The 57671-nt window shown below is 72.7% G+C and carries 52 protein-coding genes (2 of these 52 running past the window's edge); 23 read left to right on the forward strand and 29 right to left on the reverse strand.

Features of this window, described 5'->3' with window-relative positions; genetic code table 11:
* From topA to AC5L3Z_RS22370, 6 genes are all read right to left on the reverse strand, one after another.
* Positions 1-580, reverse strand: the start of a protein-coding gene (gene topA / locus AC5L3Z_RS22345; RefSeq protein ID WP_494844771.1) for a type I DNA topoisomerase. 2237 nt of this gene lie to the left of the window's left edge; 580 of the gene's 2817 nt are visible here — the first part of the coding sequence; it begins with the start codon at positions 578-580; its stop codon lies off the left edge, out of view.
* A gap of 369 nt (positions 581-949) precedes the next feature.
* Positions 950-1570, reverse strand: a complete 621-nt coding sequence (locus tag AC5L3Z_RS22350) for a hypothetical protein (RefSeq protein WP_494844773.1) — start codon at positions 1568-1570, stop codon at positions 950-952.
* Entirely contained in the window at positions 1561-2103 is a 543-nt protein-coding gene (locus AC5L3Z_RS22355) for a hypothetical protein (protein ID WP_494844775.1), read from the reverse strand. The genes AC5L3Z_RS22350 and AC5L3Z_RS22355 overlap by 10 nt, the downstream gene beginning before the upstream one ends.
* Positions 2104-2219: 116 nt before the next feature.
* The gene (locus AC5L3Z_RS22360; RefSeq protein ID WP_494844776.1) at positions 2220-4577 is read right to left on the reverse strand and encodes a sodium-translocating pyrophosphatase; all 2358 of its coding nucleotides are present in this window, start codon (positions 4575-4577) and stop codon (positions 2220-2222) included.
* A gap of 319 nt (positions 4578-4896) precedes the next feature.
* On the reverse strand, positions 4897-5334 hold the full coding sequence (locus AC5L3Z_RS22365; RefSeq protein ID WP_334530820.1) for an ATP-binding protein: 438 nt from the start codon (positions 5332-5334) through the stop codon (positions 4897-4899).
* Entirely contained in the window at positions 5331-5687 is a 357-nt protein-coding gene (locus tag AC5L3Z_RS22370; protein WP_494844778.1) for an STAS domain-containing protein, read from the reverse strand. The genes AC5L3Z_RS22365 and AC5L3Z_RS22370 overlap by 4 nt, the downstream gene beginning before the upstream one ends.
* Before the next feature lie 142 nt (positions 5688-5829).
* Here AC5L3Z_RS22370 and AC5L3Z_RS22375 point away from each other — a divergent pair, with 142 nt between their 5' ends.
* From AC5L3Z_RS22375 to AC5L3Z_RS22385, 3 genes are all read left to right on the forward strand, one after another.
* Positions 5830-8274, forward strand: coding sequence for a DEAD/DEAH box helicase (locus AC5L3Z_RS22375; protein WP_494844780.1), 2445 nt, complete (start codon positions 5830-5832; stop codon positions 8272-8274).
* A gap of 320 nt (positions 8275-8594) precedes the next feature.
* Complete coding sequence (locus AC5L3Z_RS22380; protein ID WP_334613985.1) at positions 8595-8801, forward strand: hypothetical protein; 207 nt, start codon at positions 8595-8597, stop codon at positions 8799-8801.
* A 46-nt stretch (positions 8802-8847) separates the two neighbouring features.
* A complete protein-coding gene (locus tag AC5L3Z_RS22385) occupies positions 8848-9426 on the forward strand; it encodes an LURP-one-related family protein (protein WP_494844782.1) in 579 nt (192 codons plus the stop codon).
* Between the two features lie 123 nt (positions 9427-9549).
* Here the strand turns inward: AC5L3Z_RS22385 and AC5L3Z_RS22390 are convergent, their stop codons facing one another.
* The 7 genes from AC5L3Z_RS22390 to ssd form a co-directional block, all read right to left on the reverse strand.
* Entirely contained in the window at positions 9550-9945 is a 396-nt protein-coding gene (locus tag AC5L3Z_RS22390; RefSeq protein WP_494844784.1) for an Rv3654c family TadE-like protein, read from the reverse strand.
* The gene (locus AC5L3Z_RS22395; protein WP_494844785.1) at positions 9942-10310 is read right to left on the reverse strand and encodes a TadE family type IV pilus minor pilin; all 369 of its coding nucleotides are present in this window, start codon (positions 10308-10310) and stop codon (positions 9942-9944) included. Before AC5L3Z_RS22395 ends, AC5L3Z_RS22390 begins: the two co-directional genes overlap by 4 nt.
* Positions 10307-10474 carry a DUF4244 domain-containing protein gene (locus AC5L3Z_RS22400; protein WP_120727603.1) on the reverse strand — a complete coding sequence of 56 codons (168 nt, stop codon included), beginning with the start codon at positions 10472-10474 and terminating at the stop codon, positions 10307-10309. The genes AC5L3Z_RS22395 and AC5L3Z_RS22400 overlap by 4 nt, the downstream gene beginning before the upstream one ends.
* 22 nt (positions 10475-10496) lie before the next feature.
* A complete protein-coding gene (locus tag AC5L3Z_RS22405; protein ID WP_494844786.1) occupies positions 10497-11246 on the reverse strand; it encodes a type II secretion system F family protein in 750 nt (249 codons plus the stop codon).
* Positions 11246-12082 carry a hypothetical protein gene (locus tag AC5L3Z_RS22410; RefSeq protein ID WP_494844787.1) on the reverse strand — a complete coding sequence of 279 codons (837 nt, stop codon included), beginning with the start codon at positions 12080-12082 and terminating at the stop codon, positions 11246-11248. Before AC5L3Z_RS22410 ends, AC5L3Z_RS22405 begins: the two co-directional genes overlap by 1 nt.
* 326 nt (positions 12083-12408) lie before the next feature.
* Complete coding sequence (locus AC5L3Z_RS22415) at positions 12409-13620, reverse strand: TadA family conjugal transfer-associated ATPase (RefSeq protein WP_494844789.1); 1212 nt, start codon at positions 13618-13620, stop codon at positions 12409-12411.
* Positions 13617-14672, reverse strand: coding sequence for a septum site-determining protein Ssd (ssd, locus tag AC5L3Z_RS22420; protein ID WP_494844874.1), 1056 nt, complete (start codon positions 14670-14672; stop codon positions 13617-13619). Before ssd ends, AC5L3Z_RS22415 begins: the two co-directional genes overlap by 4 nt.
* Positions 14673-15121: 449 nt before the next feature.
* On the opposite strand from ssd, the gene AC5L3Z_RS22425 reads away from it, so the two are divergent.
* Positions 15122-15943 (forward strand): VHL beta domain-containing protein, encoded by an 822-nt coding sequence (locus AC5L3Z_RS22425; protein WP_494844790.1) that lies wholly within the window; start codon positions 15122-15124, stop codon positions 15941-15943.
* A gap of 99 nt (positions 15944-16042) precedes the next feature.
* On the opposite strand, the gene AC5L3Z_RS22430 is transcribed toward AC5L3Z_RS22425, so the two are convergent.
* The 4 genes from AC5L3Z_RS22430 to AC5L3Z_RS22445 form a co-directional block, all read right to left on the reverse strand.
* Positions 16043-16564 (reverse strand): hypothetical protein, encoded by a 522-nt coding sequence (locus tag AC5L3Z_RS22430; RefSeq protein WP_494844792.1) that lies wholly within the window; start codon positions 16562-16564, stop codon positions 16043-16045.
* Positions 16565-16914: 350 nt separating this feature from the next.
* Positions 16915-17550 (reverse strand): peptidase associated/transthyretin-like domain-containing protein, encoded by a 636-nt coding sequence (locus AC5L3Z_RS22435; RefSeq protein ID WP_494844794.1) that lies wholly within the window; start codon positions 17548-17550, stop codon positions 16915-16917.
* Between the two features lie 331 nt (positions 17551-17881).
* Entirely contained in the window at positions 17882-18790 is a 909-nt protein-coding gene (locus AC5L3Z_RS22440) for a hypothetical protein (protein WP_494844796.1), read from the reverse strand.
* Positions 18787-19143, reverse strand: coding sequence for a PadR family transcriptional regulator (locus AC5L3Z_RS22445; protein WP_494844797.1), 357 nt, complete (start codon positions 19141-19143; stop codon positions 18787-18789). The genes AC5L3Z_RS22440 and AC5L3Z_RS22445 overlap by 4 nt, the downstream gene beginning before the upstream one ends.
* Positions 19144-19291: 148 nt before the next feature.
* Between AC5L3Z_RS22445 and AC5L3Z_RS22450 the strand changes: the two genes are divergently transcribed.
* The 3 genes from AC5L3Z_RS22450 (at position 19292) to AC5L3Z_RS22460 (ending at position 22597) form a co-directional block, all read left to right on the forward strand.
* The gene (locus AC5L3Z_RS22450; protein ID WP_494844798.1) at positions 19292-19567 is read left to right on the forward strand and encodes a hypothetical protein; all 276 of its coding nucleotides are present in this window, start codon (positions 19292-19294) and stop codon (positions 19565-19567) included.
* Between the two features lie 513 nt (positions 19568-20080).
* Entirely contained in the window at positions 20081-20461 is a 381-nt protein-coding gene (locus tag AC5L3Z_RS22455; RefSeq protein ID WP_494844800.1) for a VOC family protein, read from the forward strand.
* 954 nt (positions 20462-21415) lie between these two features.
* The gene (locus tag AC5L3Z_RS22460; protein ID WP_494844801.1) at positions 21416-22597 is read left to right on the forward strand and encodes a low temperature requirement protein A; all 1182 of its coding nucleotides are present in this window, start codon (positions 21416-21418) and stop codon (positions 22595-22597) included.
* Positions 22598-22716: 119 nt separating this feature from the next.
* Here AC5L3Z_RS22460 and AC5L3Z_RS22465 read toward each other — a convergent pair whose 3' ends face one another.
* Positions 22717-23130, reverse strand: a complete 414-nt coding sequence (locus AC5L3Z_RS22465) for a hypothetical protein (protein WP_494844803.1) — start codon at positions 23128-23130, stop codon at positions 22717-22719.
* Here AC5L3Z_RS22465 and AC5L3Z_RS22470 point away from each other — a divergent pair.
* Complete coding sequence (locus AC5L3Z_RS22470; RefSeq protein WP_494844805.1) at positions 23117-23377, forward strand: tyrosine-type recombinase/integrase; 261 nt, start codon at positions 23117-23119, stop codon at positions 23375-23377. The genes AC5L3Z_RS22465 and AC5L3Z_RS22470 overlap by 14 nt on opposite strands.
* A 356-nt stretch (positions 23378-23733) precedes the next feature.
* Positions 23734-24537, forward strand: coding sequence for an HAD family hydrolase (locus tag AC5L3Z_RS22475; RefSeq protein ID WP_334530785.1), 804 nt, complete (start codon positions 23734-23736; stop codon positions 24535-24537).
* Between the two features lie 61 nt (positions 24538-24598).
* On the opposite strand, the gene AC5L3Z_RS22480 is transcribed toward AC5L3Z_RS22475, so the two are convergent.
* On the reverse strand, positions 24599-25345 hold the full coding sequence (locus tag AC5L3Z_RS22480) for a Fic family protein (RefSeq protein WP_334530782.1): 747 nt from the start codon (positions 25343-25345) through the stop codon (positions 24599-24601).
* 209 nt (positions 25346-25554) lie between these two features.
* Here AC5L3Z_RS22480 and acs point away from each other — a divergent pair, with 209 nt between their 5' ends.
* From acs to AC5L3Z_RS22515, 7 genes are all read left to right on the forward strand, one after another.
* Positions 25555-27519: an acetate--CoA ligase gene (gene acs, locus AC5L3Z_RS22485; RefSeq protein WP_494844807.1), complete on the forward strand. Its 1965-nt coding sequence runs from the start codon at positions 25555-25557 to the stop codon at positions 27517-27519.
* A 249-nt stretch (positions 27520-27768) separates the two neighbouring features.
* Entirely contained in the window at positions 27769-30573 is a 2805-nt protein-coding gene (locus AC5L3Z_RS22490; protein ID WP_494844809.1) for an immune inhibitor A domain-containing protein, read from the forward strand.
* 481 nt (positions 30574-31054) lie between these two features.
* The gene (locus AC5L3Z_RS22495) at positions 31055-31321 is read left to right on the forward strand and encodes a hypothetical protein (protein WP_494844811.1); all 267 of its coding nucleotides are present in this window, start codon (positions 31055-31057) and stop codon (positions 31319-31321) included.
* Positions 31322-31696: 375 nt separating this feature from the next.
* Positions 31697-34003, forward strand: a complete 2307-nt coding sequence (locus AC5L3Z_RS22500) for an immune inhibitor A domain-containing protein (RefSeq protein ID WP_494844813.1) — start codon at positions 31697-31699, stop codon at positions 34001-34003.
* A 338-nt stretch (positions 34004-34341) separates the two neighbouring features.
* Positions 34342-36729, forward strand: a complete 2388-nt coding sequence (locus AC5L3Z_RS22505; protein ID WP_494844875.1) for an immune inhibitor A domain-containing protein — start codon at positions 34342-34344, stop codon at positions 36727-36729.
* Between the two features lie 116 nt (positions 36730-36845).
* Positions 36846-37343 (forward strand): hypothetical protein, encoded by a 498-nt coding sequence (locus AC5L3Z_RS22510; RefSeq protein WP_494844815.1) that lies wholly within the window; start codon positions 36846-36848, stop codon positions 37341-37343.
* Positions 37344-37417: 74 nt separating this feature from the next.
* Positions 37418-38350: an alpha/beta fold hydrolase gene (locus AC5L3Z_RS22515; RefSeq protein WP_494844816.1), complete on the forward strand. Its 933-nt coding sequence runs from the start codon at positions 37418-37420 to the stop codon at positions 38348-38350.
* Positions 38351-38354: 4 nt separating this feature from the next.
* On the opposite strand, the gene AC5L3Z_RS22520 is transcribed toward AC5L3Z_RS22515, so the two are convergent.
* Positions 38355-38720, reverse strand: a complete 366-nt coding sequence (locus tag AC5L3Z_RS22520) for a UCP033725 family protein (RefSeq protein WP_334530771.1) — start codon at positions 38718-38720, stop codon at positions 38355-38357.
* Entirely contained in the window at positions 38717-41536 is a 2820-nt protein-coding gene (locus AC5L3Z_RS22525) for an SseB family protein (RefSeq protein WP_494844818.1), read from the reverse strand. Before AC5L3Z_RS22525 ends, AC5L3Z_RS22520 begins: the two co-directional genes overlap by 4 nt.
* Before the next feature lie 153 nt (positions 41537-41689).
* Between AC5L3Z_RS22525 and mycP the strand changes: the two genes are divergently transcribed.
* On the forward strand, positions 41690-42910 hold the full coding sequence (gene mycP, locus AC5L3Z_RS22530) for a type VII secretion-associated serine protease mycosin (protein WP_494844819.1): 1221 nt from the start codon (positions 41690-41692) through the stop codon (positions 42908-42910).
* 107 nt (positions 42911-43017) lie between these two features.
* On the opposite strand, the gene AC5L3Z_RS22535 is transcribed toward mycP, so the two are convergent.
* Both AC5L3Z_RS22535 and AC5L3Z_RS22540 read right to left on the reverse strand, forming a co-directional pair.
* The gene (locus AC5L3Z_RS22535) at positions 43018-43311 is read right to left on the reverse strand and encodes a WXG100 family type VII secretion target (protein ID WP_334530747.1); all 294 of its coding nucleotides are present in this window, start codon (positions 43309-43311) and stop codon (positions 43018-43020) included.
* Positions 43312-43337: 26 nt separating this feature from the next.
* Complete coding sequence (locus AC5L3Z_RS22540; protein ID WP_334613994.1) at positions 43338-43655, reverse strand: WXG100 family type VII secretion target; 318 nt, start codon at positions 43653-43655, stop codon at positions 43338-43340.
* A 304-nt stretch (positions 43656-43959) separates the two neighbouring features.
* Between AC5L3Z_RS22540 and eccE the strand changes: the two genes are divergently transcribed.
* From eccE to rarD, 4 genes are all read left to right on the forward strand, one after another.
* Positions 43960-45774, forward strand: a complete 1815-nt coding sequence (eccE, locus tag AC5L3Z_RS22545) for a type VII secretion protein EccE (RefSeq protein WP_494844877.1) — start codon at positions 43960-43962, stop codon at positions 45772-45774.
* Positions 45775-45827: 53 nt separating this feature from the next.
* Positions 45828-46214 (forward strand): phage holin family protein, encoded by a 387-nt coding sequence (locus AC5L3Z_RS22550; protein WP_334530741.1) that lies wholly within the window; start codon positions 45828-45830, stop codon positions 46212-46214.
* 133 nt (positions 46215-46347) lie between these two features.
* Positions 46348-46821: a GNAT family N-acetyltransferase gene (locus AC5L3Z_RS22555; RefSeq protein ID WP_494844821.1), complete on the forward strand. Its 474-nt coding sequence runs from the start codon at positions 46348-46350 to the stop codon at positions 46819-46821.
* A 17-nt stretch (positions 46822-46838) separates the two neighbouring features.
* Positions 46839-47762, forward strand: coding sequence for an EamA family transporter RarD (gene rarD / locus AC5L3Z_RS22560; RefSeq protein WP_494844822.1), 924 nt, complete (start codon positions 46839-46841; stop codon positions 47760-47762).
* Positions 47763-47768: 6 nt separating this feature from the next.
* Here rarD and AC5L3Z_RS22565 read toward each other — a convergent pair whose 3' ends face one another.
* Both AC5L3Z_RS22565 and AC5L3Z_RS22570 read right to left on the reverse strand, forming a co-directional pair.
* Positions 47769-48467: an anti-sigma factor family protein gene (locus AC5L3Z_RS22565; protein ID WP_494844823.1), complete on the reverse strand. Its 699-nt coding sequence runs from the start codon at positions 48465-48467 to the stop codon at positions 47769-47771.
* Positions 48464-48985 carry a sigma-70 family RNA polymerase sigma factor gene (locus AC5L3Z_RS22570; protein WP_494844878.1) on the reverse strand — a complete coding sequence of 174 codons (522 nt, stop codon included), beginning with the start codon at positions 48983-48985 and terminating at the stop codon, positions 48464-48466. Before AC5L3Z_RS22570 ends, AC5L3Z_RS22565 begins: the two co-directional genes overlap by 4 nt.
* A 225-nt stretch (positions 48986-49210) precedes the next feature.
* Here AC5L3Z_RS22570 and AC5L3Z_RS22575 point away from each other — a divergent pair, with 225 nt between their 5' ends.
* The gene (locus AC5L3Z_RS22575; RefSeq protein ID WP_494844825.1) at positions 49211-51337 is read left to right on the forward strand and encodes a PhoX family protein; all 2127 of its coding nucleotides are present in this window, start codon (positions 49211-49213) and stop codon (positions 51335-51337) included.
* A gap of 850 nt (positions 51338-52187) precedes the next feature.
* Here AC5L3Z_RS22575 and AC5L3Z_RS22580 read toward each other — a convergent pair.
* Positions 52188-52970 carry an IclR family transcriptional regulator gene (locus AC5L3Z_RS22580; RefSeq protein ID WP_334531123.1) on the reverse strand — a complete coding sequence of 261 codons (783 nt, stop codon included), beginning with the start codon at positions 52968-52970 and terminating at the stop codon, positions 52188-52190.
* A 157-nt stretch (positions 52971-53127) separates the two neighbouring features.
* Here AC5L3Z_RS22580 and AC5L3Z_RS22585 point away from each other — a divergent pair, with 157 nt between their 5' ends.
* Positions 53128-54336 (forward strand): MFS transporter, encoded by a 1209-nt coding sequence (locus AC5L3Z_RS22585; RefSeq protein ID WP_494844826.1) that lies wholly within the window; start codon positions 53128-53130, stop codon positions 54334-54336.
* 76 nt (positions 54337-54412) lie between these two features.
* Here the strand turns inward: AC5L3Z_RS22585 and AC5L3Z_RS22590 are convergent, their stop codons facing one another.
* From AC5L3Z_RS22590 to AC5L3Z_RS22600, 3 genes are all read right to left on the reverse strand, one after another.
* Entirely contained in the window at positions 54413-55498 is a 1086-nt protein-coding gene (locus AC5L3Z_RS22590; RefSeq protein WP_334531118.1) for a polyprenyl synthetase family protein, read from the reverse strand.
* 91 nt (positions 55499-55589) lie between these two features.
* Complete coding sequence (gene nuoN, locus AC5L3Z_RS22595) at positions 55590-57143, reverse strand: NADH-quinone oxidoreductase subunit NuoN (protein WP_494844828.1); 1554 nt, start codon at positions 57141-57143, stop codon at positions 55590-55592.
* Positions 57140-57671, reverse strand: partial view of an NADH-quinone oxidoreductase subunit M gene (locus AC5L3Z_RS22600; RefSeq protein ID WP_494844829.1) — the final stretch only. 1001 nt of this gene lie beyond the right edge of the window; only the last 532 of its 1533 coding nucleotides appear in the window; the start codon falls outside the window, past its right edge; the stop codon is at positions 57140-57142. Before AC5L3Z_RS22600 ends, nuoN begins: the two co-directional genes overlap by 4 nt.

Raw genomic sequence — 57671 nt, forward strand, 5'->3', positions numbered from 1 at the left:
CCACGATCCGGGTCGCCACGGACTGCACCCGGCCCGCCGAGAGCTTCGGCATGACCTTCTTCCACAGCACCGGCGAGACCTCGTAGCCGTAGAGGCGGTCGAGGATGCGCCGGGCCTCCTGCGCGTCGACCAGGTCCCGGTCGATCTCGCGCGGGTTGGCCACCGCGGCCTGGATGGCCGGCTTGGTGATCTCGTGGAAGACCATCCGCTTGACCGGCACCTTGGGCTTGAGGGTCTCCACCAGGTGCCAGGCGATCGCCTCGCCCTCGCGGTCCTCGTCCGTCGCCAGGAAGATCTCGTCGACCTCCTTGGCGAGCTTCACCAGCTTGCTGATCTGCTGCTTGCGGTCGGCGGAGACCACGTAGAGGGCGTGGAAGCCGTTGTCGACGTCCACCCCGAGCCGGGCCCACGGCTCGCCCTTGTACTTGGCCGGCACGTCGGCGGCGTTGCGCGGCAGGTCGCGGACATGACCGAAGCTGGCCTCCACGACGTATCCCGGGCCGAGATAGCCCGAGATCGTCTTGGCCTTCGCCGGTGACTCGACGATGACCAGACGGGTGGTTCCAGCGTTACTCGGCACGTCTCTCCCCGACCTCACTCCTGCTCCGATGCCCGATTCGGGCCGGCTTGCCCCCGTGGACCTCCGGCGGTCCGGATGTCCAACGTAACGCGCCGCCCGGCTTTCGGGTTTCGCGGGCGGCAAAGAGCCGCCGCGCGGCGTGCCCCCGGCGTCGCGCGGTCTTCACGGGCCGGACGGCGCCACCGTACACCGTGAGTAGGCCCCGGAGCGGGACACTGTGACGATGGCGGACCCTCGGCCGACGGACAGCCGACCGTTCACCCGGGCGAACCGCCACCCCGGCTGTCCCCGATCGGACACCCTCGGGCAGCGCCCGGCAGGGCCGGCCGCGACAGCCGTCGGCCGCGGGTCGGGGGACGCCGGCGGCGGTCAGGCCGGGGACGCCGGCCAGTCGGCCGGGGGCGCGGTCGCGGGCCGGTCGCCGACCAGCTCGGCCAGCCGGGCCAGCCGGCGCCGGCCGGCGATCCGGAACGCCGGACCGCCCGCGTCCGGTTCCAGCACGGCCGCCGGCAGGCCCACCACGGCGAGGGCGGCGCGGACGGTCGGCCACCACTCCCGGTCGTCGGGGCCGAGCCGGAGCAGGAAGCCCGCCGGGTCGGCGCCGCCCGCCGCGGCCAGCCAGAGCCGCAGCCGCCGGCCGTCGAGGTGGAAGCCGGCGGGTGGGCGCTTGCGCCGGCCGGCGGCCAGCCAGGCCGTGGCCAGCGGGGCCAGGGTGCTCGCGTACGAGGTGCGCACGGTGTACCGCCGGTCCTCGGTCGCCTCCCAGCTGGCGGCCAGCCCGCGCCGGCTCAGCTCGGCGACGAGCACGTGCACCCGCCAGGCGGCGTCGACCGCGATCGACAACCGGGCGGTGCGACCCATCCGGACCACCTCGCCCGGACCGGCGAGCAGACCGGACAGGTCGGCGACGGACGGATCCGCCGCCTCGGTGCCGAACAGCGACAGCTGGCGCACCGGTTCGGGGGGTGAGTCGGGAGGGGTCAGCGACACTCCGGAACCTCGTCGAAGGCCTGTTTGAGCTCTTTCGAGTTGAGCTTGCTGGTGTCCAGCGCGCTCGAGTCGTACTCCTGGTTGAGGGTGTCCACCACGGCCTGGACGCCGTCGTAGAAGTCGGAGGGGCGGTCGATGCTCAGCTCGTCGATGGCGTCCCGGGCCCGGCCGTAGGCGTCCCGGATCTTCTCCAGCGAGGTCCGGAAGCCCTCGGAGATCTCGTCGCCGCGGTCGGTCTCGGGCACGCCGGCGTCGGCGACCCGGCGTCGCGCGGTCTCGCTGGCCTGTTCCGCCCCGGCGAAGAGCCGGACCAGGTTCTCCTTCGCCTGCGCCGGGGTGGTCTGCGCGGTCATCTGCTGGTGGGTGCTGCTGGTCAGCTTGTTGATCTCGGCACGCCAGGGGGTGAGCGCCTCGCAGACCGAGGCCGCCCAGGCCCGGGGGGTGGGCCCGCTCCCACAGCCGGCGACGACGAGGACGAACGTGGCCAGGACCACCGTGAGCTTTCCGGCGGCAGTCGCCCGGCACGTACGCATGCGAAGCAGCGTACGGCCTTCGGATGAATGCGCCACCGGGCGGTTTGTCCGCCCCCGGCAGGGCCGGCGGGCCCCCGGCCGGCGTGGCGCCGACCGGGGACCCGCTGTGCCCTCACTCAGACGTTGACCGGCTCCGCGCGCTCGTGCCTGCCCGCGCCGGTGCCGCCGTCGCCACCGGAATCGTCCATCGCGATGCCCTTGCGCTTGCTGAACACCACCGACGCGACGATGATCGCCGTCGCCAGCACGGCGATGCCCACCCGCAGCGCGACGTTCCGGTCGTCGCCGACGCTGTACGCCACCACGGCGGGCGCGATCAGCAGCGAGACCAGGTTCATCACCTTGATCAGCGGGTTGATCGCCGGCCCGGCGGTGTCCTTGAACGGGTCACCGACGGTGTCACCGATCACGGTCGCGGCGTGCGCCTCGGAGCCCTTGCCGCCGTAGGCGCCGTCCTCGACCAGCTTCTTGGCGTTGTCCCAGGCGCCACCGGAGTTGGCCAGGAAGACGGCCATCAGCGTGCCGGCCCCGATCGCCCCGGCCAGGTACGACGCCAGCGCGCCGGGCCCGAGGCCGAAGCCGACCGCGATCGGCGCGAGGATGGCGAGCAGGCCGGGGGTCATCAGCTCGCGCTGCGCGTCCCGGGTGCAGATGTCGACGACCTTGCCGTACTCGGGCCGCTGGGTGCGGTCCATGATCCCGGGGAGTTCCCGGAACTGCCGGCGGACCTCCATCACCACGGCGCCCGCCGAGCGGGACACCGCGTTGATCGCCAGCCCGGAGAAGAGGAAGACCACCGCCGCACCGATGATGAGGCCCACCAGGTTGCGCGGGTTGGCCACGTTCAGCGCGTTGAGGATCTCGGAGCCGACGTCGCCCACCCCCGCCGTGGCGTACGCGCTGCGCAGGCTGTCGGTGTACGACCCGAAGAGCGCGGTGGCGGCGAGCACGGCCGTGGCGATCGCGATGCCCTTGGTGATCGCCTTGGTGGTGTTGCCCACCGCGTCCAGCTCGGTGAGGATCCGGGCGCCGTTCTCGTCGATGTCGCCGGACATCTCCGCCACGCCCTGGGCGTTGTCGGAAATCGGGCCGAAGGTGTCCATCGCGACGATCACGCCGACGGTGGTGAGCAGGCCGGTGCCGGCCAGCGCCACCGCGAAGAGCGAGAGTGTGATGGAGCTGCCGCCGAGCAGGAACGCCCCGAAGACGCCGGCGCCGATGAGCAGCGCCGAGTAGACCGCCGACTCCAGGCCGACGCTGATGCCGGCGAGGATGACGGTGGCCGCGCCGGTCTGCGAGCTCTTGCCGATGTCCTGCACCGGGCGCCGGTTGGTCTCGGTGAAGTAGCCGGTGAGCGCCTGGATCGCGGCGGCCAGCACGATGCCGATGACGACCGCGCCGATGGCGACCAACCGCGGGTTCTGGTCGACGTCGGTCAGCCCGCCCTCCAGCTCGGCGAAGGTGGCCGGCAGGTAGGCGTAGGCGGCGATCGCCACCAGCACCGCGGAGAGGACCGCGGAGAGGTAGAAGGCCCGGTTGATCGCGGTGAGCGCGTTGCGGTCCGTGGCACGCAGCCGGGTGATGAAGACGCCGATGATCGCGACGAGCACGCCGATGGTGGAGATGATCAGCGGGAAGACCAGCCCGTCCTCGCCGAACGCGGCCCGGCCGAGGATCAGCGCGGCGACCAGGGTGACGGCGTACGACTCGAAGAGGTCGGCGGCCATGCCGGCGCAGTCGCCGACGTTGTCGCCGACGTTGTCGGCGATGGTGGCGGCGTTGCGCGGGTCGTCCTCGGGGATGCCCTGCTCCACCTTGCCGACCAGGTCCGCGCCGACGTCGGCGGCCTTGGTGAAGATGCCGCCGCCGACCCGCATGAACATGGCCAGCAGGGCGGCGCCGAAGCCGAAGCCCTCCAGCACGGTGGGGGCGTCCCCGCGGAAGATCAGGACGACCATCGCGGCGCCGAAGAGGCCGAGCCCGACGGTGAGGAAACCGACCACGCCGCCGGTCCGGAAGGCGATCTTCATGGCGGCCTCGCGTCCGCCCCGGGCCTCCCGGGCGGCGGCGGCGACCCGCAGGTTGGCGCGGGTGGCGAGCCACATGCCGGCGCCACCGATGGACGCGCTGAACAGGGCCCCCACCACGAAGAAGGCGGATCGGCCGATCTTCACCGCCAGCTCGCTGCCGTCGGTGTCGTGCACCGGCAGCAGGAAGAGCAGTACGACAGCGACGACGACGAAGATCGCCAACGTCCTGAACTGGCGGAGCAGGTACGCGGAGGCGCCCTCCTGCACCGCCCCGGAGATCTCCTGCATGTTGGTGGTGCCCTTACCGGCTGCCAGCACGGCCTTGGTCAAGGCGGCGGCGAAGACGAGCGCCACCATCGCGATGACCGCGGCGATGACGACGTACGTCAGGTTCTCTCCGGTGAGGGACAGCGCGCCGCCTTCGGCGGCCAAGGTCCCGGACATCTATGTCCTCCTGTACCGAACACTGTCGCGCCGGCCAGCGGACGTACTGACCCGACGCCTGGATGCGGTTGCGCAAGCGCACCAACCCACCCCAGCGGACCAGCATGAACGCAAATACCCGCTGGTGGCGGGAAGGATCACTTGCTGACAACCCCGGTACTGTAGCCCCGCCGAGTGTCAGAGGTCACACCCGGGGGACACCGTGTTCGGATGATCTTCATAACTGTGTTATGAGGAAAAATCTGATATAGGCGATGATCAACACGATGAGGCCGTGACCCCGGCGGGGGTCACGGCCTCGACGTACGAACAGGGCGGCTCAGCGGCCGACGGGCCACACCATCCGAACCTCGGTCCCGACACCCTCGGAGACCGGGCGGACCTGGAGGTCCTCCACGAAACCGGCGAGCAGGGCGAAGCCGACCCCGGTGGTCAGCGCCTCGTCGGTGAGCGACTCGTTGGCCAACTCGTCGGCGTTCAGCGCGGCCAGACCGATGCCCGCCTCGATCGGCGCCCGGTCCACCACCCGCACCTGGTAGGACCCCGAGTCGGACATCTCCACCAGCACCGGGTCCGGCACCCCGTACTGCCGGTGCAGGGCGACCGCCCGGGTGCACGCCTCACCGATGGCCAGCCGCACCTCGTCGAGCAGGTCCTCACGGACCCCGGCCCGGCGGGCCACCGCGACGCCGACCAGGCGGGCGGTACGCACGTGCACCGGAGCCGGCGAGAAGGAGAGCCGGACCGTCGCCATCACGCGTCGGAGCCGGTGGGATCCGCGGCGATCGCCGCCTCGACCGTCGGGTGCAGCGGGAACACCTGGTCCAGGGCGGTGATCCGGAAGATCTTGAGCAGCGGCTCCTTGTCGCAGGCCAGGGCGAACGAGCCGCCGGCCGCGCGGAGCCGCTTCAGGGCACCCACCAGCACGCCGAGGCCCGTCGAGTCGAGGAAGTCCACCCGGCCGAGATCGACGATCACCCGCCGGGCCCCACCGTCGATCAGCTCCAGGAGCCGTTCGCGGAGCCGGGGCGCGGTGTAGACGTCCACCTCACCGCCGACCTCGAGCACCGTGTGCTCCCCCACCGTGCGGGTCGCCAGCGACAGCTCCATCAGTCCCTCCTCCGAGAGCCGTAAACTCTCCTGGGCATCTAACCATCCCCGCCGAAGCGCCCCGTCAGGTCACCGGCGGCGGCTTCCCCTTACCCCCGGGCCCGGTTCTTCACCACCCGAACACCAGTGCGAAAGTCAGGACGTGAAGCGCGCAGCCACCGTATCCGCAGGCCCCGGCTCCGGGCGGTCGCCCGCCGAGCTGCTGGGCCGGCTGCGCGCGCGGCACCACGACGCCGACCCGGTCACCCACGTCGAGCGCGTCCCGGCCCGCGCCGGAGAGCCGGCGCCCTGGCCGACCTGGGCGCCGCCGGAGCTGCGGGCGGCGCTCGCCGGGCGCGGGGTCGTCGCCCCCTGGCGGCACCAGGCCGAGGCCGCCGAGCTGGCGTACGCGGGCACGCACGTCGTGGTGGCCACCGGCACCGCCTCCGGCAAGTCGCTGGCGTACCAGCTGCCCGCGCTGGCCACCCTGCTCGCCGACCCCCGGGCCACCGTGCTCTACCTGGCCCCGACCAAGGCGCTCGCCGCCGACCAGCTCCGGGCCGTCGCCGGGCTGGAACTCGACGGGGTACGCCCCGCCTGCTACGACGGGGACACCCCGCGCGCCGAACGGGAGTGGATCAGGAAGCACTCCCGGTTCGTGCTGACCAACCCGGACATGCTGCACCACGGCATCCTCCCCGGGCACGCCAACTGGGCCGGCTTCCTGCGCCGGCTCACCTACGTGGTGATCGACGAGTGCCACACCTACCGGGGCGTCTTCGGCTCCCACGTCGCCCACGTGCTGCGCCGGCTCCGGAGACAGTGCGCGAAGTACGGACGTACCCCGGTCTTCGTCCTGGCCTCGGCGACGTCGGGTGACCCGGCGACGGCGGCCGGCCGGCTCACCGGCCTGCCCGTGACAGCCGTCACCGAGGACACCTCCCCGCGCGGCGGGGTGACCTTCGCCCTCTGGGAGCCGCCGCTGCTCCCGTCCGACGCCGCCACCGGCGCGGCCGACCTCGTCCAGGTCCGCCGGTCGGCGCTGCGCGAGACCGCCGACCTGCTCGCCGACACCGTCGCCGAGGGGGTACGCACGCTCGCCTTCGTCCGCTCCCGCAAGGGCGCCGAGGTGGTCGCGGCGAACGCCCGCCGGTCCCTCGACGAGGCGGTGCCCGGGCTCGGCGACCGGGTCGCCGCCTACCGCGCCGGCTACCTGCGCGAGGAGCGGCGCGAGCTGGAACGGGCGCTGCTCCACGGCGACCTGCTCGGGCTCGCCTCCACCAACGCCCTCGAACTCGGCGTCGACCTGGTCGGGCTGGACGCGGTGCTGATCTGCGGCTGGCCGGGGACCCGGGCGTCGCTCTGGCAGCAGGCCGGGCGGGCCGGACGCTCCGGCGACGAGGCCCTGGCCGTGCTGGTGGCCCGGGACGACCCGCTCGACACCTACCTGGTGCACCACCCGGAGGCGCTGTTCGGGCGGCCGGTCGAGGCGACCGTGCTCGACCCCGCCAACCCGTACGTGCTCGCCCCGCAGCTGGCCTGCGCCGCCGCCGAGGCCCCGCTCACCCGCGCCGACCTGGAACTGTTCGGCGAGGGCGCGAAGGAGGCGGTGGACTCGCTGGTCGAGGCGGGCGCGCTGCGGCAACGGCCGACCGGCTGGTACTGGCGGCACCGGGAACGGCCCGAGGTGGACCTGCGCGGCGAGGGCGGGGCGCCGGTCGCCGTGGTCGAGGCGTCCACCGGGCGGCTGCTCGGCACCGTCGACGGCGGCTCGTCCCACTTCCTCATCCACGCCGGCGCGATCTACCTGCACCAGGGCGTCTCGTACGTGGTCGACTCGCTGGACCTCGACGACGGGTGCGCACTGGTGCACGCCGAGGAGCCGGACTGGTCCACCCACGCCCGCGACGTCACCTCGCTGTCGGTGGTGTCGGTGCGCTCGTACGTGGACGCCGGGCCGGTCGGCATGTTCCTCGGCGAGGTGGACGTGACCAGCCAGGTGGTGTCGTACCAGCGGCGGCGGATCGCCTCCGGCGAGGTGATCGACACCCGGCCGCTGGACCTGCCGGCGCGGGAGCTGCGCACCGTGGCGGTCTGGTTCACCGTGTCGCCGCAGTCACTGGCGCTGGCCGGCGTCGAAGCCGCCGACATCCCCGGCGCGCTGCACGCCGCCGAGCACGCCGCGATCGGGCTGCTGCCCCTGATGGCCACCTGCGACCGCTGGGACATCGGTGGGCTGTCGACCGCCCTCCATCCGGACACCGAGGCGCCCACCGTCTTCGTCTACGACGGCCATCCCGGCGGGGCGGGCTTCGCCGAGCGGGCGTACGGAACGGCGGCGGCCTGGCTGCGCGCCACCCGCGACGCGATCGCCGAGTGCGGCTGCGAGTCGGGCTGTCCCTCCTGCGTCCAGTCCCCCAAGTGCGGCAACGGCAACAACCCGCTGTCGAAGCCGGACGCGGTCCGGGTCCTCGACGTGGTCCTGGCCAACCTGCCGCCCTCAACCGACACCGACGCCGCGTCCGGGGGGCCGGGGCCGGCGCTGCCGCGCCAGGACGACCGGGCGGCGGTCCGGCCCATGCCGCACCCGGGCGTCGACGCCGACTGACCTGCGCAACGCCCTCACGATCCACACCGTTCCCGCGCGGAATCGGGGTATCCCGCGTCTCGGACACCCCCGTTTGCCGCAACCGGAGTTGACCATGCCCCGCTCCGGGGCGCCGCGCGTCGGGGTGCCGCGCGTCGGGGTGCCGATCTCCAGGCTTCCGCTCTGCGCGGGTTTCGCTCTCCAGGGCGTCGCTTCCCGGGGTGTCGCTCTGCGGGATGTGTGCATGACCGGCGCGGCTGGTGGGCATTGATGCATGGGAGCGCTTCCATGCCGGGGCGCCGGAATGATTCCTGTCGTTCTTCCTGTCGGAGGAGGAAGCCGTGGCCGACACCATCGCCGAGACCGTCGACCTGCTCTACACGATCGATCAGGAGAAGCTCACCCCCGACCAGCAGATCGCGCTCGCGTCGGCGCTGGCCGGCCTGGCCCAGGCCGAACGCCTTGAGCAGATCAACGAACGGCTGCGCGGCATCCATCAGGTGCTCCAGGCATGGGCGCTCAAGGCGACAATCGAGGGCGGGCGCTGAACGGCCGGTTGTGCGAGACTCCGGCGCACCCTTCGGAGGAGATCCCATGCAGCTCGACAATTTGCAGAGCCAGCACCAGTTCCACATCCGGCAGCGGCTCCGGATGATGGTCAACCAGTACGAGGTCCGGGCCGTGGCGCCGGACGGCACCGAAGGCGAGCTGCTCGCGTTCGCGCAGCAGAAGCGGCTCGCCTTCAAGGAGCAGGTCACCCTCTACACAGACGACTCGAAGCAGCAGCCCCTGCTCGGCTTCAAGGCCCGGCAGCGGCTCGACCTCGGCGCCACGTACGACGTGACCGACCACGCCGGCAACCCGCTGGGGTCGTTCCGCAAGGACTTCGCCCAGTCGCTGCTGCGCTCCACCTGGCACGTGGAGCAGCCCGGCCTGCCGCAGGTCACCGGGCAGGAGCGGAGCATGCCGGTGGCGCTGCTGCGCCGGTTCGTCGACTCGCTGTCCTGGTTGCCGTACCACTTCGACTTCGTCGGCGGCGGCCAGCCGTTCTTCTCGGTGGTCAAGAAGTGGGGCCTGCGCGACCGGTACGTCGTCGAGGTGCAGAACCCTCAGATCGACCGCCGCCTGGTGATCGCCATGGCGATCGGCCTGGACGCGCTCCAGTCCCGCTGATTTCAGCCCGGCGCCACAGGCGGCACCCGGGTCGACGGACTGCCGACCCGGACGGGGCCGCGCCCAGGGGCACGGGTAGACCCGTCCGTGGGGCGCGGCCCATCGACCGGGTCGTCCAGGGCCTCAGCCGCGGATCGGGCCGGCGCGGGCGGTGGCGGTGGCCGCCCGCCGGAGTCCCGGCAGAGGGGTGACCGCCACCTCCACGGTGACGAGCACGTCGAGGCCGTCCAACCGGCAGCGGGTCAGGCGGGCGCCGTTCGCCCGTGCCAACTCGTCCGCCGCTGCGCAGGCCACCCCGTCGCCGCGCAACGCCTGACCCGCTCCAGCGAGCGCGCCGAAGTCGGCGCCGACCCGAGCCTGCTGCCGCGCGACCCGGGCGGCGCCGACCGCCGCGCCGGAGACGCCGGCCGTCACGAGGACCAGACCGACGGCCAGCAGGCAGACGGTGGCCCCACCCCGGTCGTGGCCGGGCGACCGCCGCGCCCGCCCGGCGTCCCGTGTCTCCTCCCGGTCCGTCACGGCCGCGCCACCGGCGTACCCGGTTCGACGGCGGCCACCGCGGTGGCGGCAACCGTGATCCGGGGCAGCCGGGCGCCGAGCACCCGGACGGGTGCCCGCACCGACGCGGTGACCCGGTCCCCGTGCACCGAGACCGAGACGGTCGCCCCCGTGGGTGCGGTCCGCGACCCGGCGGCCGTCCCACTGTCGCCCCGGGAGGCGGCGAGCGCCGCCTCCCGGGCGGCGTCCAGGCACGCCGCCTTCGTGGTGACCGCGTCGACGGCGGTGAGGCCGGTGAGCAGGAGCAGGAGCAGCGCCGGCAGGCCGGCCGCCAGCTCCGCGGTGAAGGAGCCCCGGTCGCGGCCGGCCGGCCGGCGCGATGTCACTTCAGCGCCCGGTCGATGACCGCGGTCAACGCGGACTGCACGTTGCCGGAGGTGAGCACCTTCAGCAGGATGCCCGCGAAGGCGACCGCGGCGAGAGTGCCGACGGCGTACTCGGCGGTGTTCATCCCGGCGTCCCCGCGGAGCCGGGCGATGAGTCTGCGCATTGCCGTTCCTTTCTGGATGTTGTCAGAGCACGTCGCCGAGGACGGCGACGATCACCGGCACCAGACCGGCGAGAATGAAGGCCGGGAGGAAGCAGAGCCCCAGCGGCAGCACGATGAGCACCCCCGCCCGGCGGGCCGCCGCCTCGGCGGCGGTGGAGCGGTCGGCCCGCAGATCGTCGGCGACCCTGGTCAACGCCCCGGCGAGGGCGGCACCGCTGTTCGTGGACCGCACCGCGGCGGTGACCATGCGGTCCGCACCGGGCACCGGCCCGAGATGGGCCCACGCCTCCTCCGGGCCCCCGCCGAGCAGCAGGGTGCGACCGATCCGCCCGAGTCGTTCGGCGAGTAGCCCGTCGAGCGCGTCGGTCACCGCGAGCACCGCGCGGTCCACCGGCGCACCGGCGCGTAGTGCCGCCGCCAACAGGTCGGCGGCGAGCGGAAGGTCGGCGGCCTCCCGGAGCCGGCGGTCCCGGGCGGCCCTCGGTTCGATCCGCCGGAGCAGCGGATCCGCGACCAGGGCGGTGACGGCTCCGGCGAGCCATCCGGACGCACCGCCGAGCAGCACCGCGACCGCCAGCCCGGCCAGGCCCGCACCGAGGCGGGTCCGGTCCGGCCACCAGGGTGGGTGGTTACGCCCGGCCACCGGCACGGAGACCTGCCCGGTGCCCAGCCCGCGCAACCGCTCGGCCGGGCGGCTCCCCGACCCACCGAACAGGATCACCAGTAACGCCGCGGCGACCAGGCAGCCGACGGCCAGTGCCTGCCGGGGCATCAGCCGTCACCCGCCGGTGAGCGGCCGAGCCGCTCGGCCCAGAGCAGCCCGACGACCTGCAGCCCCATCGCTGTGACGGCGCAGGCGGCCCCCAGCGGGGTGTGCAGCAGTACGGAGAGCGGGTCCGCGCCGATGCCGTAGCCCAGGCCGATCCCGCCCAGTGGCAGCGCGGCGAGCAGCAGCGCGGTGGCACGTGCCCCGGCCGCCTGCGCGGACGCGGCGGCGAGCCCGCGGTCCAGCGATCGGGCATCGGCCTCGATCCGCTCCAGAAGTTCGGCCAGCGGCGCACCGGTCCGGTCGGCGAGCCGCACGGCGGCCCGGGTCAACCGGGTGAACCGGTCCGCGTCGCCGACGTCGCCGGTCGACAGCTCCGGGACGGGCCGGCCGGCTCGCAGGTCGGCGGCGAGCGCGCTGAGCTGGTCCAGGCGACGGCGTCGCTCCCGCAGCGCGAGCCGTCCGGCCCGCCGCCCGAGCGCGGCCCGCGCCCCGAGGACGCCGTAGCCGGCGAGCACGGTGCCACCGACCGGCCCGGCGGCGGTGGCGCCGAGCAGCCCAGCGACCACCCCGACGAGGACCAGGGCGCGAACCCGGTCTGCGGCCATCGCCGCCCCGAATGCCGAATACGACGTCCACGCCCGGAGGGCGGCCGGTAGACGACGCCCGAGCGCGCCGAGCAGGTCCACGTTGGCCCGGCCGGACGGCCGGACCTCGGGCGGGACGGCGCCGGCCAACGGATCGAGGGTCGCGACCGGGCGGCGCGAGTCCCGCCGGCCGGGCGGACGGGGCGAGTAGGGCCGTTCCCGGCCCGGTGTCGGACCGGTGACCCGACCCCCCACCGGGACACCTGCCACCTGGCCGGACGTCCGCCGGCTCCCGGGACGCTCTCCTTCCTGGGTGATCGCCGGGACCGGCGGAGCGTGCCCGACCGGTGGGGTCGGTCGGCCGGCCAGCGGTGGACCGGAGCCGGGTCGGCGTCCGGGGCGGGACGACCGGTCCGGCGCGGTGCCGTCCCGCCCGGAACCGTCGGCCGTCGTAGGCGCCGGCACACCCGGGGTTCGGACTCCGAAGAGGGCGCGGCGTCGGCGTCGGATGTCGCGGACCGGCCAGGCCACCACGGTGGCGGCGGTGACCAGGAGCGCCGCCACGAGCCACAGCGCGGGCGTCATGCCGGCCCCGCCGAGCCGGGCCAGGGTTCGCAGAGGATCGGGGGCACCGTCACGCCACGGTCCCGCAGCAGGGTGGCCAGCGCCCGCCCGGCCAGCCCCAGTCCTCGTCCCCGGATCCACGCCGGCGCCACGGTGACCAGCCGTTCCGAGCCCTCGGGCAGCAACAGGCAGATCGACTCCAGGACCCGGCCACGCGGTGCGCGGCGTACCTGGAGGAGCACCTGGAGCGCCGCGGTCACCTGGGCGTGCAGCGCGGCCCGGGGAAGCCCGCCGAGCAGGCCGAGCGCCTCCAGCCGGGCCGGTACGTCCGCCGGCGTGTTGGCGTGCAGCGTGCCGGCGCTACCATCGTGGCCGGTGTTCAGCGCGGCCAGCAGGTCGACCACCTCGCCGCCCCGGCACTCCCCCACCACCAACCGGTCCGGTCGCATCCGCAACGCCTGACGGACCAGCTCACTGAGCCCCACCGCGCCCGACCCCTCGACGTTGGCGGTCCGGGCCTGCAACCCCACCACGTGCGGGTGCACCGGGTGCAGCTCGGCGGCGTCCTCCACCAGCACGATCCGCTCGGTCGGCGGCACCAGCCCGAGCAGCGTGTTGAGCAGCGTGGTCTTGCCCGACCCGGTGCCCCCGGTGACCAGGTACGCCAACCGGGCCGCCACCACCGCGGCCAGCACCGGGGCCACGGGACGCGGGACGGTGCCATGGCGTACCAGCTCGTCGAGGGTGAACGGGCGCTGCCGGAAGGTGCGCAGGGAGAGGTACGGCCCGTCGGTCGCCACCGGCGGCAGCACGGCGTGCAGGCGGGTGCCGTCCGGCAGCCGCGCGTCCGCGTACGGGGAGCCGTCGTCGAGCCGGCGGCCCGCCCCGGCGGCGAGCCGCTGCGCCAACCGCCGGACGTCGTCGACGGTGCCCAGGGGCACCGCCACCTGACGCAGGCCCTCTCCCCGGTCGACCCAGACCCGGGTGCCGTTGACGAGCACGTCGGTGACGCGGGGGTCGGCCAGCAGCGGGGCGAGCGGCCCGGCGCCGACCAGGTCGTCGCGGACCCGGTCGGCGATCCGCAGCAGGGCGGTGTCGCCGAGAACGGCGGCGGCGGGCTCGGCGCGGACCGCGGAGACGATCGACGCCGGGGTGACCGGCGTGTCGGCGCCGGCCATCCGTTGCCGGACCCGGGCGGAGAACTCCTCCGGGTCGGGGCGGGCGGTCACGCCGCACCCGGCAGGGGCACGCCGGTCAACTCGGTGACGATCCGCCGGCACAGCGCGGCGAGTGGTCCCCGCCCCGCCCCCGCCGGCGCTTCGCCCCGCTCCAGCCCCCGGCAGAGCGCGGGCTCGGGTCGCAACGTGCCGGCCAGCGGGAGCCCGAGGGCCCGGGCGACCTCGGTCGCCTTCAACCGGCCGGGGGCGGGACCGCGCACGATCACTCCCAGCGCCGCGCAGTGCGGCGCGGCGGCGGCAACCACCCGGGCCGCGGCCGCGGTGGCCCGCAGTTCGGCCGGCACGACGACGTACGCCTGGTCGGCGGCCTGCAACGCGACCACGGCGGCCTCGTCGAGTTGCCGGGGCACGTCGATCACCACGAAGTCCCGGCCGCGGCGGGCGGCGTCCACCGTGGCGGCCATCGCCTGGGCCGGCAGCGGCAGCAGGTCGCCCCGGTCCCAGGAGAGCACCACCAGGTCACCCCGGCTGGGCAGGGCGCGCACCAGCGCCGGAGCGTCCACCCGCCCGTCCGCGGCGGTGAGCGCCGGCCAGCGGAGTCCGTCCAGTTCCTCCCAGCCGAGCACCAGGTCGAGCCCGCCGCCGAGCGGGTCGGCGTCGACCAGGAGGGTGCGCAGCCGCGCGCGGGCGGCGGTGACCGCGAGCCCGCCGGCGAGGACGCTGGCACCGGCACCGCCCCGGCCGCCGAGCACCGCGACGGTCCGGCCCGGCCCGCCGTGCGGGCCGGGCTGGCCGCACTCGGTGAACCGGTCGACGAGCCACGGCTCGGCAGCGGGCAGGGTGGCGACATGCTCGGCGCCGATCAGCTCGGCGACCTCCCAACGAGGGTCCAGCTGGCCGGAGCGGCCCACCAGCACCATCCGCGGTCGCCGGGGCAGCCGGGCCCGCAGGCACGCCTCGGCCTGGTCGCAACCGACCAGCACCAGGGGTGCGGGTAGCCAGCGGGCCCGCGCGGCGACGGGATCGGCCGCGAGCTCGACCTCCGTGCCGCCCGCTGCGGCCAGTCGCAGCAGCTCATCGAGCAGGTCACCGTCCGAGGTCACCACCAACGGCAGGCGCCGGTGCGGTGGGAGGGTGGTACGGGGTGGCATCACGGCCTCCAGCAGTCGGGCTCGGGGGTGCTGACCGAAACCCTGCGCCGGAGACGGAACCGTCCGCCGCCCTGACCCCCGTACCTGTGGACAACGGGCGCGGCTGTGGAAAACCCTCGTGCGAACAATCGATCTGCTATGGACGGTGCTGCCAGCCCCACCACATCGGGACGGGCAACAGCGCCGGAGCGCGGCTGCCCGTTACGCGGCCTTCGCGGGTCGGGCAGACAAATGACCGATCGACCCCACGGCTCCCGCCGAGGTGCGGAGCACATCGCAAAATGGCTGGTCGACACTGCCGGTTCGCCACCCGTCGAGCCATTGACCGCGGGGCTCGTCCTGCGCCGATAATCGGACCCCACGCCACCGCCGGAGGTGGCCCCGCGTACTCGGAACGGGACATGGCCGACTCACCGGACGGCACGCAGGACGCGGAGCCCAGCCTGCGGATCGGCGGCTGGTTGCCGCCGGCACGCCAGGGCGGCGCACCGCCGTCGTACCCTCCGGCCGTCCATGACGGGCGGCACCGCGCCGAGGCGACGCTCGGACCGGCGATGCCTCCACCGCACCCCGGTCACGGGCTCGCCGACACGCCCGGCGGACCCGCGCGGAGCCTGGTGCTGGCCGGCGTCGCGGTGGCCGCGGTGGCCACGCTGGCGTTCGCGCTGTCACCGTTCTGGTCGTCCCGGCAACCGGTGGACGCCGCGGCGCCGGCCGCGCCGGCCGTCGGCGCCGCCGACCCGGCGGTCTCCGAGCCGCCGAGCACCCCGCCGACCTGGACCTTCTCCCCCGCCCCCGCGTCGCTCTCCACCCGCGCCGCGCTGCCCACCCGGGCGGCGCCCGCGCCGACCCGGCGGCCGGCGAGAACACCCGGCGGTACGACCACCGGCCCCCGCCCGTCGACCAGCCCGCCGAAGCCCCCGGCGGAGCAGCGGCGCCCCGACGAACTGCCGCCGCTGCCGCCCTCTGAGGAATCGGAGCTGCGCTCCAGCGGTGGCGGGCGGGAGACGTTCGTCGACTTCGTCAACGCCCGGGACGCCCAGGTCGTCGTCCACTGGCTGGACTACGGCGGCCACCGGCAGCGGTACGCGGTGCTTCAGCCCGGGCAGGCGTACCGGCAGCACACGTACGTGGGGCACCCGTGGGTCGTCACCGACGCGGGCGGTGACGGCCTGGCCTGTTTCCTGCCGGCCGCCGAAACCAGAAAGGCGGTGGTCAGATAGGGAGGCCGTCGAGGAGATACCCGCGCCGTGAACAGCGGTTGTGTGCTCTCAAGTGATCCGGATCCGGTCAGGCTGGTCGCGTTCGTCTCGGCTCAAGCGTCAGGCTGTCGTGTTCGCAGTCCTAACGGGAGCGGTTGCTCGTGTGACGGATCGCCGGACCGTGCCGGCGATGAAGGCGACCATGGCGGTGGGGACGCCGATGCCGATCCCGATCAGGAGCGCCGACGAGTCGTCGGTGGCAAGGACCACCCCGAAGCCGACAGCGACCAGTCCGCCGGTGACGGCGACGACCTGGCCGATGAGGCCGAGACGCCGGGCCACGCCGAGCAGGTTCACGTTCATGCCGCCCGGCCGGCAGGCGGTGGCGGCGAGCAGCGCGGCCAGCGCGGTGAGTCCGAGCGCCGCAGCTGCTCCGAGGCTTCCTGGCACAGCTGGCAGCGCGATCCGCTGTCCTCCTGCTACCGACATGATCGACAACAGGAAGGCACCTGCCGCGCCGAACAGGAGCAGGCCGCTGAGAAGCGCCAGAAGGATGTACATGCGCCTGAGGGCGGCGACAGCGCCGGGCGGGAGAAGGGGCCCCGTGGGGTGGTAACTCATGCCCGGGTGTGTGCCGCTCATCAGTGCTTCATCCGCCCGTCCCTGCCAACACCATCGCTGCGGCTGCCGTCTTCGAGGTCTGTCGTGGTGGATCGGGGCCACGGGCATCTCAGGTAAGGCTCATGGCCTGATCGAGAATCCCACCGGCTGACGCTGACCGTAGGGGTAGGGGCGGCGCGGGACAAGGCCGTCAATGCTCACTGACGTTCTGAGGAGTTGGCGCGAGGCGAACCGGTGATTGCGGGTGCCGTCAGGTGCTCCCAGACGCCGCCCTCCATGTCAGCCTTCCCCCGGAGCCGGCACGACGACGGCCCCGGCGTGGAGGGCCGGGGCCGTCGAGCGAGTCACCTCATCGCGATGCGTACTGGTCATCAGCTCCCGGAGTCTGGGAACAGGTAAAGGTCGAACCACAGTCCCTGACCGTCGACCTCCAGCGGCTGGCTGCTGCCCGACAGGCTCGGCGGACCGGCGTAAGTACCGGTCAGCGTGTACAGGCCCGGGTCAACGGCGAACTGGTAGCTGCCGTCGGAGCCAGTAACGACCTCGATCCCGGCCGGCTCCAGCCGGATCGTCGCCCCCACCACCGGCAGCCAGGTGTTCATGTCGAACGCCTGGCCCCTCAGGCTCCACAGGACGGACACCGTGAAGGAGCCCTGGTTCATCGGACTGAGCCGGCCGTGGCGGTCGACCGCCACCGCGTACACCGGACGCTCACCGCTCACGTTGCCGACGTCGATCGTCACAGTGGCCGCACCATCAGACCCCGCCGGAACCACGTTGCCCAGGTTGGTGCCGCCAACGCTGTACCGGTAGCTGGTCACCGAGGTGTCACCGTTCGCGTCAAACCTGACGGCGATCTGCCCGCCCTCGACCACTCTGTCGCCGTTAGGGAAGCTGATCGTCGGCTGGAGGGGCGCCTTGGTCTTGACCGACCGCGTTACGGCCGCGGACGCGGGCGGCGCCAGCAGCGTCGAACCGGCGGCCAACAGCACCAGCGAAGCGGTCATCGCAACGATGGCACGGTGAGCAAGACGAGTGCGCGCACCCGATATTGATCCGATTAGCATTCAAGCCCCCGAGACATCAGACGTCACAGCGTGATCAAGCTAGTCGGCAAGGATCTTCGTCAACATTCCTTCAGCTGGAATGGTCCGCTGTTTTTTCGGGTGATCCCGGTCGCCGTCGATGACCATTGGTCACCCCTTGACGGCCCCGCCACGGCCCAAAAATGGAGCCCGTCCCGGTCCGCGACAAAGAACGCACCGCGGGTGGCAGATGAGTGTGGTCAGCGGGGCGTCGATGAGGTTGGTGGACCGAAAGTGGTTCAAGCTCCGGTGTCTACATGCGGGCCTGGCGGCGGCCTGCGATCATGCCGGCTGCAAGCGTGATCACCATGACCGCCGTGAGGATGAGGACCGTGGTGATGGAGGTTCCCAGTTCCCACCCTGCCTGCTTGAAATAGAGCTCGTAGGTGGCTTGTGACAAGGCTGGCGGCAGGAGAAGCGCCGAGGCGACGATGGGCATCCGGGCGTCGATGGGCGCGGTGATGACGGCCAGTACGGCGAACGCGTACAGGGACATCAGTGGTGCGTCCGACCAGCCGTTGATCGGACTCGGCGTCAGAACGACGACTGCCAGCGCCCCGAGGACGGGCCAGGCCCACGGTTTGGTCACGGGCGTTCGGGGTGCGCGGAGCAGCCGTAGCAAGGCCAGCGAAGCCAGCAGCGCCGGCCAGAACTTGGGAGCAATCGCCCCCTGGAGGCCATGAACCGACCAGAGCGATTGGGTCCACCAGTTCGCCGACAGATGCTGCGCGACCACGGTCAATATCGCCGCAGCGAACGCCAGCCGGTAGTTACCCCACGCCGCAGCGAAGAGCGCGATGGTCAGCAGCGCCGGAATGACGATGAACCACCATGCGCCGAGGTTGTACGGGCCCTCCGACAGCATCGTCACGAAGAATGAGATCGGGCCCCCAGCCCAGAGTGTCATGCCGTACACGAGCAGGGACAGCGCGGACAGCCGCAGCGCGGAGTGTCCCAGCGCCGATCGCGAGCCGAGACGGTCCACGCCGGTGCGGGCGCGCAGCCCTCCGACCACGAGCGCCGCCGCTTCTCGAAGGTCCGGCCGCCGCCGCTGGTCAGCCGTGGCGAGCAGGGTTTCGAGCATCTCGTCGGCGCGATACTGCCGGTAGGCGCGGGGGTAGGCCCGCAGTAGCCACCGGTAACGGCGCTCCAGCTCAGTCATGCCGGCACCACCCAACCCGCCGCAACCGTCGAACGGACGGAACGGTCACGAACGACGCTCGCCGCCGCAGCCATCCGCTCCGCTTCCGCACGCAGCGCCGACATGCCTCGCTGGGTCAGCTCGTAGCTGCGGCGGGCACGGCCGTTGACCACCGCCTCCTCGGCCACCCGCACCATTTCTTCACCCGTGAGCCGGTCCAATGCGGCGTAGAGGGTGCCCGTCGTGAGGCGCACCCGCCCGTCGGACAACTCCTGCGCCCGCTTGACGATCGCGTAGCCGTGCAAGGGTTCGTCCTGCAACGCGGCCAAGATGAAGTAGGTGGGTTCGCGCATCGACGCGAAGGATTTGGTCATGTCGTCGACATAAGCAGATGATCGACGCATAGGTCAAGACTCGATGTGCGCGACGGCGGCGACGCGGGGTGGTTGGCGTTGGCCGCTCTGGAACAGGCATCCTTGCCTGGTGCCGCCGCTGCTGACTGAGGACGAGTACAAGGCAACGATGGGACCCCACCCCACAAGAGTGGGTCCGGACCAGGAACCCCCCTTCGACTTCTGGCCCTACTTCGACTCCATCCCCGAAGACGACTTCAACGGGCACGACTTCTCCGAAGGCCGCGTCACCTACGCCTGGCAGTCCCCGGACGGGGCACACCAACACGTCCTGGTCGACTGCGAGACGCCCAACGTGTTCCTGGTCCTCGTGCTCGACCTACACGCCTCCTCGGTCCTCGGTCACCACCTACTCGACCTCAACCGGCTCTACGGACTCGCCTGAGCCGGGCAACCCACCCAGTCGCCGGACTCACCCCGCAAAGGGACGACCCCCGTCGGGGGGATGCGGCCTCAAGCTGTCGCCTGCCGCCGGCTGGTAGTGACCCGCGCCGACGAGCAGGTGCCGGGCATCGTCGGTTGATGTTGCGGACCGACCCGCGTCAAGGCTCGTGCTGCCTCCTTGCTGCCTCGCTGGTTGGGTTGCGGTCGGCAGCCGCGTCGCCGGACACTGTCTTGCAAAGGCGGCTCCATACAATTGATGCTTGCTGATCAATGCCGACGACTGGTGTCGTCGTCCGGGACTTTGCTGTCCCGTACCAACGGTTGACGGCTGTTGTCGCGCGTCTCGCTGACTTCCTTGCTGACTGACGACCGTCAGGGCTCAGCCCGACGGCACCCTCGTCCAGCCCCGCTCGCCTCGCCCGGTACGATCGCGAGCTTGTTCGCACTGCAGGGAGCCCGTGGGATCCGCGTGCGGCCGCCCCGGCATTTCCCATGCTGAGAGTAGGTTTCGTCAATGGCATGCCGTATCAGTGAGCTCGTGCTCAAGTGCCGTGACCCCGAGGTGCTGGCGCGGTTCTGGTGCGAGGTCCTGGACTTCATAGAGCTCGATCGCGAGGAGGGGGTCTACATCGAGATAGGCCCGCGCGAAGGGTTCGGCGGCCCGCAGCCGACGATCTTCCTCATCCGCAACGACGAGCCTAAGAACGGGCATGCCCGGCTGCACATCGACGTCAACCCCACCGACCGCGATCAGGACGCCGAGCTCGAGCGCCTCCTGGCCGCCGGGGCCAAACTCGTCGACATCGGTCAGCCTGAGGATGCGTCCTGGCACGTCCTCGCCGATCCAGAAGGCAACGAGTTCTGCCTGCTCAAGCGCCGCCTCGACCCACTCTGACGGCCCTCGCCCAAACGATCGACGCAGCCGCCACCCCGCAGCCGCCGACAAGATCTGGCGACCCCATCAATAGCTGGGGGGCCGGGTGGATGCTCGACCCGCCCCGTGTCGCATGCGTGTTGGTGAGGCATTGACCCAGCCAGCGGAACCTCGCCATCCCGTCGCCGTCGACCCGCCCTTGTGGGAGCGAGCCGCCGTCGGGGCCGCCACGTCAAGACGGCCTTGACGCACGGACGGACGCTGGCGGTCCCGGCGGCGGTCTGCTCGGCTCGCCCCGGGTCTTCGGCGGTGGGATGGCGCTACCGCAACCACCCACGGACCGCGACCCGCCGACGGAGCCCCGGCCATCCTGGAGCCGGAGCGCCCCCGCCGGAGGCGCACTAACCGCAACCCCGCGACCGCCGCCAGCTCGCCGACGCGGCCGGCGTGCGCTCCCCTACGCCGCGCGGGCTCGTGGCCGCGCGGCCCGGCCGGCTGCCGGCCCACCACCTCACTCGTCAACGATCTGTCGTTCTGCGGCGGCCCCCGGGCTTCCCGCTGTCCGCGCCAGCCGCCGGGCGTCAGGCGTGACGGCCGCAGAGCGACAGCGGCAGCGGCCGGCGCGCGCCCAGGCGGCGGCGCGTGCGGCCCGCTCAGGGCCGCCTTGAAGACGTACAGAAACTTTGAACCACATGGCCGGCGGCCGGCTGTCCGGTCTCAGGACCTGCGTGACATATCGGTATCAGGACCTGGGTGACACTCCGCCCTCTGTAGCACCGGCCGACGCTTGGCCAAGGTCGACGAGCTAATCCGAACCCGCGGCGACGGATGGAAGGAACTCATCGGCCTCGACCGTCGCCCGTCCGTGTAACGCGGGTCGCTCGATCCAGTCCACGGCAGCACGTCCGCGGTCACCGCCGCCGCCGCATGTCAGAATGCCCTAAACTGGGCAAAGCTGGCAGAACGGGCGAGCCGATGACGACGAGCAGGACCGCCGAGCTGCTGCGGAAAGCCGGGGATCCACAGCGGGCTACGTTCCTGGAACTCTTCTTCGACCTGGTGTTTGTCCTCGCGCTCGTTCAGCTCTCGCGCGGCCTGGCTGAAGATCTCGGGTGGAGCGGTGCCTTCCGGACGTTGGTGCTGTTGGGGGCCATGTGGTGGGTCTGGTCCAGCACCGCGTGGCTAACCGACCGGACGGACCCGCAACGACCGGTATTCCAGGCGCTGGTCATCGCGACCATGGTCGGCAGCCTGGTGATGGCGGCCGCGGTGCCCGAGGCATTCGGCGACACGGGCCTGATCTTCGCGGGCGCCTACGTCGCCATCCAGTTCGTCCGCGGGCTCGTCCTCGTGACCGTTCTGCGGGGCCACGAACTGCAGCGCCACGGCATGCGCGGGCTGTTCTGGTACGGCCTGTCGGCGCTGCCGTGGATCGCGGGGGCGCTCGTGCACGGCACGGCGCGTGGCGCGTTGTGGGCACTCGCGGTGCTCCTTGACCACACGGCAGGCAGAACCGGCTTCCCCACCCCGGGGGCGGGCCGTACTCCCAGTCGAGACCTTGTGATCTCGGGCGAGCACCTGTCCGAGCGCTACCGGCAGTTCTTCATCATCGCGCTCGGCGAGCTGATCCTGGTTACCGGACTGGCGCTGAGCAGCAGCGGCTTCGCGCCGGACGTGGTCGCCGCGTTCGCAGTGTCGATCGCGACCACCGTACTGCTGTGGCGGATCTACATCTACCGCGCTGGGCAAGTCCTGGCGGAAGCGATTGCCGTCTCTGCCGACCCGGTCCGCCTCGCCCGATCGGCGTCATACGCCCACCTGGCCATGGTGGTCGGCGTGGTCGCTGCAGCCGTCGGCGCCGAACTCGTCATCGCCCATCCACTCGGGCACACCCCACCGGCCTGGATCGCCGTCATCCTCGGCGGACCCGCGCTGTACCTGGCCGGGCGCGCCCGCTTCGAGCACGCGGTATTCGGCCGCGTGTCCCGGTCCCGACCGATCGGCGTCCTTGCGCTGGCCGCCCTGACACCGGCGATGCTCCCCCTGCCGCCACTCGTGGTCGCCGCCGCTGCCACCCTCGTCCTGACCGGGATCGCCATATCCGACGCAGCCCGCGCCCGCAGACGCCCGTCCGAGCCGCCGTCACCACCCGGCTAGCCGGATGTGTCACCCATGTCTTGAGACTGTTCTGTCACGCAGGTCCTGAGACCCGACATCGCCGACGGCCGGCCGCCTCAGTTGGCGTAGACCGCTGTGGCGTCGTCGCTGCCTTTGTTTCAGGGCCACTTGGTGCCGTTCGGGTGGGCTGCCTCGATCGCTCGGACCCGGCGGATCAGCTCGGTCGGGCCGTGCTCGTCCAGGACGTCGAGCACTCCTCGCCAGTCGAGCAGGTCGAACATCGTGACCAGCCGTGCGGCGCCATCGGTCAGCACGGCCAGCCGTCGGACAGCCGTAAGCGGAATCTGTCCGGTGATCGCGTGTGTGACTACGGCGGGATCTGCCGCAGCTACCCAGAAGCCTCCTGGCTGGTTCCGCAACGCCAACTCGGCGTGTTTCATCCGCAGGAGGGCTGCCTGCTTCTGGGCGGAGCCGAACGGGTACCGGTTGGCCTCGGCTCGCTCGGCCTGGGCCGTCGTGTCGACCCGGTCGTCGTTGAAGACCTCGATCCCATCGGTGGTGTCGACCACCACCGTCGTATCGCCGAGCACGAGCGCCTACGCCACTTGGCTGGTCACTGACGGCGTCCCGATCAACCTGGTGCAGCGGGTCATGGGCCATGAGCAGGCGTCCACGACGCTCAATCGTTATACGCACACCCCGGACGACTACGCCGCCCGCGTCCTGGCCGCTTTCGACAGCTCTGCTGCCTTTCTGCTGCCTCCGGCCGGTGAAATGCCCTCGGAGAGCCCCTTCGATGGGGACGGAGACGACCTGTGACCTGGGCCGCAGCGCTCACGCCGCAAAGGGACGACCCCCGTCGGGGGGAGACGGGGGTCGTCGGGAGGTTCGGCTCCGGGGGGGTTGAGCCGAACCAACTCGGCGGTCACGGGGGGTGCGACCGTCGAGGGTCTGTCAGCGGTCCGAGACATGAACACGCGTCGTAAGGACAAGCATGCCCGAGCGGAGTGTTCACGTCGAGTGGTGCCGACCCCACTCACCGCGAATTTGTGATCGCAGCGTGTGACGGCCGTCACGTTGCTCAGGGATGTGTCGTTGGCCCGGGAGACCGATCTGAGGTGGTGGTGACCCCGGGCACCCGCCGACGATAGACCATCGGGCTAGACTTTCGCGCCGTGGGCCGAAGTGCCGCTTTCTTCGATCTGGACAAGACCGTCATCGCCAAGTCGAGCGCCCTGGCGTTCGGTCGGCCGTTCTACCGGGACGGGCTGATCACACGGCGTGACGTCGTCAAGTCGGCGTACGCGCAGCTGATGTTCCGGCTGGGCGGCACCGACGAGCAGACCATGGCCCGGACCCGGGACTACCTGGCCACGCTCTGCAAGGGCTGGCAGGTGGAACAGGTCCGCCAGATCGTCGCGGAGACCCTGCACGAGCTGATCAACCCCTACGTGTACGCCGAAGCCGCCGCCCTGATCGAGGAGCACCAGGCGGCCGGGCGGGACGTCGTGCTGGTCTCCGCCTCCGGCGAGGAGATGGTCCGCCCGATCGGCGAGCTGCTGGGCGTGACCGACGTGATCGCCACCCGGATGGCGGTGGAGGACGGCCGCTACAGCGGCGCGGTGGAGTTCTACGCCGCCGGCTCCAGCAAGGTGGAGGCGGTGAGCGAGCTGGCCACCGCCCGGGGGTACGACCTCGCCGACTCGTACGCCTACTCCGACTCGTACAGCGATCGCCCGCTGCTGGAGTGCGTCGGGCATCCCACCGTGGTCAACCCGGACCGGGCGCTGCGCAGGCTCGCCGCGGAGAACGCCTGGCCGGTGCTGGAGTTCCGGCACCCGATCCCGCTGGGCCGACGGCTGCGCGAACGTCCGGCCGTGCCGGTCGCCGCGGCGGCGCTGGGCGTCGGCGTCGGGGTGGCCATCGGCATCGCCTGGTACGGCCGGCACCGCCGCACCAAGATCGCCCCGGTGGTCTGAACGGGCCCACCCGCCCTCTCCCGCCCCCGACGCGCCGCCAGGCCGACGGGGAGGACCGTCGTCAGGAGTTGGCGAGCACCTCGTCGCCGATCACGGTGAGCTGGTCGGCGCCGACCTCGACGGCCGTCATGTAGTGCCGCAGCCAGGAGCGCAGCCCGTCCGGGGTGCCGGTGGCGAAGGCACCGGCCGAGCCGACGTACTCCGGTTCCCGCTCTCGGTGGGCGACGTCGACGGCGACCAGGCCGCGCGGGTCGAAGCCGCGCGACATCAGCACCAGCCGGGCGGCGGCCCGGGCCACCACGCCCGACGGCCCGGCGAACGGGCGCAGGTTCAGCAGCTCCCCGTGGACGACGGCGGCCAGCACCAGCGGTGGCACGTTCGTGCCGCCGGCGACCAGCCCGGCCAGCCCGTCCAGTCGGGCGGCGACGACCGGGTCGGTCACCGGCCGGCCCAGCTCGGACTCGGGCACGGCGTCGCGGGCGGCGAGCACGTGCAGCTTGGCGAGGGCCTGCCGGGGCGCCTTGGGCCAGAGCTCGGTGAGGCCGGGCAGCGCCCCGGCGACCCGCAGCGCCCCCTGCACCACGGGTTCGGTGACCGTGCCGGCGCGGACCGCCTCGCGCTCGTGGTCGTACCCCTCGAGGGCGGCGCTGGCCACCGCGGAGCGGAGGCTGACCTCGGCCGCGACCTGGCCGCCGTGCCGGCGCAACGCGCGGTGCCGCATGGCCTCGTCGACCCGCTCGCGGGCCCGTTCGACGGCGGGGGCGATGTCGGCGAGCGCGAGCAGCGGCGCGAGCGGATCGGTGGTCACCCCGTCACGCTAGCGACCCGGGTGTCTCCACCGACCCGCACCCGCCCCCGAGGCGACCCGGACCACCGACTCCGGGACGCGCGGAGCCGTCGGGCGCGTCGCGTGGGCCGCTGGGCGCGCGCCGGCTGCGGGGGCTCTCGCGGGCGCCGGTAGCCGGGACTAACCTCAGCCCGGTAGGAGACGCAGGCCACGCGAGAAGGAGTCACCGCATGAGCGAGGCATTGGCCAATCTGCTGAACGAGACGCGCCAGTTCCCGCCCCCGGCCGCACTCGCCGCGGAGGCCAACGTCACCGCCGACGCGTACGCGGAGGCCGCCGAGGACCGGCTGGCCTTCTGGGAGCGCCAGGCCGGGCGGCTGGCCTGGGCGAAGCAGTGGGACCAGGTGCTCGACTGGTCGAACCCGCCGTTCGCGAAGTGGTTCGTCGGCGGCCGGCTCAACGTGGCGTACAACTGCCTGGACCGGCACGTGGAGGCCGGCCACGGTGACAAGGTGGCGATCCACTGGGAGGGCGAGCCGGGCGACACCCGCACCCTCACCTACGCGGACCTGCACCGGCTGACCTGTCAGGCGGCGAACGCGCTGACCGAGCTGGGCGTGACCGCCGGCGACCGGGTGGCGATCTATATGCCGATGATCCCGGAGGCGGCGGTCGCGATGCTGGCCTGCGCCCGGATCGGCGCCACCCACAGCGTGGTCTTCGGCGGCTTCTCGGCCGACGCGCTGACCAACCGGATCCAGGACGCCAGCGCCAAGGTGGTGATCACCGCCGACGGTGGCTACCGGCGGGGCAAGCCGTCGGCGCTGAAGCCGACGGTGGACGAGGCGGTGGCGAACTGCCCGTCGATCGAGCACGTGCTGGTGGTCCGCCGCACCGGCGAGGACGTCGCCTGGTCGGCGAAGGACCACTGGTGGCACGAGACGGTGGAGACCGCGCCGGCCGAGCACACGGCGGAGGGGTTCGACGCCGAGCACCCGCTCTTCATCCTCTACACCAGCGGCACCACGGCCCGGCCGAAGGGCATCCTGCACACCACCGGCGGCTACCTGACCCAGGCGGCGTGGACGACGCACGCCGTGTTCGACCTGAAGCCGGAGTCGGACGTCTACTGGTGCACCGCCGACATCGGCTGGGTCACCGGGCACTCCTACATCGTGTACGGGCCGCTGGCCAACGGCGCCACCCAGGTGATGTACGAGGGCACCCCGGACACCCCGCACAAGGGCCGGTTCTGGGAGATCGTCGACCGGTACGGCGTGACCATCCTGTACACCGCGCCCACCCTGATCCGCACCATGATGAAGTGGGGCGATGACATCCCCGCCGGGTACGACCTGGCCTCGCTGCGGCTGCTGGGCAGCGTCGGCGAGCCGATCAACCCGGAGGCCTGGATGTGGTACCGGCAGCACGTCGGCAAGGGCGAACTGCCGATCGTGGACACCTGGTGGCAGACCGAGACCGGCGCCATGATGATCTCGCCGCTGCCCGGCGTGACCGAGGCGAAGCCGGGTTCCGCGATGACCCCGCTGCCGGGCATCAGCGCCGACGTGGTGGACGACCAGGGCAACTCGGTGCCGAACGGCGGCGGCGGCTACCTGGTGCTACGTGAGCCGTGGCCGTCGATGCTGCGCACCATCTGGGGCGACGACGACCGGTTCATCGAGACGTACTGGTCCCGGTTCCCGGGGATGTACTTCGCCGGCGACGGGGCGAAGAAGGACGACGACGGGCACATCTGGCTGCTGGGCCGGGTGGACGACGTGATGCTGGTGTCCGGGCACAACATCTCCACCACCGAGGTGGAGTCGGCGCTGGTGTCGCATCCGTCGGTGGCCGAGGCGGCGGTGGTCGGCGCCACCGACCCCACCACCGGTCAGGCGATCGTCGCCTTCGCCATTCCGCGCGGCACCACCGACACCGCGGGCGAGGCGGGTGAGAAGCTCATCGCCGAGCTGCGCGACCACGTCGCGAAGACGCTCGGCCCGATCGCCAAGCCCCGACAGATCATGCTGGTGCCGGAGCTGCCGAAGACCCGCTCCGGCAAGATCATGCGCCGCCTGCTGCGGGACGTGGCGGAGAACCGCTCGCTGGGCGACGTCACCACCCTCCAGGACTCCTCGGTGATGGAGATGATCTCCTCGGGGATGGGTGGCGGCAAGTCCGACGAGGACTGACGCCAGCGCGTACATCGAGGTGGGTGACGGTCCGCGCGGACCGTCACCCACCGTCGTTTTCTGACGGGTACGGCCCGCGGCGCGCGACGGCCGTCACATCGGTCGGTCGGGGGAGCCGGGAGAAGCTGATCGGTCACAGGAGACCTCCAGCACTGTTGTTCATCTTCTTTCTGATTTAGGTTCACGCAGGTCGGGCCGGTTCGATGGATGTCACATCGATGGCAGGCCCCGGCCGACACCCCCTCCCCCATGCCCGAGAAACGGAGCGGCATGAACACCTTCCCGCAATCCGGGTCACGCCGACGACTACTCGTCGCGCTGCCCGCCATCGCCCTCGCCGCCACGTCACTGACCGTGACCGGCAGCGCGGCCGCCCAGACGTCCGGGCCCGCCCGGGCCACGATCGGGGCGGACGAGTTCTACATCAACTACTCCGAGCCGGCCGTCCAGCCGGACAGTGACGGCCGCGAGGTCAAGGGCAAGGGTGGCATCCACGCCCCGGCGGTCGAGCAGGCGCGGACGTACGACCGCAAGTTCGCCCGCGGCAACCCCGTCACGGCGAAGCAGCTGGCGAAGACCGAGGCCGAGGCGATCAAGACGGGTAAGAACCCGCGGCAGATCAAGCAGGCCAAGGGCACCCAGACCGCCAAGCTGTTGACCCTGCTGGTGGAGTTCAACGACCAAGCCAACGACGACTTCACCGACGTCATGGTCCCCAAGACGGTCTTCGAGGACCGGAGCTGTGTCCTCGGCACCGTGCAGAACGGACCGAAGCACAACAACATCCCGGACCCGGGCTCCCTGCCGCACGAGGACAACAACTCGATGTGGGTGCCGGACTTCTCCCCGGAGCACTTCAACAAGATGCTCTACACCAAGGAGGGCATCACCGAGCGGGTCCGCAAGGACCTGACCGGGCCGGACGGCAAGCCGGGCGTCGACCTCGCCGGCCGCACCATGCACAACATGTACCTGGAGATGTCCAAGGGCGCGTACACGGTGGACGGGCAGGCCAGCCCGTGGATCACCGTGCCGCACTCCGAGGGCTGGTACGCGGCCTCCCGCTGCTTCCAGGATGAGAACGGCAACTGGGTCGCCGGGCGCCAGCAGGCGATGAACGGCCACCCGGACAACCCGCAGGGCGCCGGCCGGCTCGCCACCGACGCGGTCGACACGCTCGCGAAGATGGACCCGGACTTCCCGTGGGCCGACTACGACATCGAGGACCAGGGCGACCGGGACGGTGACGGCAACGTCTACGAGCCGGACGGCGTGATCGACCACCTGGTGCTGGTCCACGCCGGCCAGGGCAAGTCCCGCGGTGGGGGCGCCGAGGGCGTGTACGCGGTGTGGGCGCACTCCTCGTCGGTTCCGGGCGGCTACCGGATCCCGGGTACCGACCTGCAGGTCTCGAACTACATCGTGCAGCCCGAGGACGCCGGGGTCGGTGTCTTCGCCCACGAGTTCGGTCACGACCTGGGCCTGCCGGACCTCTACGACACCTCCGGCAACGCCGACTCGGACGTCGACTTCTGGGACCTGATGGCCTCCGGCTCGCACTCCGGCGAGATCTTCCAGGCGCTGCCGACGCACATGGGCCTCTGGGACAAGTGGGTGCTCGGCTGGGCGGACCCGCTGAACGTCAACCCGGGTGCCACCCCGCGTGACGTGCAGCTGGGCCAGACCTCGCGGACCCCGGTCGGCACCAAGGACGGCATCAAGGTCAACCTGCCGAACAAGGTGATCACGCTGGCCACGCCGCACAGCGGCGCGAACATGTGGTACACCGGCGCCGACCAGGACTGGGCCGACATCAAGTTGACCCGTTCGGTGGCGGTGCCGGCGGCGGCCGACGCGAAGTTCTGGATGTGGAACAACTACGTCATCGAGGAGGACTGGGACTACGGCTTCGTCGAGGTCTCCACCGACGGTGGCACGACCTGGGCCGAGCAGAAGGTCTACGACTCGACCGGCAAGCTGGTCAGCACCAACGACGGCTACGCCGACCCGAACGGCCGGATGGTGGACTTCGGCAACAAGAAGTACGGCCTGACCGGTGACAGCCACGGCTGGCGGCACGACTACGTCGACCTGTCGGCGTACGCCGGGAAGACGGTGCAGTTGCGGCTGCGCCAGGCGACCGACGAGGCGTTCGTGGAGCGCGGCTGGTTCTCCGACGACTTCTCGGTGACCGGCGGTGGCACCACCACCTGGAGCGACAACGTCGAGGGCGGGGCCAACGGCTGGACCCCGACCGGCGGCACCTTCGTCGACACCACCGGCCCGGGCTGGCGGATCGACGGCGGCACCACCAACCAGGCGCACTACTACCTGGCCGAGTGGCGCAACTTCGACGGCTTCGACAACGGCCTGAAGTACGCGTACGACACGGTGTACTCGCGCGACGCCTGGAAGGTCGACAAGCTCTCCTACAACGCGCCGGGCATGCTGGTCTGGTACCGGGACACCGCGCTGGGCGACGTCAACCACGTCACCGCGCAGATGACCGCGCTGCCCAGCTACGGCGCCAAGGGCGGGCTGCTGATCGTCGACTCGCACTTCGACCCGTACCGCCGCCAGGGTGAGGCGGCCGTCAAGGACCCGTCGACGCTGGACAACCTGCCCAGCCGTCCGCAGTCCGCCAACGCGGCCTTCTCCCTCAAGCCCACGTACGGCTTCAAGGAGTGCCTGGAGGCGGCGAACGAGCCGTACAGCGAGTACTGCACCACCTTCGGCGCGCAGCCGGCGGTGCCGGGCTTCACCGACGCCAAGGGCTGGTACCCGGGCATCGAGGTGCGCGGTGGCTCGCTCTTCGCCCGAGACAACGACGCCTCCGTGGTGATCCCGTCGAAGGGCAACGTGCCCTACACCACCCGGGTCACCAACCCGGACGGCAGCCCGGCCACCGGCCTGTACGGCACGAACCTCGGGTTCACCGTGCTGGGCTCCGGTAACCCGGGTGACCAGGGTGCCGCCTACGGCGTCACCATCACCATCAAGCAGACGGCGAAGGACAACTCGTACGCCACGGTCCACGTGACCCCGGCGAACTGATCCGAGCGCCACACCCGCACGACGTTCGATCGGCGGCCCGTCCGGAGCACTCCGCTCCGGACGGGCCGTCCGTGTTCGAGGCCATCCGCCCGTCCGCGTGCCGGTCCCCGCTCGGCATTGGAGTGGAACGAGATCGACTGGAACTTCCGGGACTGGCTCAGTGGCACTACGCAGCTACCATCGATGATCGTCGCACCGACACCGGAGTTGCGGTGTCGGTGCCCGCTGCCCGCTCAGGGAGGGACTTCGGATGAGCCGCCATGCCACGCGCGTCGTCTCTTCACTGCTGGCCGGGGCGGCGGTCATGTTCGCCGGGGCGGCATGCGACTCCGAGAGCCGTGAGAGGGGCGGACCCGCGCCCTCCCCCACGGCGGCCGGCGAGCCGACCGGGCCACACCACACCGACGCACCCCGGACGACGGATCCTCCCCGTTTTCCCGAGCTGGACCTTCCGGCGGATGCTCGCGTTCTGGTCCCCGTCATGGAGGGCACCGAGGCCGCTGACACACCGCGATTCACGGTGCCTGACATGAAGTACCGCGTCTATTGGATGTGCACCGGCGGCGGCACGGTCAAGCTCGACGGTGAAGGCCGCAAGGCAGTGCCGTGCGACGGCGTCATCCACCGGATGACCGTTCTGACGGATGCCGAGACCGCCGTGGTGCGGGTTCGGCCGCGTGGCCCTTCGGTCCGCTGGTCCCTGGCTGTCATCGAAACCGACAATCCGTCCTTCATCACCCCTGGCTGAGCGATGGCGCCGCTCTGGGTTGAGCGACAGCGCCGCTCCGGGTCGCCGGTCCGACCAAGGTGCCACCGGCCCCGCCCTCTTACGTTCGCCTGCGTTTCTTGCCGCCCGGTGTGACACTCCTGTTGGCCGCAGCGCTCCCCTATGGGGACTCCATAATCACCGTCACGCACCGCGATCGTGGCCAAAACGTGACGTGATGAGGCGACGCATCCGCACGGCGCTTAGGGGGTTTTTGACCGGGAATGTTGGCCGGTCAACCCGGTAATTGACCCGTGACAATCGTCGCAGCCTCTGCCATCGTGAGTGACGCATCACATGACACCACCCGCTTCGGCAGGCACCGTCATGTAACAGTTCCACAAAGGAGGAGGACCTTTGAGGAGACGAGTCACGGCGGGCCTGGCTTCGGCCGCGGCCGCGCTGCTGGCGGCCGGCGTCGTCACGGCCCCGGCCTCCGCCGCTCCGGCGGCGGAGCCCGCTCCCGGCGCCGACCGGGCGAAGCACGGCAGGGACAACCTCCCGGATCCGAAGGCGGATCAGCAGCGGGAGGTGCGCAAGCAGGCCATCGCCGACCTGCTCCAGGGCAAGGCCAAGCTCCAGACGCGCAACGGCTCCAAGGTCATCCAGGTCAAGGACGACCTGTTCGTCGAGTACCAGCAGCCGCCGAAGACCGATCCGATCTTCACGATGCTGGTCGAGTTCGGCGACCGGATCGACGCCCGGACCGGCGGAGCTGCCGGCCCGGTCCGTAACCAGATCCCCGAGCCGGACCGCGACTGGGACGGCGGCGCCACCGACGACAACAGCACGCTCTGGCGGGCCGACTTCAACCGGGCCCACTACCAGGACATGATGTTCGGTCCCGGCGAGTCGATGCGGGACTTCTACGCCAAGCAGTCCGGTGGTCGCTACACAGTCAACGGCGACGTGAGCGAGTGGGTCAAGGTTCCGTTCAACGAGGCGCGGTACGGCAGCCCCAAGATCTCCGAGGCCGACGGGTACTGGAACTTCGTCAAGGACAGCGCCACCTCCTGGTACGACGCCCAGATCGCGGCGGGGAAGACCCCGGCCCAGATCAAGGAGTACCTGGCCCAGTTCGACATCTGGGACCGGTACGACTTCGACGGCGACGGCGACTTCAACGAGGCCGACGGCTACATCGACCACTTCCAGGCGGTGCACGCCGGTGAGGGCGAGGAGGCCGGCGGCGGCGCCGAGGGCGAGGACGCCATCTGGTCGCACCGGTGGGCCGCCTTCCCGAACCTCGCGGGCTCCGCGGGTCCGGCGGGCAACCTCGCCGGTGGTGTCCAGATCGGTGACACCGGCATGTGGATCCGGGACTACACCACCGAGCCGGAGAACGGCGGCCTGGGCGTCTTCGCCCACGAGTACGGCCACGACCTCGGCCTGCCGGACCTGTACGACACGGCCGGTGGCGACAACGGTGTCGGCTTCTGGAGCCTGATGGCCTCGGGTTCGTGGCTCAGCCACGGCAAGGACGACATCGGATCGACCCCGGGCTACATGGACCCGTGGTCGAAGCTGTACCTCGGTTGGCTGAACCACTCGACCGTGGCGTACGGCAAGGGCAGCACCCAGGTGACCCTCGGCCCGGCCGGTGACAGCGACGGGCCGAAGGCCCAGGCGGTCGTGGTCAACCTGCCGGCGCAGACCCAGACCACCTCGTACAACACCCCGTTCGCGGGGGCGAACGAGTGGTGGGGCGGCAGCGCGGACGACCTGAACACCACGCTGACCCGCCAGCTGGACCTGACCGGTGCGACCTCCGCGTCGATCACCGCGAAGGCCTGGTACGACATCGAAGAGGACTACGACTACCTCTACGCCGAGGTGTCCACCAACGGTGGCGCCACCTGGGCACCGCTGCGCACCTCTTCGATCGACGCCGGTGAGACCGGGGTCGACGGCTCCACCAGCGGCAACTGGGTCGACCTGAGCTACGACCTGTCGGCGTACGCCGGGCAGACCGTGCAGTTCCGCTACCGCTACCAGACCGACGGCGGCGTGCACCTCGCCGGCGCGTTCCTGGACGACGTGTCGCTGGTCCGCAACGGCGCCGCCGTCTGGACCGATGGCGCGGAGACGCTGGACGCGGCGTGGACGGCCAAGGGCTTCACCCGGATGACCGGCTCGGTGACCGCCACGTACCCCCGCTTCTACATCGCGGAGAACCGGACCTACCTCGGGTACGACGACACCCTGCGGACCGGCGGGTACAACTACGGCTTCGCCACCACCCGCCCGAACTGGGTGGAGCGCTTCTCCAACCACCAGGGCATGCTCGTCTGGTACGTGAACTACGCCTACGGCGACAACAACACCTCGGAGCACCCGGGCTACGGCCTGAACCTCCCGGTGGACGTCCGCCCGGGTCAGATCAAGGTCGACGGCGTGGGCACCATCAGCAACCGCCGCAACGGCTACGACGCGACCTTCAGCCGGTACGCCAAGCCGGCCCAGACCTTCCACCGCAACGGTGTCCCGGTCACGGTCCCGGCGCTCGAGGCGAACCCGGTCTTCACCGACAGCGGGGCGAACAAGTACTGGAACAACAGCAACCCGTGGAACTCGGTGAAGGTGGCCGGCACCGGCACCAGGATCGAGATCCTGAAGCAGGGCACCAACCCGACCGACGACATGGTCGTGAAGGTCACCAACTGATCGACTGATCAACGATTTCGACGGCGGGGCCGGTGGCGGATGCCACCGGCCCCGCCTGCTTTGCAGGCCACCGCAAAGTGATCGAAAACTGTCACTGCAATTGCCGTCGTCGAGGTCCCGGCTGCTCATGGCCGTGGATGGGAAGTCCGATTGTGACGGTGAAAAGCGTTGCCAACAAAATCTTGCAACAAATCGACGCACACGTCTTCCCAGTGGTCCCGGCAGTGTCTATGTTCACCATTGGTCCCACCGGTGTCACCGGTGGGGCGTCTCCACCGGCCTGTACCCCCGTTGGGCCGGTTCCCTCACACCGGAGGTACCACGTGCGCAAAGTCGCAGTGGGTCTGCTCGGGCTTTCGCTGACGGCGACAGGTCTGGTGACGGGCACGTCCGCCAGCGCCGCGCCGACGCCGAAGTTGCCGGCGGCCGCCCCATCGGTCGCCGAACCCGCCCACAAGGACCACGATCTGCCCAACCCGCTCGAGGACAAGCGGCGGGCGCTGCGCCAGGAGGGCCTCAGCGAGGTTCTCTCCGGCAAGGCGAAGGCGCAGAAGATCAACGGCAGCACGGTCGTCAAGGTGGGCAAGACCCAGGCTGACGGCCAGAACGCCCGGGTGGCGTCGGCCGGCGGCCAGACGGAGGACCAGTACGTCGAGCTCGCCCGCAAGCGGACCGACAAGATCTTCGTGATCCTCGCGGAGTTCGGCAACGAGCGGCACCCGAACTACCCGGACCAGGACACCGACCCGGACACCCCGGGCCCGACCCGGTTCGACGGGCCGCTGCACAACGAGATCCCGGCCCCCAACCGCGCGGTGGACAACTCCACCGTCTGGCAGGCCGACTACAGCGCTGACTACTTCCGCAAGCTCTACTTCGGAACCGGTCAGGGCGACGAGTCGCTGAAGCAGTACTACGAGGCCCAGTCCTCGGGTCGTTACAGCGTCAACGGCACCGTCACCGACTGGGTCAAGGTCCAGTACAACGAGGCCCGGTACGGCCGTTCCGACGGCTACCCCTGCGCCTCGAACGTCTGCACCAACACCTGGGCCCTCGTTCGCGACGCCGCCAACAAGTGGGTCGCGGACCAGAAGGCTCAGGGTCGCACCGACGCCCAGATCGCCGCCGACGTCAAGGCGATGGACGAGTGGGACCGCTACGACTTCGACGCCGACGGCAACTTCAACGAGTCGGACGGCTACATCGACCACTTCCAGATCGTCCACTCCGGCGGCGACCAGGCCGACGGTGACCCGTACCAGGGTGAGGACGCCATCTGGAGCCACCGCTGGTACGCCTTCGCCTCCGACCAGGGCAGCACCGGTCCGGAGAACTTCCCGGCCGGCGGCACCCAGATCGGCACCACCGGCGTCTGGATCGGTGACTACACGATCCAGCCGGAGAACGGCGGCCGGAGCGTCTTCTACCACGAGTACGGCCACGACCTCGGTCTGCCGGACGACTACAACGTCACCAGTGGTGGGGACAACAACAACGAGCACTGGACCCTGATGGCCCAGAGCCGGCTCGGCGCCAAGAACGACGGTGGCATCGGCGAGCGGGGCGGCGACCTCGGCGCCTGGAACAAGCTCCAGCTCGGCTGGCTCGACTACGAGGTCATCAAGGCCGGCCAGCAGCGCACCCTGGATCTCGGTCCGCAGGAGTACAACTCCGCCAAGGCGCAGGCCGCCGTGGTGGTGCTGCCGCAGCGGGAGTACACCTTCGAGAACGGCAAGCCGTTCGAGGGGACCAAGCAGTACTTCTCCGGCAACGACGACGACCTGAACACCACGATGACGCGGACGATCGACCTCACCGGGAAGACCAGCGCCGCGCTGACGATGAAGGGTCGCTACAACATCGAAGAGGACTACGACTACCTCTTCTTCGAGGCCTCGACCGACGGTGGCCAGAGCTGGACCACGCTGCCGGGTACGGCCAACGGCAAGGCGCTCAAGGAGATCTCCGCCGGGCGCTTCGCCCTGGACGGCTCCAGCGGCGGCCAGTGGGTCGACGTCAACATCCCGATGGACGCCGCGGCCGGCAAGGTCGTGCAGTTCCGGCTGCGCTACCAGACCGACGGTGGTGTCTCCTCGGGTGGCTTCTACGGTGACGCGATCACCATCACCGCCGACGGGCAGACCGTGCTCAGCGACGGTGCCGAGGCCGGCGCCAACGGCTGGACCTTCAACGGCTGGACCACCGTGGAGGAGACCTACAAGCGCAAGTTCGACAACTACTACATCGCCGGCAACCGGTCGTACGTCTCGTACGACCAGTACCTGAAGACCGGCCCGTACTTCTTCGGCTACGCGAACACCCGCCCGGACTACGTGGACCACTACGCGTACCAGGAGGGTCTGCTGATCTCCTACTGGAACCTCCGGTGGGCCGACAACGACACCTTCGTCCACCCGGGCGAGGGTCGGAACATGATCATCGACGCGCACCCGCGGCCGATCTACAACCTGACCGGTAACCCCTGGCGGGCCCGCGTCCAGGTCTACGACGCGCCGTTCAGCCTGAAGAAGGCGGACTCGTTCACGCTGCACATCAACAGCCAGCCCTCCTACATCCGGGGCCAGGCCGCGCAGCCGCTGTTCGACGACACCAAGAAGTACTGGTACGAGGAGCTGCCGAACCACGGCGTCAAGCTCCCCGCCACCGGCACCAAGATCCGGGTCCTGAAGCAGGACGGCACCTCGATGAAGGTCCGCTTCTCCTGATCCGCTGATCAACGTTCCACCGATGCCCGGGCAGGTCACCTGCCCGGGCATCGCCCTTTCCGCCGGGGGCCCGCCCCGGGACGGAACCGTGCAGGCCCCCGGCGAGTCCCATCCGGGTGACACCACGAACCGCCGCCCTGCCGGCCGCTCTCGCGCTGGCGCTGCTCGTACCCCTGGCGGGCTGCGCCGGGAACGGAGACCCCGTGTCCGACGACCCGACGCCCCCGCGCCCGTCCGCCTCGGCCGGCGCGGGCTCCCCGCCCGCGACCGCGCCCTCCGGTCCGCCGGCGGGCTCGCCGGTCCCGTCCGCGGGCCGGCCCACCCCGCTCTCCGCCACCGAGCCGCCGACCCTGCCGCGACCTGCCGGACCGCCGAAGAAGCCCACCGACAGCCGCGTGACGGACGTGCTCGCCGGCCGGATCACCCGCGGCGGCTCCGGCCCCTGCTACGGCCTGGTCACCGACGACGGCCGGGAGTACGCCCTGCACGGCAGCGGAGTGGGCACCCTCGGCACCGGCACCACCGTGCTGGTCACCATCGCGCCCCCCGACCCGGCCCACGACTGCGGGCCGGGCACCCGCGCGAGCATCGTCAAAATCAGCCGGGTCGGCTGACCGGACCCGGCGCTGCGACCACCCACCGGGTCGCCGAGACGGTCAGCCTGCACCGGGGTCCTAGGCTGTGCCCCATGACCGAGCAGCGTGGCGGACCCGTCGACGAGTCCTGTGTCCTCACCGAGGGGCCGTGGACACACCGCTTCGTCGGAGCCAACGGCACCCGGTTCCACGTGGTCGAGGCGGGCACCGGCCCGATGGTGCTCTTCCTGCACGGCTTCCCCGAGTACTGGTGGGCCTGGCACGAGATGCTCCCGGCGGTCGCCGACGCCGGGTTCCGGGCGGTCGCCGTCGACCTGCGCGGCTACGGCGCCAGCGACAAGCCACCCCGGGGGTACGACGGCTACACCCTCGCCGCCGACGTGGCCGGCCTGATCCGGGCCCTCGGCGAACGTTCCGCCACGCTGGTCGGCGCGGGCGCGGGCGGCATGGTCGCCTGGACGGCCGCCTCGTTCCACCCGACCCTGGTACGGCGACTGGTGGTGCTCGGCGCGCCGCACCCGCTGCGCCTGCGGGCCGCCCTCTTCGCCGACCCGCGCGGGCAGTTCGCCGCCTCCACGCCGGCGCTGAAGTTCCAGCTGCCCCGGTACGAGCACGTGCTCACCCGCAACGGCGCGGCCAGCGTCGAGGAGATGCTGCGCCGCTGGGGCGGGCCGGACTGGGTGGCCGGGCCGGAGTTCCGCGCGTACGCGGACCACTGCCGGGAGGCCATGCAGATCCCGCAGGCGGCCTTCTGCGCGATGGAGGGCTACCGGTGGGCGTTCCGGTCGGTGCTGCGCCTGCACGGCTACCGGTTCGTCCGGCTGATGCAGAAACCCCTGGTCACCCCGACCCTGCAACTGCACGGCGCGGTCGACGTCGCCGCGCTGCCCCGCACCGCCCAGGGCTCCGGCCGGTACGTCGTCGCCCCGTACGAATGGCGGCTGCTCGACGGGGTCGGGCACTTCCCGCACGTCGAGGCGCGGGACGTGGTGCTCGGCGAGATCCTGCGCTGGACGAAGTCCTGACCGCTCAGACCCGCTGCTCGCGCAGGTCGGCGACCTCGGCCGCCGGCGCCCAGCCCTGGTAGACGCCGAAGTCGAAGACCTCCAGGCCCATCGCCTGGGCCACCGGCCAGCGACCGCCGGTGTACTCCACCCGCAACCAGCCGTCGTGCTCGCCGAGCACGATGAACGGCTGCCCCTGCCAGGTGCAGGTGGTCCGCACGTACGCCAACCCCTCGACCTCGGCGGCGGGCAGGACCCGGACGTGCCGGCCGGGGCGTACCTCCTCGAAGCCCTCGGCGGGCTCCGACTGGTAGATCCGGACGTCGTCGCCGTCCGGGCTGGCCTGGTATTCCCGGCCGCGCCAGCGGACCACGTAACCGTCGCGCATCAGGGCTCACCCACCTGTCGCCAGAGCAGCGCGTCGGTGTCGAGGATGGCGATCACCCGCTCGGTGCCGTCCGCGCCGATGCGCCACAGCTGCGCGCCGTGCGGCAGCCGGGCGCTGTCCACCTTGAACTCGGCCACCACGTCGCTGCTCTCGCCCGGGGCGAACCCGTTGCCCCGGAACGGTGCCCGCTCGATGACCCAGCCCTCCATCGCCCGCATGGCGGCCTCGTTCTGCCCGCCGTACGGGATGCGGTAGAGGCTCGGCCGGTACGCCGGCCAGCGCAGCACGTAGATCCGGTCGGCGTCGCGGGCGAAGGGGGAGCCCGGGTAGCCCAGGCCGAGCGCGTCGTGCAGCTGCGCCGGGGTGTTCAGGTGCGCCAGCTCGTTGGCCCGGTGCACGAAGCCGGAGACCCGGTCGTACCCGCGCTCCAGGTAGTAGGCGAGCTGGCTCGGCGCCACCGCCTTCTGCATCGCCACCGGCCGGGTCGGGTCGGTGACCGGTGGGGCGTACCGGGGGCGCTCGACCGGCTGCTCGGCGGCGGCCGCCTCCGGCTCGACGTCGGCGTCGTCGCCCAGCCCCACCTCGGCCGCCCAGTTGGCCAGGCCGACGATCTGCTCGCCGGGCAGCTTGGCCCCGATCGGGCTGCCCGGGTTGACCGCGAACGACCAGGCCGGATCCGGCCAGCGCCGGATCAACTGCACGAAGCGGACCTCGACCGTCTCCACCGGCTCGCCGCCGTGGTCGGCCAGCCGCTCCGGCGAGGTGTGCACCACCACGTACTTCTCGCCGTCCAGCTGATCGGTGCGCCACACGAAGCCGGGATCGCCGGGGCGGCTGCCCGGCGCCGAGTCGGGCGCGACCGGGAGCAGCACCCGGGCCAGCAGCAGGGTGGAGAGGAAGGTGTCGGTGCTGCCCGCCCCGGCGGCGTTCAGCAGGTTCTCCTCCACGTCGTTGGCCGGCTGGAAGGCGAGCAGCTCGGCGGCCGTACCGGTCGGCCCGGTCGGCGTTCCCGCGACGTCCTGGGACGTGGGAGTGGCCGACGGATCCGGCTCGGTGGGAGCGGCCGGGCCGGCCTCCGGGGCCGGGGAGACCGGAGCCGGCGACACGAAGGCGGGCGAGACCGGAGCCGGGAAGACCGGAGCCGGTGACACCGAGGTCGACGCCGGGAGATCCGGGGCCGGTGACACCGGGGCCGAGGGAGCAGGAGGTGGCGGGACCGGGGCGAAGGAGGTGGGAGCCGGGGCGATCGGCGGGGACTCGGCGAAGAGCCCCCCGCCCGCCGGTCCGTTCCGGGTCGCCGTGCCGCCGCCCGGGACGGGTCCGTCCCCGACGGTGGCCGCCGACGACGCCGGGAGGTCCCGGGACTCGATGACGGTGCCCTCGATGACGATGGGCGTGAAGCCGCGTCGCGGCGCCGGGGGCCCGGAGACCGGCTCGGCGATGGACGGCGGAAGCTCCTCGGTGACCTCCGGCCCGGACGGCGGCGCGGGCCACCCGGCCGGGTCGGGGAGCGGCTGGGTCGGTTCCTCGGCCGGAGTCGGCTGCCGTCGCGGTAGCGCCTGGGTCGCCTCGACGCCGGGCGGGTCCACCCGGAACGCCCGGGTGGGTTCCTGCGCCAGGGGGTCGGGCCGGCGGGCCACGAACGGTGGTTCCGGTGCCGGAATCGGCTGGGTGACCTGCTCGTCCGGCGTGTCGACCCGGAATGCCCGGGTCGCCTCGTCGCCGCTCGGCGCGGTGGCGGGCCGGCGCCTCGGGAAGGGCTGGCCACCGAGCCCGGGCCGGGGCGGGACGGCCCGGTCCCCGGAGCGCAGCGGATTGTCCCGCACCGCTCGGGCCGCCGCACCGCGCGCGGAGGCGGGCTCGAAGAAGGAGGTACGACCGTTGGTCCCGGCCGCGTCGGCACCCGTGGAGGGGGGCTGCCCGAGGCCGCCGAGGTGACGCCGCCGGGAGGCGCCCAGCCAGGCCGGCTCGGTCGGGGCGGCGGCGGGACGGCCGCTCGCCGGGACCCCGTCGCGGGGCGGCCGACCGTCGACGGCGACGTCGGTGCCGGCCGGCTGGCCGGCGGCGACCGGGCCGCTGCCGGCCGTTCGTCCGCCGGCGACGGGATCGCCGCCCGTCGGGCCGCCGGCGGCGACCGGGTCGGCGCCGGCCGGGCGGCCTGCGTCCGCGACGGACGAGCGGGGGGCCGGCACGTCGGTCGGGTGGGGCGCCACCGGTACGCGCGTCGGCGTGGCGGGCGGCGCGTACCCGCCGGGCGGGTCGCCGACAGCGGTCGGTGGCGCCGCGGTCCGGGGCGCCCCGCCGGACGCCGTCCGGTCGGCGGTGTCGGACCGGCCCGCCGTGGGCTCGCGACCGGACCCGCCGTCGGCCCGGGCCCGGGCCAGCGACTCCGCCCGCTCCAGCCGGGCTCGGGCACCCAGGGTACGGCCGGGCAGGCGGACGTCCCCACGGGAGAGCTGGGAGACGAACCAGGCCGGCAGGTAGCCCTCGACCGGCAGGCCCGGGTTGACGGCCAGCCACCACTCGTGGTTGGGCCAGGCGGCGGCGAGGTCGGCGAACGGGCTGCGCCGGCTCGGCCCGGCGGTGGCGCCCAGGCAGGCGTGCAGCGCGGCCAGGGAGGTGAAGGCCAGCACGTGGGTCCGGCCGCCGGTGGTCCAGGTGCCCCAGCCCATCGGCGCCTCGCCGGCGAGGGCCTGCGCGGAGACCGGGAGGAACAGCTCGGTCCGGGCCAGGACACGGAAGTAGAGTTCCTGGTCGTTGGCCTGCAGCGCGTCCCGCAGCGCCACCTCGGCCTCGGTAGCCGGCTCCCAGTCGGTCACGGCCACCTCTCCTCCCGCGAACAGGCCATAGGCATCGCGTACAACCTACAAGGTGGGAACGCGATCACAATGGCTGGACGGCGGCGGCCCGCCGGGCATACCTGTGAGGCGCTAACATCCGGTTCCGGAGTCGACACGATACGGAGGCGGTCGATGTCCCGACCCGGCGCGCGATCGGCCGTCACGAGCGTGGCGACGGTCCTGCTCGCCGCCCTGCCCGCCCTCGCCGTGTCGTCGGCCACCCCGGCGCGGGCCGCCGCGCCGGCCTGCGCCACCCCACTCGCCCCCGTCCGGCCGGTCGCCGCCACCCCCTGGCCCCAGCAGCGGTACGCCCCGGAGCGGCTCGCCCCGCTGGCCACCGGCGCGGGGATCACCGTCGCGGTCGTCGACTCCGGCGTCGACAGTCGGCATCCGCAGCTGCGGGGACAGGTGCTCGACGGCGCCGACTTCCTCGACCGGGGCGGGGACGGCACCCGGGACTGCGCCGGTCACGGCACCGGGGTGGCCAGCATCATCGCCGCCGCCCCGGGCGCCGGGGTCGCCTTCCACGGGCTCGCGCCCCGGGCCCGCATCCTGCCGGTACGGGTCAGCGAGCAGCAGGTGGTCGAGGGGCGCGAGTCGGGACGTACGGTCAGCGCGGCCGACTTCGCCCGGGCGATCCGGTGGGCGGTGGACCACGACGCCGACGTGCTCAACCTCTCCGTCGTGCTGTACGCCGACGACCCGGCCGTCCGGGCGGCGGTCGCCTACGCGGTACGCCGGGACGTGGTCGTGGTGGCCGCCGCCGGCAACCTGCACGACAACGGCGACCCACGCCCCTACCCCGCCGCGTACGACGGGGTGCTCGGGGTCGGGGCGATCGCACCGGACGGTTCCCGGGCGGGCTTCTCCCAGACCGGCCCGTACGTCGACCTCGTGGCGCCGGGTGGGGACGTGCTGATGGCCGCCCCGGTGCAGGGGCACCTGCGCGCCGAGGGCACCAGCTACGCCACACCCTTCGTGGCGGCGACCGCGGCGCTGGTCCGCCAGTACCGGCCGAGCCTGACCGCGGCCCAGGTGGCGCAGCGGATCGTGGGCACCGCCGACCCGGCGCCGGGCGACGACCGGGGCGGGTACGGCGCCGGAGTCCTCAACCCGTACCGGGCGGTCACCGACGCCGGCTCGGGCCCGGCGGGGCGGTCCGTCGCGGCGACGCTGCCGGCGGACCGGCCCGACCCGGCGGTGCTGGCCCAGCGGGCCCGCCGGGCGGCCGCGCGGGATCGCGCCGTGCTGGTGGCCACGGTCGCCGGAGCGGCGGTGGTGGTGGCGGTGCTGCTGGCCGTGGTGCTGCCCCGCGGTACCCGCCGCGGCTGGCGTCCCGCCGGGCCGGCCTGACCCGCCCCACACCGGAGTTTCGCCGCCCCGAGCCGGGGCTCCGCCGCTGCGGCGGGAACGACGGTGGCGGCGCCGACGGGGTCGTCGGGCGCCGCCACCGGGCCGGCTCACTGGAACAGGCCGACGTTCCGCTTCTCCGTGTTGAGGTAGTCGGACGCGGAGTCGTCCACCGCGAGCTTGATGTCGCGCAGCATGGCCTGGAGGTCCTGCGAGGCGGACCGCCACCGGGCCTGCCGCTGCTCGTACGCCTGCTGCGCGTCACCGGCCCAGCCGGCCACCAGCGGAGCCGCGTCCCGCTCCAACTGGCCGAGCTGCGAGTCGAGCGTGTTCAGCGCCTTCTGGATGTCCGCGCCGGCCTGCTGCAGCGCGGCGAAATTGACGACCAGCACACCGTGGTCCATCGGATGCTCCCTCTCCCGGGTTCTGGTTACAGCGGCAGCTGGATGCCGCGGTTGGTGCCGGCGACCCGGCCGGCGGCCTCGGAGTCCGAGACGTCGTACTGCTGGCCGGCGGTGCGGATCGCCGACGCGGTCTCCCGCAGGGCCCGCTGCAACGCGGCCTGGTCCTGCGACCACTGCTGCTTGACCTGCTCGAACGACCGCCCGCCGGCGCCGCGCCAGGCCTGCTGCAACACCTCCAGCTCGGCCATCAGGCCGCTGAGCATGCTCTGCAACGACTGGTCCACCTGCTCGAACTTCGCGGCGGTCTGCTGCATCACCGCGGCCTCTGCCTGGGTCTGGGACACCCGGACGTCACCTCGTCTCCTCGGTCGGGCTGGCCGTCGGGACGTCCAGGGGTGGACGTCGCTCGTGCCGGTCGCCGGGGTCGATGGCCCACGACGGCGACGGTCAGCGGATCTCGTCGCTGACGGTAGCGACCCGATCGCGGTTCTGCTACCCCCTGGGCCTCCCCTGTGGACAACCGTGGGACCCGTGGCGTCCGCCCGCACCCCTACGATGGGTCACGCCGCCGTCGCGGAGCGGTCCGCGCGGATGGCCGGGCAGCCGGGGCGGCCCGACGTGTCGACCTGAGGAGAACCGGTGACGGTCATGACGACCGGGCGCGCGCAGCGGCCGGCCCCGCGCCAGCCCCTGCCGCCACAGTGGATTCCGACCGCCGCCCGCCCGTCGCGGGCCGTCCGGGCCGGCCAGGTCGTGGCGGCGCAGGTCGCGCTCGCCCTGCCCGCCGCCGCGCTGGGCCGGGGGGTCGGGCCGATGGTGCTCGCCCTCCTCGGCAGCGCGCTGCTGCTCGTCACCGTCGCGTGCCGCTGGCGGGGCCGGTGGCTCTTCGAGTGGCTGGTCACCGCCGCGGGGTACGCCACCCGGCGGCACGGCCTCGAAGCCGGGGCGGGTCCGGCCGAGCTGCTGGCACTGGTGCTGCCGGGGGCCGCGATCCGCCCGGTGGAGCTGGCCGGCGGCCCGGCCGGGGTGGTCGACGACGCCCACGGGCTGACCGCCCTGCTCGAACTGGGCGACCCGGGTGACCTGCTCGGTGACGGGCCGCGCCCGCTGCCGACCCCCGCCGCGCTGCTGCCGTCCGGCGCGCCGGAGCATCCTCCCGTCCGCCTCCAGCTGCTGCTGCACTCCGCGCCCGCGCCGGCCCCCGACACGGCGGGCGGCACCGCGGGCACCTCGTACCGGCAGCTGACCGAGGGACGGCTGCCCGGGCAGGAACGGGCGCTGCTCGCGGTCCGGGTGCTGCGGGTGGACGGCTGGTCCGACGAGGAGCTGCGCCGGGCCCTCTCCGGCACGGTCCGGCGGATCGTCCGCCGGCTCGGGCCGGTCACCGCCCGACCGCTCGGCGAGCACGCGGCGCTGCGCGTACTCGGGGAGCTGGCCCATCACGACGGCGGGCGGCCGACCCGGGAGACCTGGCAGTCGGTCAGCTCCGGCGACCTGCGCCAGGCCGGCTTCCGGTTGCGGCGCTGGCCGGACCCGCGCACCGACCTGGGCCGTCGCCTGGTACCCCGCCTGCTGGCCCTGCCCGCCACCGCGACCAGCGTGGCACTGGGCGCCGGGCCGCGAGCCGGCGCCGACTCCGCGCCCGTCCCGGTCGAGCTGACGGTACGACTGACCGCCCGCACCCCGGCCGAGCTGGACACCGCGACGCAGGCGCTGTACCGGCTGGTGACCGACGCCGGCGCCGAGCTGCGCCGGCTCGACGGAGAGCAGTTGGACGCGCTGGCCGAGACGCTGCCGCTCGCGGTGGCCGGCGTCCCGCCGGCGGCGGGGGACGCGGAGCCCCTGGAGCTGAGCCTGGGCGACGCCGGACTGATGGTCGGCGCGAACCGGCACGGGGGCGCGGTGACCGTCCGGCTGTTCCGCGCCGAGGGCACCCGGCTGGTGCTGGTCGGCGGGGTGCGCGCGGCCCAGTTGCTGGTGCTGCGGGCGATGGCGCTGGGCGCCCGGGTGGTGGTGCGGACCGGCCGGCCGCGCGCCTGGGAGCCGTTCGTCCGCGGGATCGGCGGCGTCGGGGGCGGTATCGCGGTGATCCCGCCCGGGCGGCCGGTGGGCGGGGCGCCGGCTTCGCCGCTGTGCCCGCTGCTACTGGTCGTCGACGCGGGCGCGGGGGACGCCGAGCCGACGGCGGGCCCGGCCTGGCAGGCCACCCTGGTGGTACGCGACGAGCTCACCCCGGCCGACGCGGACACCCTGGGCCGGGCCGACCTGGCGGTGCTGCAACCGCTGGACCCGCGGGAGGCCGCGCTGGCGGGGGCGGCCCTGGGGCTGGGCGGCTCGGCGGAGTGGCTGACCCGGATCCGCGACGACATGGTGGCGGTGGTCAACCGGCGGGCGCTGCGCTGGGCGCTGCTCTCCCCGACCCCGATCGAGTCGCAGCTGATCGGTCGGCCCGGTCGGCGCTGAACCGGGCGTGCGGAGGGTTCCCCGGGTGGATCTCCCGTGGCACGATCCCCGCCATGGGTTTTCTGAAGGGCCTTCTGATCCGGTTGGGCTCGACGGCGGTGGCCTTCTGGCTGGCGACGCTGCTCATCCCGGGCATCACGCTCGACTCCGACTCGGCCGTCGAGACGGTCACCACGCTGCTCCTGGTGGCGGTGATCTTCGGAGTGGTCAACGCGGTGCTCCAGCCGATCATCAAGAGCGTCGGGTGTGGCTTCTACCTGCTCACCCTCGGGCTGATCGCCCTGGTCGTCAACGGCCTGCTCTTCCTGCTCACCAGCTGGATCGCGGACCAGGCCGGGCTGCCCTTCCACGTCGACAGCTTCTGGCCGGAGGCGGTGCTCGGGGCGCTCTTCGTCGGCATCGTCACCTGGATCCTCGGCGCCGTACTCGACCGCGACTGACCGCTCGCCCGGCCGCCCGGACCGCAAGGCACCGGTCCGGGGGCCGGGCGGCCGGACGGGATCCGAACACCCGCGCGGCCAGCGGACGGGAATTGCTGGCGCGGCGGCGGGGCGGTCGGACTAGCGTCGCGGGATGTTCACCGTGACCCGCGCCGACGGCTACCAGCTCAGCACCGACCCGGACCTGCTCGACCTGGACCGGGTGCACCACTGGCTCTCCACCGACGCGTACTGGGCGCTGGGGCGCAGCCGGGGGACGGTGGCGCGCGCCTTCGCCCACTCGATCGCGTTCGGGGTGTACCGGGCCGACGGCACCCAGGCGGCGGTCGCCCGGGTGATCACCGACCGGGCGACCTTCGCCTGGCTCTGCGACGTCTACGTGGCGCGCCAGGAACGGGGACGGGGGCTGGGGAGCTGGCTCGCCGCTTCGGCCCGCGACCACCTGGCCGAGCTGGGCGTACACCGGATCCTGCTGGCCACCGTCGACGCGCACGGCGTGTACGCGAAGCTGGGATTCGGCCCCGTGAAGCCGGAGCTCTGGATGGAGCTGGACCGGCGGCAGGCGCCGGTGAGCCCGCTCACCGGAAAGGAACAGAGCACGGAATAGCCCCTTACGGTGGAGGGGTGAATCCGGTCCGACTCGGCTACCTGTACGGCTTCGGCGCCTACCTGCTCTGGGGCTTCTTCCCGATCTACCTCAAGCTGCTGCGCCCGGCCGGGCCGATGGAGATCCTCGCCCACCGGATCGTCTGGTCGGTGCTCTTCGTCGCCCTGCTGCTGGCCGCGCTGCGCAACATCGGCTTCCTGTACGCGCTGGCCCGCCGGCCCCGCACCCTGGCCGGGATCGTCGCCGCCGCCGCGCTGATCGCCGTCAACTGGGGCGCCTACATCTACGGGGTGAACTCCGACCGGGTGGTGGAGACCGCCCTGGGCTACTTCATCAACCCCCTCGTCGTGGTGCTGCTCGGCGTCTTCGTGCTGCGCGAGCGGCTCCGCCCGGCGCAGTGGGCCGCGCTCGGCGTCGGCGCGGCGGCCGTGGCGGTGCTCACCGTCGACTACGGCCGCCCGCCGTACCTCGCGCTCACCCTGGCGTTCAGCTTCGCCGGGTACGGGCTGGTCAAGAAGCGCCTCGGGCTGCCCGCGGCGGAAGGGCTCTTCGTCGAGTCGGCGGTGCTGGCGCTGCCCGCGCTGGTGTACCTGGGATGGCTGGCGGGGCAGGGACGCGCCACCTTCGGGCACGTCTCGGCCGGGCACACCGCGCTGCTGGTACTGGCCGGAGCGGCCACCGCGATCCCGTTGCTGCTCTTCGCCGGGGCGGCCAACCGGCTGCCCCTGTCCAGTCTCGGCATGCTCCAGTACCTCGCCCCGATCCTCCAGCTGGGCTGCGGCGTGCTGATCTTCCACGAGCCGATGCCGCCGGCCCGGCTGGCCGGCTTCGCCCTGGTCTGGGCGGCGCTGATGGTCTTCACCGCCGACGCGCTGCGGCACGGCCGGCGGACCCGCGCCGCCGCCCGTGCCGCCGCCCCGGTCACCGTCGCACCTCGGTGACCGGGGTCAGCGGACGTCGTAGCCGAGCACCGCGGTGCCGTCGGCGCGGACCAGCTCCAGGCGGACCAGCTCCGCGCCGGTGAAACGGGTCGCCCCGCTGAGGCGTACGTCGTCACCGGGGGCCGCCAGCCACGAGCCGATCTGCTCCGTCGCCCCGTCCGGCCCGTGCGCCACCAGCCGGAACGTGTACGCCTTGCCGTAGCCGGCGGTCGCGTCGTACCCGCACCGCATGGTGACCTCGGTGCCCCAGTCTGTGCCCGTCAATCCGATCTCGGCGTGCACCGGCACCTTCGCCGCCACCGGCTGCATGGCCACCATGCGGACCGCCTGCGCGGTCGGCGCGGGCGGCGCCGCAGGGCGCAGCAGGGACACCCCACCGGCCCCCACCACCAGGGCGAACGCGGCGGCGACCAGCGCGGTCAGGGCGTACCGCCCGCGGGTGGCGGACCGCTCGCGGCGGCGGCGGCGCCGGGCGGCGTCGAGCAGCGCGGGCACCTGGCTGTGCCGGGGCGGCGGCGGGAGGAACTCGTCCAGGGCGGCCGGGTCGAGCCGGCCGAGCAGCCCGGGCAGCACGGCGACCTCGGCGACCGCCTCGCGGCAGCTGGCGCAGCCAACCAGGTGCCGCTCGTAGGCGGCGCGGTCGGCGGGGGCGAGAGCACCCAGGACGTACGCGCCGTCGTCGTGCGCGAACTCGCAGCGGGTCATCCGGTCACCCCCATCTCGGCCAGGACCAAACGTAGTGAGCGCAACGCGTAGTGGGTGCGGGACTTGACGGTGCCCGGCGGCACGCCCAGTCTCGCGGCGGCCTCGGCCACCGAGCGGCCCTGGTAGAAGCACTCGACCAGCACCTCCCGGTGGGTCGGGGTGAGCCGGTTCAACGCCTCCGCGACGGTCCACGCCTCCACCGCGCGCTCCGCTTCGTCGACCGTCTCCGGCGGCTCGGGCAGTTCGTCGGTGAACACCTCGCCGACGCGGGTGGACCGGCGGCGCCAGGCGTCGATCGCCAGGTTCCGCGCGGTGGTGAAGAGCCAGGCACGGACCGAGCCGCGCCGGGGATCCAGCGACTCCGGGTGCCGCCAGGCCCGCAGCAGGGTCTCCTGCACCAGGTCCTCGGCCCGGGTGCGGTCACCGTTGACCAGCCGGAGGGCGTGCGCGTACAGCGCCTCCGCGTGCTCGTCGTGCAGCGCGCGCAGCAGTTGGGCGTCGTGGTCGCTGATGGCGATCCCCTCGCTCTCCGGGGCGAGTCCGGCGAAGTGCGTTCGCCCGTGGATACGCGCGGTGACCCGGTTCGGTTCACCGGTGGTCGGGCCGGACGCCGCGGCCGCAGCTGTTCACATTCACGTAACGCCCCGTCCGGCGGACGCTCACCCCGCCCTGGCAGCGTCCGGCCGGTACGCACGTCGGCGGTGCCGGTGTGCTCCCCACCTGCTTTCCAGGAGGCTCCTTCCATGAGCGACCGTCCCCGGCTGCTCCCGCTGCTCGGTGCCACCCGGCACGGCAGCCGTGATGCGATGACCTGTCTGTACCGGTGCGGCAACGCCTGTGACCACCCCGTCCCCAACACCTCCGACAACACGTACTTCGGCGACCTGGTGCAGACCGAGGTGTCGCGGCGCGGCGTCGTCCGGGCCGGCGCGGTCGGCGCGCTCGTGCTCGGCTTCGGCGGGGCTGCCGCCGGTGCCCTGGCCGGCGCCGGCCCGGCCGCCGCCGCGCCGGCCACGCCGGTCGTACCCGAGGTGACCGGCCTGGCCCGCCCGCGGCCCTCGGCCGGCTCCGGCGCGCTGACCTTCCGGCCGATCCCGCCGAACCAGCTCGACACCCTGGTCGTCCCCAACGGGTACGACCACGCGGTGGTCATCCGCTGGGGCGACCCGGTCGTGCCGGGGGCGCCGGAGTTCGACCTGCACGGGCAGAACGCCGCCGCGCAGTCGAAGCAGTTCGGCTACAACAACGACTTCGTCGGGGTGCTGCCGCTGGACCGGCGCGGCCGGCGGGCGCTGCTCGTGGTCAACCACGAGTACACCAACGAGGACCTGATGTTCCCGGGCTTCACCGGGATGGACGCGCTGACCGTCGAGCAGTTGCGCACGGCGATGGCCGCGCACGGCATGTCGGTGGTGGAGCTGGAGCGGGTCGACGGCACCGGGCGGTGGCGTCCGGTCGACCACGGTCGCCGGCCGTACAACCGGCGGGTGACCGCGCTGGGCACGAAGTTCGTGCTGACCGGCCCCGCCGCCGGCTCGGCCTGGCTGCGCACCGCCGCCGACCCGAAGGGCCGTACGGTCGTCGGCACGCTGAACAACTGCGCCGGCGGGGTGACCCCCTGGGGCACGGTCCTCTCCGGCGAGGAGAACTTCAACCAGTACTTCGTCGGCGGCGACGCCGCCCCGGAGGAGCTGAAGCCGAAGCTGGCCCGGTACGGCATCACCACCACCGCCCGGTACCCGAGCGGAAGCCGAAAGTGGGAGCGGGCCGACGAGCGCTTCGACCTGGCGGAGCACCCGAACGAGGCACACCGGTTCGGGTGGATCGTGGAGATCGACCCGTTCGACCCGGAGAGCCGGCCGCGCAAGCACACCGCGCTGGGCCGGTTCAAGCACGAGGGCGCGAACGTCATCGTGGCCCGCAGCGGGCACGTGGTCGCGTACATGGGCGACGACGAGCGCTTCGACTACCTCTACAAGTTCGTCTCCGACAGGAAGTTCATGCCGGGCGACTCGTGGGCGGCCCGCCGGCACAACCTGACCCTGCTGGAGTCGGGCAGCCTCTACGTCGCCCAGTTCGGCCAGACCAGCGCCGCCGAGATCGACGGCTCCGGGAAACTTCCGGCCGACGGCGCGTTCAACGGCGCCGGCCGGTGGATCAGACTGGTCAGCGGCAACCGCTCGTACGTCGACGGGATGACCGCCGCGGACGTGCTCACCTTCACCCGCCTCGCCGGGGACAAGGTCGGTGCGACCAAGATGGACCGTCCTGAGGACGTCGAGCCGAGCCTGCACACCGGCAAGGTGTACGTGGCGCTGACCAACAACACCGACCGCGGCAAGCCCGGCAAGGCCCCGGCCGACGAGGCCAACCCGCGCAACCTCAACAAGCACGGCCAGATCCTGGAGCTGGTCGAGGAGCGTGGCGACCACACCGCCGAGACCTTCGCCTGGTCGCTGCCGATCGTCGCCGGCGACCCGGCCGACCCGTCGACCTACTTCGCCGGGTACGACAAGACCAAGGTCTCGCCGGTCTCCTGCCCGGACAACGTCGCCTTCGACGCCACCGGCAACCTCTGGATCTCCACCGACGGCAACGCGCTCGGCAGCAACGACGGCCTCTTCGCCACGGCCGTCGAGGGACCGGAGCGGGGCCACCTGAAGCAGTTCCTGACCGTGCCGCTCGGCGCGGAGGCCTGCGGCCCGTTCATCACCGGTGACAACCGCTCGGTGTTCGTCGCCGTGCAGCACCCGGGAGAGGTCACCGGCGCCACCGTGGAGAAGCCGGCGTCGACCTGGCCGGACGGCGACTACGCCAAGCCGGGCGTGGTGGTCACCTGGCGGCTGGACGGCGGCCCGATCGGCAGCTGACGTCACCCCGTGCGGTCCGGCGCTGGACCGCCCCGAAGGGCCCCGCTCCCCGCCAGGGACGGGGCCCTTCGGCGTGGCGTGCCCCCGCTCCCCCGCCCGGTCCGCTCCGCCGCCCGCCCGCCCGCTCCGCCGCCCGCCCGCGCTGCCGCTCGGGCTGCTTCTGCCGTTCGGACCGCTCGGACCGCTCGGACCGCTCGGACCGCTCGGACCGCTCGGACCGCTCGGACCGCTCGGACCGCTCGGACCGCTCGGACCGCTCGGACCGCTCGGACCGCTCGGACCGCTCGGGAGCATGATGTGTTCGAGCGTGATACCTGAGAGGCATATTGATACCTGAGAGGCATCACGCTCATCAGGCAACGGCCCCGGACGACGGTCACGCTCCGACACCGCCACCGGCGACCACCACGTTCCGCAGAAGGCGCACGGGTGCCAAGCCGCATGAGTGCCAAGCCGAGGCCCCGAGCCGCTTCCGGGCGAGGCCGAGGCCGAAGCCACCCCGCCGTCGCGCCCAGGCCGAGCCCACACACCCAACGCCGAGACCCAAGCCACGGGCCCACGCGAGGCCCGAGCCACGGAGCCCACGGAGCCCGAGCCACGCAGGCCAGGCGGGATCGGGCGGCGGGCGAGGGCCGGGCGGCGGGGCGAGGCCAGGCAGGGGCCGGGCGGCGGGGCGAGGCCAGGCAGGGGCCGAGCGGGGAGCTAGGCCAAGCACGCCGGGCGGAACGGGGCCAAGCAGGGCGGGGCCGGGCAGGGGCTGGGCCGGGGCGGGGCAGGGCCGGGGCAGGGCAGGGCAGGGGCAGGGCAGGGGCCGGACCGGATCGGGCGCGGCCGGAGCCCGCCGGAGGGGTCAGGCGTCGGCGGCGATGCCGTCGGCGACGGCGCGGGCGGCAGTGAGCAGCTTGGCCCGGACCACCCGGGCGGAGGTCATCATCTCGCTCGCGGGCAGCGCGCAGGCCAGCACCACCCGGCGCTCCATGTCCTTGTCCGGCGAGACCAGGACGGCCGCGCAGGCGACGCCCTGGCGGAACTGTCCCAGCTCCAACTGCATGCCCCGCCGGTCCCCGGCGGCCAGGTCGGCCTCGAACGCCTCGACGCTGGTCAGGGTCGCGGTGGTGAACGGGCGCATGCCGTACTCACGCAGGTAGCGGAAGCGCTGCTCGGCGGTGAGGGTCGCCAGCAGGCTCTTGCCGAGCGCGGTCGCGTGCGCCCCCTCGTCGAAGCCGGGGACCAGGTCCTCCAGGTACGGCGAGCGGGGGCCCTCGGCGACCGCGGTGATCGCCACCTGGCCGCCCACGAACCGGCCGAGGTAGTGGCTCCAGCCGGTGTCCGCGGCGGCCCGGCGCAGCGTCTCACCGACCGCGGGCGGCCCCCGGAAGGCGGTGACCAGTTCCCGGTACCGGTCGGCGACCTCCAGCCCGACGATGTACGTGCCGTCCTCCCGGCGGATCACGTAGCCCTCGTAGGCCAGGGTGCGGACCAGGTGGTAGGTGGTCGCCACGGTCAACTCGCACCGGCGGGCGATCTGCTTGACGGTCAGCCCCTTGGGGGCACGACCGACCGACTCGAGCACGCGTAGCGCGCGGGAAACGCTCCGGATGAGATCCGAAGGCTCCGCCAGAGGGTCGCGCACAACCACCTCCGCCGCCGGGGGACTTACACCATATGAAAAACCACCCGGACGCGGAACGCCCGTTCGGGTCGAGAATGCCAGATCAGCCCCGTTCAGGCGGGTCGCCGTGAGACACGCCGAGGTGTCGGCAAGAGGACTCGCGTAGGTTGGCCGGACGATGACCGACACCGCCCTCACCTTTCCGCCCCGCCAGCCGTCCGTCCGCCCGGTGCGAGCCGGCGTCGGCGCCATCGTGACCACCATCGCCAGCGTGCTGCCCGTGTTCCTGGTCGGCGGGCTCGCCGTGCAGATGGGTCGGGACCTCGACTTCTCCCCCGCTGGGCTGGGCCTGGCGGTGTCGGTCTACTTCGGCGTCAGCGCACTGGCCTCGGTGCCCTCCGGCCGGCTCGTGGAGCGCCACGGCCCGGCGGTGGTGGCCCGTGCCGGCATCCTGCTCGCCGCCGGTTGCCTCCTCGCCATCGCGGCGTTCGCCCGGTCGTACCCGGTGCTGGTGGTCCTGCTCGGGTTGAGCGCCGCGGCCAACGCGCTCGGTCAGCTCGCCAGCAACGCGGCGCTGGCCCGGCACGTGCCGGCCCGCCGGCAGGGGCTCTCCTTCGGGGTGAAACAGGCGGCCATCCCGGTCTCCACGCTGCTGGCCGGCGCGGCCGTGCCGGCGATCGCGCTGACCGTGGGCTGGCGGTGGGCGTTCGTCGCCGCGGCGGTGGCCGCGCTGGCCGCGCTGGCCGCCGTACCCCCGGGGCAAGCCGGACCGGCCGGTCGGGCCGCGGCGGCGCGCGGCGGGCGGGCCACGGCGGCCCTGGTGGTGATCGGCGTCGCGGCGACCCTGGCCGCGGCGGCGGCGAACGCCCTGGGCACCTTCGTGGTCGACTCGTCGGTGGCGCGCGGCCTCGCGCCGGGGCCGGCCGGGTTGTTCCTGACCCTGGGCAGCGCGGTGTGCGTGACCGCGCGGATCGGCGCGGGCTGGCTCGCCGACCGGCGGGCCGACGGGCACGTCGCGGTGATCGCCGCGATGCTGGTGGTCGGCGCGGCCGGGCTGGCGCTGCTCGCCGTCGGCGGGACGGCGCCGCTGGTCGTCGGTGTGGTGCTCGGCTTCGGCCTGGGCTGGGCCTGGCCGGGGCTGATGAACTTCGCGGTGGTCCGGCTGCACCCGCAGGCCCCGGCCGCCGCCACGTCGATCACGCAGACCGGGGTGTACGCCGGCGGCTGTCTCGGCCCGCTCGGTCTCGGCACCACCGCCGCCGCGGTCGGCTACCCGACGATGTGGCTGACGGCCGCGCTGGCGATGCTGGCCGCCGCCGCCCTGATGCTCACCGGCAGCCGCATGCTCACCCACCACCCCCGGTCCCCCCGCACCCCAACCCGTTGATCATGAGGTTGACGGCGAAGTGGATCGCGAAAGGTGCCGCCAACCTCATGATCGGCGGGAGTCGAACGGGGTGGGGTCAGCTGGTGCGGTCGGCGATGTGGTCGCAGAGGGATTCGAGGGCGCGGCGGGCCGGGCCCTGCGGAAGCGGGGCGAGCTGGGCCCGGGCCTCCTCGGCGTGGCTGCGGACGGTCTCCCGGGCGCGCTTGAGCGCGGGGGACTCGCGGAGCAGACCGAGCGCCTCGGCGTGCAGCGCGTCGTCCACCAGCGGGCCGGTGGCCAGGATCTCCCGCAACCGCACCGAGGCGGCGTCGGAGTCGTCCGCGGCCTGGGCGTAGAGCACCGGCAGGGTGGGCACGCCCTCCCGCAGGTCGGTGCCGGGCGTCTTGCCCGACTGCACCGACTCGCTGGCGATGTCGAGCAGATCGTCGGAGAGCTGGAACGCCACGCCGATGGTCTCGCCGTACCCGGCGAGGGCCTCGATGTGCTCGGCGGACGCGCCGGAGAACATGCCGCCGAAGCGGGCCGAGGTGGCGATCAGCGAGCCGGTCTTCTCCGCGATCACGTGCAGGTAGTGGGCGACCGGGTCCTCGCCGTCGCGGGGACCGACGGTCTCCGCGATCTGGCCGTGCACCAGCCGGGCGAAGGTGCGCGCCTGCAGCCGTACGGCCTCGGTGCCCAGGTCGGCGGCGATGTCCGCGGCGCGGGCGAAGAGATAGTCGCCGACCAGGATCGCCACCGAGTTCGTCCAGCGGGAGTTGGCGCTGGGGGCGCCCCGCCGCACGGCGGCCTCGTCCATCACGTCGTCGTGGTACAGCGTCGCCAGGTGGGTGAGCTCCATCACCACCGCCGCCGGGACGACCTGCGCGGCGGCCGGGTCACCGAACTGGGCGCCGAGCGCCACCAGCAGCGGCCGGAACCGCTTGCCGCCGGCCTCGACGAGGTGCCGGGCCGCCTCGGTCACGAACGGGTCGGCGCTGGCCACGCTGCCCCGCAACTCGACCTCGACGGTGTCGAGCAGACCCAGCACGGATGCCTCGACCCGCGGGTCGGCGAGGTAGACGCCGAGCGCGCCGACCTGACTCGTGCCCGCCCGGCTCCGACGACCGCCGGAGCCGACGGCACCTGAACGCTCGTCCGCCGGTATCACCACGCCATCAACCATGCCACACCCGTTCGACCTGCTCGGGGTCGGGGATACGGCCGTGGGGCCGGCGCGCGTCCGCGCACCGGCCCCACAGCCCACCTCAAGTGGATCATCGTACGAACGCGGCGGCCTCGTTCGCCAGGTCGAGCAGCGGCGCCGGCGCCACACCCAGCACCAGGGTGGCCGCCACGCCGATCATGAGCGCCGTCGCGGTCAGCCCGCCCGGCACCGTGACGGTCGGGGTCGCCTCGCCCGGCTCGGAGAGCCACATCATCACCACGACCCGCAGGTACGGGAAGGCCAGCACCATGCTGGTCAGCACGCCGGCCACCACCAGCCAGGCGTGCCCACTCTCCAGGGCCGGCCCGAAGACCGCGAACTTGCTGGTGAAGCCGCTGGTCAGCGGGATACCGGCGAAGGCCAGCAGGATGAAGGTGAAGACCGCCGCGTAGAACGGCGAGCGGCGGCCCAGCCCGGCCCAACGGGACAGGTGGGTGGCCTCCCCGTCGGCGTCCCGGACCAGCGTCACCACGGCGAAGGCGGCGAGCACCGTGAAGCCGTACGCGGCCAGGTAGAACATCGTGCCGGAGATGCCCGCGCTGCTCGGGGCGAGCACCCCGACGAGCAGGTAACCGGCGTTGGCGATGGACGAGTAGGCCAGCAGCCGCTTGATGTCGGTCTGGGTGACCGCCAGCACGGCGCCGACCAGCATGGTCAGCACCGCCACCACGCCGAGGACCGGGGTGAAGTCCCAGGCCGCGTCGGCGAACGCCACGTGGAACACCCGCAGCAGGGCGCCGAACGCGGCGACCTTGGTGCAGGCCGCCATGAAGCCGGTGACCGGCGTCGGGGCGCCCTGGTAGACGTCCGGCGTCCAGACGTGGAACGGCGCGGCGGCGGCCTTGAAGAGCAGTCCGATGGCGAGCATCGCCATGCCGGCGAAGAGCAGCACCTCGCTGGCGGGCGACTCGCCGACCGCCGCGTGCACGGTGGCGAAGTCGACGCCGGCGGACCGGCCCGGGATGCCGGCGGTGAAGCCGTACACCAGCGCCACGCCGAACAGGAAGAACGCCGACGCGTACGCCCCGAGCAGGAAGTACTTCATCGCGGCTTCCTGGCTGAGCAGCCGCCGGCGACGGGCCAGCGCGCAGAGCAGGTACAGCGGCAGCGAGAAGACCTCCAGCGCGATGAACATGGTCAGCAGGTCGTTCGCCGCCACGAAGATCAGCATGCCGCCGATCGCGAAGGTGGTCAGCGGGTAGACCTCGGTCGCGCCGTTGCTCCCCTCGGCCTGCCGCCGGTCGTCGGCCGACTCGGCGGTGACCGCGGCCTGGGCGACGAACGCGCCGCCACGCTCCACCGAGCGCTCGCCGATGAGCAGCAGCGCCATCGCGGCGAGCACCAGGATCGCGCCCTGGAGGAAGAGCGTGGGCCCGTCCACCGCGATCGCCCCACCGGCGGTGATCAGCCGGTCGCCGGCGTTCAGCACCACCATCACCAGCGCGGCGAGCACCGCCAGCAGCGCGAACGACAACTGCACCAGGTGCCGGCGCCGACGCGGCACGAAGGCCTCGACCAGCACGCCGACCAGGGCGGCGCCGAGCATGATCAGGATCGGAGCGAGCGCCGCGTAGTCGATCGACGGCAACTTCAGCTCGGTCATTTTGCGGCCTCCTGGACGCTGCCGACCGTCGGGGCGGGATCGGTCCGGCCGACGTCGTTCATGGTCGCCTGGACGGCGGGGTTGATGACGTCGGTGACCGGCTTGGGATAGAAGCCGAGCAGCACGATCAGTGCGATCAGCGGGGCGACCACGACCTTCTCGCGCAGGCTGAGGTCGCGGCGCATGCCCTCCACCTCGGTCAGCTCCGGGTTGAGGGTGCCCTGCGTGGTGCGCTGCACCATCCAGAGCACGTACGCGGCGGCCAGGATGATGCCCAGGGTGGCGATCACCGCGACCGGCTTGTTCACCGTGAAGGTGCCGATCAGCACCAGGAACTCCGAGACGAACGGCGCGGTGCCGGGCAGCGCCAGCGACGCCAGGCCGGCGAAGAAGAGCACGCCGGCCAGAAGCGGCACCAGCTTGCCGGCGCCGCCGTAGTCCTTGATCAGGGCGGAGCCGCGGCGGGCGATCAGCATGCCCACCACCAGGAAGAGCAGGCCGGTGGCGAGGCCGTGGTTGAGCATGTAG

The organism is Micromonospora sp. LZ37, from assembly GCF_059359015.1.

Excerpts from the sequence above, each read along its gene's own strand:
- AC5L3Z_RS22445 (WP_494844797.1), bottom strand. The coding sequence starts at position 19,143 with ATGACCAAATCCTTCGCGTCGATGCGCGAACCCACCTACTTCATCTTG.
- AC5L3Z_RS22430 (WP_494844792.1), bottom strand. The coding sequence starts at position 16,564 with ATGAGCGGCACACACCCGGGCATGAGTTACCACCCCACGGGGCCCCTT.
- nuoN (WP_494844828.1), bottom strand. The coding sequence starts at position 57,143 with ATGACCGAGCTGAAGTTGCCGTCGATCGACTACGCGGCGCTCGCTCCG.
- AC5L3Z_RS22495 (WP_494844811.1), top strand. The coding sequence starts at position 31,055 with ATGGAGGGCACCGAGGCCGCTGACACACCGCGATTCACGGTGCCTGAC.
- AC5L3Z_RS22355 (WP_494844775.1), bottom strand. The coding sequence starts at position 2,103 with ATGCGTACGTGCCGGGCGACTGCCGCCGGAAAGCTCACGGTGGTCCTG.
- eccE (WP_494844877.1), top strand. The coding sequence starts at position 43,960 with ATGACGACCGGGCGCGCGCAGCGGCCGGCCCCGCGCCAGCCCCTGCCG.
- acs (WP_494844807.1), top strand. The coding sequence starts at position 25,555 with ATGAGCGAGGCATTGGCCAATCTGCTGAACGAGACGCGCCAGTTCCCG.
- AC5L3Z_RS22515 (WP_494844816.1), top strand. The coding sequence starts at position 37,418 with ATGACCGAGCAGCGTGGCGGACCCGTCGACGAGTCCTGTGTCCTCACC.
- AC5L3Z_RS22405 (WP_494844786.1), bottom strand. The coding sequence starts at position 11,246 with ATGCCCCGGCAGGCACTGGCCGTCGGCTGCCTGGTCGCCGCGGCGTTA.
- AC5L3Z_RS22535 (WP_334530747.1), bottom strand. The coding sequence starts at position 43,311 with ATGGACCACGGTGTGCTGGTCGTCAATTTCGCCGCGCTGCAGCAGGCC.
- AC5L3Z_RS22460 (WP_494844801.1), top strand. The coding sequence starts at position 21,416 with ATGACGACGAGCAGGACCGCCGAGCTGCTGCGGAAAGCCGGGGATCCA.
- AC5L3Z_RS22455 (WP_494844800.1), top strand. The coding sequence starts at position 20,081 with ATGGCATGCCGTATCAGTGAGCTCGTGCTCAAGTGCCGTGACCCCGAG.
- mycP (WP_494844819.1), top strand. The coding sequence starts at position 41,690 with ATGTCCCGACCCGGCGCGCGATCGGCCGTCACGAGCGTGGCGACGGTC.
- AC5L3Z_RS22575 (WP_494844825.1), top strand. The coding sequence starts at position 49,211 with ATGAGCGACCGTCCCCGGCTGCTCCCGCTGCTCGGTGCCACCCGGCAC.
- AC5L3Z_RS22590 (WP_334531118.1), bottom strand. The coding sequence starts at position 55,498 with ATGGTTGATGGCGTGGTGATACCGGCGGACGAGCGTTCAGGTGCCGTC.
- AC5L3Z_RS22555 (WP_494844821.1), top strand. The coding sequence starts at position 46,348 with ATGTTCACCGTGACCCGCGCCGACGGCTACCAGCTCAGCACCGACCCG.
- AC5L3Z_RS22550 (WP_334530741.1), top strand. The coding sequence starts at position 45,828 with ATGGGTTTTCTGAAGGGCCTTCTGATCCGGTTGGGCTCGACGGCGGTG.
- AC5L3Z_RS22385 (WP_494844782.1), top strand. The coding sequence starts at position 8,848 with ATGCAGCTCGACAATTTGCAGAGCCAGCACCAGTTCCACATCCGGCAG.
- AC5L3Z_RS22440 (WP_494844796.1), bottom strand. The coding sequence starts at position 18,790 with ATGACTGAGCTGGAGCGCCGTTACCGGTGGCTACTGCGGGCCTACCCC.
- AC5L3Z_RS22450 (WP_494844798.1), top strand. The coding sequence starts at position 19,292 with ATGGGACCCCACCCCACAAGAGTGGGTCCGGACCAGGAACCCCCCTTC.
- AC5L3Z_RS22360 (WP_494844776.1), bottom strand. The coding sequence starts at position 4,577 with ATGTCCGGGACCTTGGCCGCCGAAGGCGGCGCGCTGTCCCTCACCGGA.
- AC5L3Z_RS22370 (WP_494844778.1), bottom strand. The coding sequence starts at position 5,687 with ATGGAGCTGTCGCTGGCGACCCGCACGGTGGGGGAGCACACGGTGCTC.
- AC5L3Z_RS22400 (WP_120727603.1), bottom strand. The coding sequence starts at position 10,474 with ATGCGCAGACTCATCGCCCGGCTCCGCGGGGACGCCGGGATGAACACC.
- AC5L3Z_RS22435 (WP_494844794.1), bottom strand. The coding sequence starts at position 17,550 with ATGACCGCTTCGCTGGTGCTGTTGGCCGCCGGTTCGACGCTGCTGGCG.
- AC5L3Z_RS22425 (WP_494844790.1), top strand. The coding sequence starts at position 15,122 with ATGGCCGACTCACCGGACGGCACGCAGGACGCGGAGCCCAGCCTGCGG.
- AC5L3Z_RS22490 (WP_494844809.1), top strand. The coding sequence starts at position 27,769 with ATGCCCGAGAAACGGAGCGGCATGAACACCTTCCCGCAATCCGGGTCA.
- AC5L3Z_RS22565 (WP_494844823.1), bottom strand. The coding sequence starts at position 48,467 with ATGACCCGCTGCGAGTTCGCGCACGACGACGGCGCGTACGTCCTGGGT.
- AC5L3Z_RS22585 (WP_494844826.1), top strand. The coding sequence starts at position 53,128 with ATGACCGACACCGCCCTCACCTTTCCGCCCCGCCAGCCGTCCGTCCGC.